Genomic DNA, 45,950 nt, shown 5'->3' with positions numbered 1-45,950 from the left:
TAGCTTCGTTAAAATAGGAATATTCAATGAACGTAAGAAAAAGGTATCTAGGATATTAAAAGTGTAACCCATGTCTCTGGTTTAAACTGTTACCTATGTCCCAGGTTTTTCACCTACTCTGGGTGGGGGCCGGTGCGGCGGTACACAACAAATATTTCGATCTCGTCTGATCGCTTTGGTTTCATCTTCAGTCTCGTTTGACCTCGATTTTCGAGGTCACCGACTCGCTGCGCGGTCGTCTTCTCGCTCCTATAGTCGCTGCGAAGGGGGCCAGTGCGGCGGTACCACGAAGGTCCGCCATATCACATTTCACTCCCTTTTGCGAGAAAAATTTCTCGCTGCTTCTATGTAGGAGTTCCAACATCCGAATCAATATTCGGAAATTTGTTTACTTTAAAATGCAAAGATGAATGAATATTTGCCTCAGTCGGTTTCGTTGGGAGAGATTTCATGATAGAAAGTATCGTAGCACCTATTGTTGCTGGAGTAGCCGGATTTATCTGCGCCTTTATTTTTAGTGGCCCCCTTTATTTCGGTCTTTCAAAATTTCTGAATCTACCTACTCAAGAAGAGAAGAAGAATCTTGGGATCCGAATATTTTTGAACTTCTGTGTTTTTGTAGCTACTGCATTTTCCATCTCATTGATCCTACAATATATGAGCCTGCAAAATAAAGCTCATGGACAATCTATCGCTTTTATTCTATGGTTCGGATTTATATTTACATCCAGCTCTATCGATGTGATCTGGAAGGGCAAACATTTGAAATTATGGATCTTTGAATCTATATCTTCTCTAATTACGATCCAAGTTTTAATGTTCGTTCTATTACTATTTTATAAATGAAACAGGCTCGATTTCTTCTTACACTCGACTCTAGTGGTGCATTAATCGTAGGAGTATTCATCCTACTTTTTTCCTCCCTTGTTTCAAACTTGACCGGCTGGCAGGAAAGTTTCACTCTCATTGAAGGTTCTGCGAATTTGATATACGGTTCTTATTCCGGAATTCTTCTATTACTATTCAGAAAGGGAAATCTTCATCGTGTATTTGTTTTCATATTGATCATAGCAAATTCACTTTGGGGTTTGCAATGTTTTACACAAGCATGGAGATTACAAGAAAGTGCGACCTATATCGGGACCGCACTTCTATTGCTTGAAGGGATTTATCTAGTAGCGTTGGCTTACTTAGAAGCGAGATTCGTTTTACCGCAATGTGTTTCCCGCTCGCCTCGAGTATTATAAAAATCTATTTAGCAGAAGGGGAAATACTTTGGTGCCCTGGATGGATCTGAATTTTCGGGAACTTAGCCGCAACTGCCTGCAATAAATCCAGACTCACTTTATTCCTTTCCAAATCCTTAGTAAAACCTCCCGGAGTCACGTTATTCAGCCAACCCCAGCTAGTATGACAAGTATCCCCTGTAATCAGTTGGACCCCGTTCGTAGATTTTATCAAAAATGCGATACTTCCCTCCGTATGTCCCGGAACGGAGACTACATAAAGAGATTGGTCGCCGAAAAAATCTAAAAATTTAATTGGAGCACCTTCTTTTCCTAAAAAGTTTAATTCGGAAAGAAGAGTGTCAGATCCAAGTATCTTGTCCGTACTTCCTTGTACAAAAAGATGTAGAAAACGAGTATCTCCCGGTTCGTTCTGTCCAGTATATACCGAAGTCCCCGCAGGAAAATCTTGAGTTCCGAAAATATGATCTAAATGCAAATGAGTAAGAAAGATACCTTCCACTTTTTTCGGTTCTTTTTGCAGCCATTCTTTAATCGTAGTATGGATCTTCAACTCACCTAGATTCATTTGAGAAGCGACTATACCGGAAACAGGCCATTCTTTTTTATCCTTACGAAATACGTCGGCAAGCCCGGTATCCACCACATATCTACCGAACTTAGGATGATCCATAACGTAAAAATAAATTTGGATTGGTTCCTTGCCGGATTGTAAACCAGCAGCAACCGCCTTCGGATCCTTTAAATTGATCAGACCCGCGCGCTCCGTCGCCCAATCCGCAGCGACGATCTTCTTAAGGACGATTGGGCCTTTATCGGAAGAATTAATATCTTGGATACCTACAAGAGTTCCTTTATTCACCAGAACGGAGCGATTGGAAGTAACTGCGCAAGAGGTTAAGATACCAATTGCGATAAATGAAAAAATGATTCGTTGGATTTTCACGAAAAAAAAATAACCCCTATACATAAGATAGTTCGAAAAGAATTCTAAGTTCCGAATAATCTTTCAATTAAATTACTTTATCTTTTTTTAATTCTTCTATCTCAGCCTCAGAATAACCCAATGCTTTTAGGATTTCCTGGTTATGCTCTCCGTGATCTGGGGGATCCGTCCTATAGGTCACCTTACTTTCCGAGAAAGGAAAAGGAGAACCGAATTGTATATAATCCCCATATTGTTTGTGAGTTCGATCCAGGATCATCCCCTTTTCTCTCATGACCGGGTCTTTGGAAACTTCGTCCAGAGTTTTAACGGGCGTAAGACATGAATCAGGATTTTGGAATATAGGCTCCAAGTCTGCAAGAGTTTTAGAGGAGAAGTATTCCGTGAGGATCTTTTTCCATTCCGCAAAATTTGTCTCTGCGATCGGAACAGTTTCTAGATATGTATCAAGCCCGGATTGTCTTAAGAATGTTTTGAAAAACATTTCTTCAAGAGCACCTAATGCAACCCAACGTCCTTCCTTGGTTTTGTAAGTGGAATAATTAGGAAGTTTCCCTGATAATAATTCGTTCCCGCCTTCCGGATTTTTTCCCGTAGCAGAATAAATCCCACCATACAAGGAGATGAATTGTAGAGAAGCCTCCATCATGGAGATCGCGATCTTTTGTCCTCGGCCCGTTTTTTCCCTATAGTATAATGCAGCCAAAATAGAAGAAAGTGCGGTTAATGTTCCTCCTCCTATATCCGCCAATTGGAATCCGGGAGCCTGCGGATTTTTTCCCGTTTGGTCCAATACTCCGGAAAGAGAAAGATAATTTAGATCATGTCCTGCAAAATCTCTGTACGCGCCTGAATCTCCGTAGCCGTAGATCCCGCAATAGATCAGTTTTGGGAATTTTTCTTTTAGATCATCGTAGCCGAGTCCCATCTTGGAAAGTCCATCAGGACGGAATCCTTCCAATAATATATCAGCATCTTCTAATAGTTTGAATAAGATCTCTTTGGATTTTTCTCTTTTAAGATTGAGTGTGATCGCTTTTTTATTTCTGTTCAACATCAGATATAAAGAAGGAGCGCCATTCTCTTTTTTGAACATCACTCTGGTTGCATCCATTGCTCTTGGATTTTCTACTTTGATGATCTCGGCTCCCATATCTCCCAAATACATGGAGCATAAAGGACCTGGCAGCAATAAGCTTAAATCTACTACCTTAACTCCTGAAAGTGGACCTTTGTTCATTTTTATGATTTCCTGAATAATAAACTTCGGACCTGTTTAGATCCAGAATGTGGGAAGAAAAGTGTTTTTTGTTTTTTAAAAAACGGCGTTCAATCCGAGACTTCCTCGCTTAACTCTTCGCTGGTTTTTCCCCAACGCCATTTGGTATAATCTTCTGCAGTAGCGAAAGTATATCCTTCCGCTTTCAATTTTTCTATGATGTACGGTAGAACTTCTTTTGTAGTAGGATGTGTATCGTGAAATAAGATCACTACTCCTTGTCCTTCCGTTTTATACGCTAATGAATTATAGATCCGATCCATTTTCTTTCTGAATTTTTCGTTATCCGGATCGATCCTCGGTCCTTTTTCATACCATTCCCCTTTCACCCATTCTTTAGAATCCGTAGAATCGAATTCTTTGGTCCACATGAATACGAGTCCTTTTCCTTGTAATGCTGAACTTACTCTTTTTCGAACTGTTTCGTTCTTAGTCCTAATATAAGGGGAACCGAAAGGAGGCCGGATCCATATTAATTTTCCGGAATATTCTCCTAGTTCATTTTGGTATAATTTTTGGTTTTCATCCAATTGTCTTTCTATTCTTTTCGGGGACATATAAGCGAAGTTTTGGTGGCCAAGAGTATGATTTCCGATCGTATGACCTTCTTCTTTCATTCTGATCAAAACCGTTTTGTATTTTCGGAAACTGTTCCCTCTTGTGCTGGCCTTTGGCAGCCAAGCCCCGCATACGAAGAATGTAGCTTTTACATTCTCTTTTTTGAGCACATCCAATACGTCCGAGGTCCAGTCGGAAGGACCGTCATCAAACGTTAAGAATGCGGTTTTTGGCGGAAGCGGATCTCCTTCATAATATCCGATAGGATTGTCGCGATCTGTTTGGATATTTGTGGAAGTTGCGAAACTGGAACAGTAGATTAAAGATAGTAAAGAAAGGAATAAGGCTGCGGTCTGCATAAAACTCATACCATCCTATAAAGTTGAAAAACTTTAAGCTTGGACCGGTTTGAATTTTTAGCTTATAGTCCGGCTACCCGGGCTTCAGGAGCGAAGCGACTATCCTCCTACGATTAGACTCCAGGAGTAACGATCTCGGCCACAATTTGGATTCGAGATCACTACTCTATTCGGTTTATTATTTATGAACTTAATGACTTAGGCGAACATTTCCGCAGAGGTCAGCCATACTCCTGCGAGTATCAAACCTATTCCAGTCCATTGGGTCCAGTTCAGCTCTTCTTTAAAAAATATCGCGGAAGCAACGAGCACTATGATAAATCCTGCAGATGTAAAAAGTGGATAAGCCAAGGACAATTTTAATCCGTTACCTAATACCCATCTATAACCTAATAACGCGATCCCGAAAGAAGCAAGTCCTGCAAAGAACACTGGATGTAAAAATGCTTTGATCAATCCTTCGATTCCGGAAGCCGTATTTGTTTTATCTCCTAAAGAACTTGCCTTGATCAAAATGTTTGCTAAGGCATTGAAAAATAATGCGACTACGAAAATGATTATAACCGTTAATTTCATCTATCTCTCTCAAGAATTCGATTATTGTTTTCTTGTAATCTCCCCTTAGGAAGAGTGTATTATCCCTTATTTGGGAATCGGTCGAAACTCCGAATTCCTGTCCATCGAAAGCAAAGGGAAAGAAATAGCAAGGGCAAATCTTGAATGGATAGAAAAACATTTAATTTCCGAGGGATCAAACTTTCTTATATAGATGCAGGTAACAAATCCTCGGATCCGATCTTGATCGCTCATGCTAATGGATTTTCCGCAGGTTGTTATTCTTACTTCATCAAAAAACTTTCTGAAACTCATAGAGTGATCGCATTGGATTTTTGCGGTCATGGTAAATCGGAACCGAATATGGAATGGAAGGATTGGTTTTTCTTTAGAGATCAAGTTTTAGCTCTCATCGAAAAGGAAGGTTTAAAGAATGTTGTGGGAGTCGGACATTCTTTAGGAGGAGCAAGCCTTCTTCTTTCCACTTATCAAAGACCGGATCACTTCCGAAAAATTTTTGCAATGGACCCTGTGATCTTAAATTTTGCGTATCTTCTTCTTGCCTTAGCTTTCGATACTCCTTTAGCGAAAGGTGCTGTCAAAAGAAGAAGAGAATTTAAAGACCTAACTCTTGTCAAAAAAGCATTCAGAAAGACTCCTACTTTTGTGAATTGGTCCGATGAGGTTTTTGAAGATTATCTTAATTCTTGTTTTAAAAAAGAAGGAGATAAATGGGCCTTATGCTGTCCTCCTGAATTAGAGGCCAAAATTTTTAACTCGGTCAGTTTTTTAAGCCTATTACAATATCGAAGGATCAAAACGGAAACTCATATCACGATCCCAAGGAAATATGAAGTATGTTCTCCTTCTGCGGCTAAAAGGATTATCAAAGGAAATTCCAACTCAAGCTTAGAGTTATGGGATGATATTTCCCATTTTTTTCCGTTCGAACGTCCTGAAAAAACCCTGGAAAGAATCATTCAAAAATTATAATCCGGTATTCGGTAAATGGAAGAGTCTCAAGTAGGAACATTATTCTATTTCGGAGCCAGAGTATTCTTGGCCCAAAAAGGACTGACTACAGATCCTCACTCTCACTATGCGGTTTCCATTTTGATCTCTTTAACTTCCAAGTTCAAAGTGATCGAAGAATCGGGCAACGTATTGGAGTTCCAAGCGGTGGTCTTGGCCCCGAATACTTACCATACTCTTTCCGCAGAAAATTCGGATATGATCGTTTTACAAATCGATCCTTATGGTATCGACTATGCCTCCGTTGCTGCCAGATTCGGAAGAAAAGGGATCTCGGAGATCCCATTTGAGAACTTAGAACCCGTTCTTTCCAGATGTAAAAATCTATTTCATGAAAATATAAACTGCCAAACTGCTAAGGAACTTTTCGAAGATATTCTTGCTTGTGTAGGGACCGAAAAACCTTCCAGGGTTTCTTTGGATCCTAGAGTTTTGTCTGCAACTCTTAGAATGAAATCCGCTCTTCCAGGTTCCATCTCCGTACCTGAACTTGCAAAGGAAGCAGGATTTTCAGAAACAAGGTTCATGCATGTTTTTAAATTACAGATGGGTTTGCCGGTAAGACAATATCAGCTTTGGTTGAGACTTCATGAGGCGGCGAAACTTTTGAAAGAAGGCGGAAATCTGACTGAGGCTTCTCACGCGGCAGGTTTTGCTGACCAGGCACATCTGAGCAGGACTTTTAAACGAATGTTCGGTGTGCAGCCTTCTAAATTTTTAGGCGCAAACACAAACGTTGCAGTCCATTTCTGCGTTTAATAGGAATTTAATATTGTAAAGAAAATCGCCCGCTTGATAGCGGGCGTTTGCCTAAAAGCAAGAGAGAATGTTAATGAGCAGTGCTGAAGTTTTTGAGTTTGCCCTGTGCAGCTAATTCTTTACGAACCGCTTCTTGCACATCTTTTCTGTATCCCAATTCGAAGAACACATCTGCAATTACGAAAATAGGAGCAGATACTACCGCTTGGAATAAATTGTCGAATAATGCAGGGCGACTTTTTTCAAAGATAAAATGTCCGTAGAATTGAGCTCCCCAACCTACTAACTGAGCAACAGCAAAGATACTCCATGCAGTTGTTGCGGTCAAAGACAGAGTGATGTATTGAGCCAAAAACATTAAAGAACCGAACACCACAGTGGTCGCAGCGGCAAAAATAAAATCCAGAGTGAAGTAGTATGCAAGTACTACGATCCCGAATACGGTAGCAGCAGTTACCGTATAGCCGAAAACATTAACTAACTCTAATCTATTAAGCACCAAAAATAGGGTGAAGGTGATGGTAGGAACTCCTAATACGTGGATCCACACGTTTCTTTTTTCTTGGTGGTACGCTGAATAGAAGGCCATTTCCTTAGCGAATTTCATGGATTAAACTCCTCACAATTTCAAGTTCAGTATAACCCCGAACCCCAGGTTTCGGCTTGAACGAACCTGCCATTTTTAGAAAAAAATCCGTTGCGTAATACCCGTTCGAAATAAACCATTGAGCCACCTTAAGATCAATTCGAATCAGGAATTTATGCCTTACATCAATTTAAAAGTCGCAGGACCTCTTACAAAAGAGCAAAAACAACAGATATCTAAAGAATTCTCCGAAACTCTTGCAAAAGTCGCCGCAAGACCTCCCGAATCCACCTATATCGTGATCGACGAAGTTTCTAGAGAGAATTGGGCCGTAGGTGGAAAACTCCTAGAGTAAAAATGGATACGATCTTTTTCGCGGCCTCCAAACTCGCGGGGGCCTTCTTATTCCCCTTACCTGCATCCCTGCTCTTGTTGGTATTTTTTGCCTTCAGACTTCCTAAATCCAAACATAAGGTTTGGGTTTTAGTTCCTACACTCATTATCTGGGTAGCTTCCACTGATAGTTTTTCTCAATGGTTGGTCCGAGGTTTGGAAGAAAAACATCCTCCTGTTCGTTTGGAAACTCTGGAAAACTCGGATGCAATTTTAGTTTTAGGCGGAGCAGTAGACAATCTTGCATTATACGAACAACAAGTGCAATTGACTTCCGCTGCGGAAAGAATGACTGACGCTGTGCGATTATTCCAGAAAAGAAAAGCGCCTCGTATTGTTTTCACAGGAGGTTCCGGGAATTTATTCTTCCAAACTAGAAAAGAATCCGACTTTGCTCTTCAATTTTTTGAATCTTTAGGAATTCCTAACAAAGTCGTTTTTCTGGAGAATGAAAGCAGGAACACTAAGGAGAATGCGGAAAAAACGGCAGAACTTTTTCGCAAAAATAAATGGAAGTCCGCAATACTGATCACTTCCGCATTTCATATGGAAAGATCTCTGCTGGTATTTGCAAATACTGGGATCAAGATCCATCCTTGGCCGACAGACTATAGGTCCAGGGTCAAAATTCTGACTATAGACGATTTTATACCTTCTTCCCAAAGTCTGGAAAATACAAGCATCGCCTGGAAAGAAAGAATAGGCCTATTCGTTTACGGGTTTAGAGAGAGTATTTCCACTTTTCTTCCCCTCCGTATCCGATATCCTTGGTCTAAGGACTGGAATTAAAACACAGATGAACGTGAAATTTACCGTGCTTGCGAGTATCATCGCACTTTCCTTAGGAACGATCGCATTCTTTTCTTCTAAAGAAACTTCTTATACTTTATTGGATGCTTCTGATTTAGCTGCGAATACCACTAAATATGAGGCAGATGATCTATTAAGAGTAAGAGGATTCGTAAAATTGGGATCTCTTGTCCGGGAAGGAAAAACTGCAAAGTTTGTACTCCAACTGAACGAAAAAGAAGTGCCTGTTTTTTTTACAGGAGCTACATTATTACCCGACGCATTTAAAGAAGGTGCCAGAGCCAGAGTGGACGGAGTTTGGAAAAACGGAGTCCTAGTCGCCGATAAGGTAGAAGCAAAATGTGCATCCAAATACGAAGCAGGTTATAAAGAAGAAGAACAATGAACGATTTAGGCGCAGTTTGTCTCATCTCCTCCTTCTCCATTCTATTATTTTCCATTATCCAAACCAGTTACGGAATTTTTAAGAACGACTCCAGAGCATTAGAATTAGGCCGTTATACTTTGATGGCCAATTTCGCGGTTATTCTACTGGCATTCATAGTGTTGGTTGTCCAACTAATGAGAACCGATCTATCCAACTATTATGTTGCGATGCATTCCAGTGAACATCTTCCTTTATTCTATAAGATGACATCGGTTTGGTCCGGATCTTCCGGTTCACTTCTATTCTGGAATTTATTACTCTCCGGATTCACATTCATAGTTCTTTGGCAAACAAAAGATCTTTTGAATGAAAGAATTCCGGTAATGCATCTTTCATTAGCAGTGATCGCATGTTTTTTCTCATTCTTAGCCATCTTCTTTCCGGATGCACAGCCATTCCGTGAATTCCAACCGGCAGCAGTCGCAGGCAGAGGATTAAATCCACTCTTACAACACTGGGCGATGATCATTCACCCACCGATCCTGTATGTGGGTTATGTAAGTTTTGCAATTCCGTTCACCATCGCTGCTTCCGCATTGGTCACCGGGCAATTATCCGAGAATTGGTTCAGATTTGTAAGAAGATGGAGTATCTTCTCTTGGTTCTTCCTCGGGACAGGAATACTATTAGGCTCCAAATGGGCTTACGAAGAATTAGGCTGGGGCGGTTATTGGGCATGGGACCCGGTTGAAAACGCAAGTTTGATGCCTTGGTTATTGTCCACAGCATTCTTACATTCAATGATCATCCAAGAAAGAAGAGGAATGTTAAAGTTTTGGAATATGCTTCTGATCATTCTTGCATTCCATTTCTGTTTGCTCGGGACTTGGATCACTCGAAGCGGAGTTTTAGAAGGACCGCATTCTTTTTCCAAATCCAGCATCGGAACTCCGTTTATAGTTTTTATAGGAGTTAGTTTCTTCTTCTATCTTGGAATTTTAATATATAGAAAAGACAAACTGAAACCGGAAAGAAACTTAGAAGCGATCACTTCCAAAGAAGGAAGTTTTTTACTGAATAATTTCCTTTTGGTAATTGCGACTCTTTCCATTCTATTAGGAGTATTCTCTCCTTTATTGTCCGGAGTAGAATATAAGGCTCCTTGGTTCAATTCTTGGGGGGTTCCTGCGGGGATTCTACTCATTCTACTTATGGGAGCGGCACCATTACTCGCCTGGAGAAAAGGCGCAGACCAAATCTTTTTTACCACTTTATTAAAACCTTTGATCGCAGGAGTTATCGGAGCTGGGATCTATATCCTATATTACACTCGCAACTTCTCCATCAGTGATTATAGTTTAGGCGATGTATTGGGAGAAGTCTACAGCGTTCTTACAGTAGGACTTGGGATCTTCACCATAGCAGGGATCGTGCAAGAATATCATAATGGTATAAAAGCGAGAAGAGCTGCTATCCAAGGAGAGAATTATTTCCAAGCCGGATTCAGAATGCTTCTGAAAAACAAAAGAAGATACGGCGGATACTTAGTCCACCTTTCCATGGTGATATTGTTTATCGGTCTTGCAGGAAACGCATTCAAACAGAACACTTCTGTTAAGTTTTTCTATTTTTTAAGATTTTCTCCTACAAATGAGCTTATCTATACGAGTGATGATACTGCGATCTTGGGAGATTATACGATTGGTGCTACCACTCTTAAGATCAAACCTATCGTAAACGGAGATCCGGAGGCTGGACTCAATCATAGAAACGTAATCGTTTCTCATGAGGCAACCTTCGAAGTCAAAAAGCAGCTCAAAAGTTTTGATACGATGGTGACCGAGAGAAGATACTATCCTCAAATCTCACATTTGAGCGGTGACTTCGAGACACATATTCCTACCAGTGAACCTTCTATCTCTTCTACCCCTAAAGAAGATCTTTATATACAGTTGGGAGCGATAGAACACGCGGATCTTTCGGATGAGAATCCGGATCTGCCTGGAATGTTCCTGGACTTCTTCTTTACAAGAGATCCTGCGATCAAGGCCGCAAAATATCTGAAATTCCCGAATCAGATCGTAGCGAATTTAGAAGTCTGGATCAACCCGATGGTAAAATTCATTTGGGCGGGATCTTTGATGTTCTTTCTATCCGGGTTATTGATCCTATTACCGATAGGAGAGGATAAAAAATGAAAGTTTTGGTCTCTTCTAAAGTATATAATAGAATTCTAATTTCTCTTTTTGGGTTCTTTATTTGGACGAGTGCGGCTTACGCGGATTCTACTTTTACGAATCTGACCGATCCTGAGCAGATCCGCACATTCCATAATGTGACTGAAAGGATCCGATGTATCTGCATCCCTTCTATCACGATCAAAAGTTGTTCCTTTAATAACTGTACTGTTTCCGCAAAACTCAAACTTTTTATAGAGAATAGGATCAGAGCGGGAGAATCCGCAGATGTGATCGTAGACAAAATGATCCACGGATTCGGCCAAGATGTGGTTTCAGATCCTGTCATCGCAAAATTTATAGAAAACGGAAACCAGGGAATGGCACAAGGAGTCATTATGGGTTTTGGTCCGGACATTCTGGCAAAACCTGATTCTTTTTGGATCGATTTTAGTATCGCAGCCGCGGCAACTCTCGGAATACTTCTTATTTATCTTTATTTAAAAAGAAGGACCGCTCCTAAAGCGGCGATCGTTACAGGATCTGAAAATCATTCCTCATTCGATAAATATATCTCCGAAATAAAGGAGAAACAGAAATAATGGATTATCTATTAATTTTCTTTTATATAGTTCTGGTCGCTATTATCGCGACTCCATTCGTTTACGTGAGTATGTTTGCAAAACATATCCCGTATGAAACGGATCCTAAAAGTTCCGAGTTATTTGATAGAAGGGACGTTCTTCTGGATAACCTGAAAGATCTGAAAATTGAATTCGATACGGGGAAATTGACCGAGATAGAATTCAAATCCATCTCTTCCGGTTTAGTAAAAGAATTAGAAGAGCAGGACAAAAGGATCAGCCAGGGTGCGGTTGCAACTTTGTCCAAAACGGAAACTTCAGCCAAACCTCAGCTTGGTGGAAAATTCTGTCATAACTGTGGATTTAAAATAGAAATTTTCGGAGCGAAGTTCTGTCCTGAATGTGGGACAAAACTCCAAGTCTGAACCGATTTTTAAGAATGTCTTTTTTTAAGTTCTTCTACTATGTCGGAAAGAGAAAGACCTCTTTCCACAAGAAGAACTTGTAAATGAAAGAGTAAGTCCGCGGATTCATGAGTGAGTTCTTTTTTGTCCGCGTTTTTTGCCGCGATAATCACTTCTCCAGCTTCTTCCCCTACTTTTTTAAGGATACGATCCACGCCGCCTCTAAAGAGGTCCGCAGTATAGGATTTTTCGGGAAGTTCTTCTTTTCTTTTTTTAAGGATTTGCTCTAATTGAAGCAGGAAGTCCATCGTTACCACCGGAGATACTTCGAATATCCGGACCTATTCTTGACGGTAAACAAAAAATTCCGTATTTCTGCGTTTCCTTAAAAACGAAATGGAGAAAAAAAGGTCGAAGAGATGAGACCAATGCTCCCTTTTTCAAAAATCCGATCCATCCTCCTATTGATCTTCCTCGTGCTCGCATCCGAAATCCACTCTGAGGTTTGGGAGACTTCCGTTGAGACAGCTTTTAATAAGGCGAAGAAGGAAGGAAGGCCCATCTTTATAGATGTATACGCAGATTGGTGCGGATACTGCAAAACCCTTAAAAAGGAAATTTATCCTAAAAAAGAGGTAAAACAAGAATTATCCAAATTCGTACTTCTTTCACTAGATGGGGATAGATTTCCGAACTTAAAGAAAAGGTACGATGTAACAGGTTATCCTACTCTTCTATTTTTAGATAAGAACGGAAGCCTCACGGAAAAGATCGCCGGAATGCCGGATCATAAAATGGTGATCAAAACCTTAAGATCCGCGTATTCAAAAAGAGATAAAGAAGTCAGCCTGCTTGCGGATCTGGAAAAAGATCCTGAGAATAATCTTCTTCTATTAAAAGTAGGAGAATATTACTTCGAAGCAAAAGAATATAAAAAAGCAGCGGACTACTTTTATAGATCATTCGCATCCGAAGATCCCAGGATGCCTGAGAACAAACATAAGGCTCTATTCAATTTGGGACTTAGCTTTTCAGAATTAAAAAATTGGGAGAAAACGATCAAAACGTTTTCTTTATATTTGGACAAGTTCCCAACGGGACATTCCAAAGCGGCTTTGTATTATAGAGGCGGGGCTTATTCTTCTCTAGGACAAAAAGCAGAAGCGAGAGAAGATCTAAAAAAAGCCCTGGAGCTCAGTTCCGATCCGGAGGAAAAGAAAGAGATCCAGGACTTATTGAATCGACTTTGATTTAAAGATTTAAACCGATTGTTTACCGATAGAGAAGTATTTGAATCCTTCTTTTTTCATATGATCCGGACGATATTGGTTTCTACCGTCAAAGATCACATGACCCTTCATCAATTTTTTAATTCTGGAAAAATCAGGTTCTCTGAATTCTCTCCATTCGGTAAGAAGAAGTAGTGCATCCGCACCTTCTAACGCGTCATACGCGTCTTTAGCATATTCTATCTTGTCTTTAAAATAGTATTCCGAAGTTTCTTTAGAAACAGGATCGAATGCCTTGATCTTAGCACCTTCTTCATGCAATTTTAATAATAGAGGAATAGAAGGTGCCTCTCTCATATCGTCCGTACCCGGCTTGAATGCGAGTCCCCAAACCGCCAAAGTTTTTCCTTTGATCTGACCCTTTCCGAAGAAGTTCTCAATCTTAGTGTACAAACGGACCTTTTGGTCTTCGTTCACTCTTTCCACTTCTCTAATGATACGAAGAGAAGAAGAAAAATCCTCGGAAGTGCGGATCAATGCACGAACGTCTTTAGGAAAACAAGATCCGCCGTAACCGATACCTGCATATAAAAATTGGCGGCCGATCCTGGAATCGGTTCCCATACCTTTTCTTACATCTTCGTAATCCGCACCAACGGTTTCGCATAAGTTAGCGATCTCATTTGCAAAAGAGATCTTAGTGGCTAAAAATGCGTTACATGCGTATTTAGTTAGCTCCGCAGAAACGGTTCCCATTTTAATGATTGGGTTTCCGTTCAATACGAATGGAGCGTAAAGTTGAGCAACAAGATTTCCTGCTCTTTCGCTGTCTGCGCCGATCACAACTCTTTCAGGTTTCATGAAGTCGTCGATCGCAGCACCTTCTTTCAAGAATTCGGGATTGGATACAACGTCGAATTCATGTTTGGTGTTTTTAGAAATAATTTCTTTTACTTTGGCAGCGGTCCCTACTGGAACAGTGGATTTGTCCACGATCACTTTGTAACCGTTGATTGATTTTCCGATCTGTTCTGCCACTGCATACACGGCGCTTAGATCCGCAGATCCGTCCTCGGATGTTGGAGTTCCAACAGCGATAAAAATGATTTCAGAGCCTTCTACACCTTCTTGGATGGAAGTGCTGAAACCCAGTCGATTCTCCTTATGGTTATTCAAAACCAATTCGGAAAGACCAGGTTCATAAATAGGTATGATTCCTTTTTTCAAGTCCTCTATTTTTTTAGAGTCCTTATCCACGCAGATCACATGATTTCCATATTCAGCGAAGCAAGCTCCGGCCACAAGGCCCACATAGCCGCTTCCAATTACGCAAACTTTCATACGAAAACCAGAATCCTTTCAAAGAGGAGGCTGGGAAGGAATTTATCCGGAAAAATCCCCTTTTTTCGCCTCTACTTTGACCGGGATCCAAGCGGCGCCTTCAAATTTGGGGACATCCAATCTTTCCAGTTCGAATTGAAGAACCCCATCCTTCCAAAGATAGGAACCTTCCGCATGACTTTCACCAGAATGTAATGCGATCCCAAGTGAGTATTTACCCGGAGAAAGATTCATCGGAAAACGAAAATCAATCCGAATCGGTTCCTTCGGTTTTAGATCTTTTTGGCGGCCGCCTATATGGAATGTATTCGTTCCGAAAACTCTGATCCCTCTATGATCATCAATATGAAAACCGACAGTTAGATCTTCTAAAGAAGAACGAAATGAAGCACCTACTCTTAATAAAACTTCTGCACCCACAGGCAGGATAGAAGGATTAGATTTACCCGCGTATTGGATCTCTACATCCAAAGATTCCACCAAAGAATCCTTATCTTGGATCTTAGTATTTCCTTCCAAAGAAGAAGATGCAATGATCTGCATATATTCTCTAAAGCCGTCTATCGGATCTCCATCGAATACCAATTTCCCTTTTTCCAGAACAAGAAGTCGAGTGCAGACGGATTTTAAAAGTTCCAGGTCATGACTTACGATCAGAGTCAAAGTTCCTTCTTCCGAAAACTTGCGGAACCTGTTTAAACTTTTCTGCTGGAAGCTTGCATCACCCACAGCCAATGCCTCGTCCACGATCAAAATATCGGGACGTTTTGCAGTCGCGAGTGCAAAGCCCAATCTCATCGTCATACCGGAAGAATAATTTTTTAAAGGGCTTTTACGAAATTCGGACAAACCGGAAAACTTAAAAATTTCCTCAGAAGATCGGATCAGTTCTTCAGGATCCAATCCCCAGACTAAACCGTTATAGTATAAGTTCTCTTCTCCGGAAAGTTCAGGATTAAAACCGACTCCCAATTCTAAGATAGAACGAACAGTTCCCTTCTTCTCTAACTTACCTGAATCCACTTTGGAAACTCCGGTAAGCAATTTAAGTAAGGTGGATTTTCCTGCGCCGTTTCGGCCGATGATACCGATGACTTCTCCCTTCTCCGCAGAAAAAGAAATCCCATCTAAGGCTTTGTATTTTACATCCAAACCGAAATATCCGAACGTAATCGCGCTTAAAAGTCTATTCCAAGGTTTACTATAACCTTGGTAGGTCTTGGAAATATTCTCTATCTTAATCAAAGGTGATCCAACACTATCTGATTTAATTTAGTACGACTTAAAAGAAATACGCCTAAGAAAATCCCTAAAAAAGGAAGAAAGTCCAAAACCCCAGCCTGAGGAGTATATCCAACAAGCAATGCGGATCTAAAAACTTCCAAAGGAAAGAAGAACGGGTTAAATACATTCAATTTTCCTAAAATACCTTTGGATCCATAAAGAATAGGAAGACCCCAGAACAAAAACTGGGTCAATAATCTCACCAAGGGAGAAATATCTCTCAGAATAATATTCACACGAGCAAGATAACTTTGAAGGCAGGCCAGAAACAATCCGGTGCAGAACATGGAAAAAAAAGAAAGAGGTAAACTCCAGACCCCAAGCTTGCCGGCCCAGGCCAAAAAGATAAAGATAGGAATAGAAGTTACGAGCCAATGCAACAAAAACTGAACAAATGGGATCCAGAGAAAAATTTCAGGACCAAGAGGAGATCTTTTGATCAACTGTCTATTGTCCGTAAGAATTCCGGTGCCTCTGATCAGATATTCCTGCAAAGGTATCCAAAACAAAAGTCCGCTGAGTACATTAGAAAAATATTCTATGGAATTTTCACCTTGGGATCTGATACCTATGAAATAAAATACGATCGTATAGATCAGGATCAAACTTACGTTTTGTAGGAACATCCAAGTCAGGCCCAATGCGGAACCCGCGTACTGCAGTGCATAATCCCTTCTGACAAGAACCGATAAAATTCTGAGATTACGCAAAAAAACGGAAGAGGTCATCTACAACCTATGATTGGGATTTAAGAGGAGAAATAGATCAGTTCTCTTCTAGTCGAGTAGATTGTTTGCAGGAAAAGATCCCGTCAATTCCAAAAATCCAATGGTCCAAAAGCTCCACATCCAAATTGCCGAGTATATCCTTTAAGTTTGTATAGACTTCCCAATCTTCTTGGCTTGGATAACAGATCATACCCGGATGATTATGGGCCAGTATCGCTTGGGAAGCCTCGTCGTTCAGTACGATCCGGACCAGGTCTCTGGGAAGAACTCCCACTTCTTCCAAACTACCTTTGGAAACCGTCTCCACTCTTAAAAGATCTCCTGCAGGAGAGATGGTAGCTAAAACAAAACATTCTCTTTTTAAAGGGGTAAATAAACCCTGCAGATAAGAAGAAAGTGTAGTCGGGTTATAACCCGCCATTCGGATCGATTTGTATTTGAGTCTTTTAGAGAGTTCTAAAGCGGCCAGTACGGTGGCGATTTTTGCCTTACCCAAACCGTTGATATGAAAATTTCTAGGAATATTGGATGAGAGAAGTCCTCCCAATCCTCGGGACTTTTTTAGAATATCTCGGCTGAGGTCTTCGATAGGAAGGCCCCTGCTCCCTTTGCCCAAAAGAACGGCAATCAGCTCCCAGTCTTCCAGATTATCCGCATCATGAAAGATACGAGATCTAGGATCCGGGCCTGAGCCCCAGCGCTCAGCCAAGTTTAAATTTTTCTCAGGTTCTTCTTGCTCAGCTCGGAAAGTGTTTCAGAGAACCAATTTCCGTCCTGGACCAAGTCCCCTTGGAAAGATTCTTCCAAATAATCCGCGAAGGTTTTAGAGTTCGGCTCAGAAGAACGAACTTTTTCCCTCCAATCGAATCCCGCTCCAGCGAGACCTTTACGGCTTCTCTCGTAAGCACCTGAATCTTGTAGAGATCGAATCATCATAACTTTCTCTCCCTCGTCTATTTAGACGACATAAATTGAATTTATTACACTAATAATCTACTAAACGGTTATTTATATACTATACGAATTTATAGTCACCGTCAAGCGTTTACTGTGATTTTTTAGAGAAATTTCCGAATATCTACCCAGTAGTTTCTCACTCACAAGATCCATTCTATCCCTGGCCCGGACAAATCCTGAATTCAACCTGGTTTCAATTCGGAAAAAATATGCCATATTCCGGAAAAATCGCACTCGCCTCTTACTGAGTTTGACCCGTCTCGGGAATGAGGTTCCTATATTTAGCCATCCTTCTTCTTCCAACCGCTCTTTTATTCGGGTTCGATAGAAACATTCCGGTAGAGGTCTGGTTCCGTCCTTGGTGGAAAGGAGGAGAATTATCCTTTTTTGGAATATATGAAAAAGAAGAAGTTCCGCTGCCAGGAATTTCTCTCCAAGTCCCGTTCTCATTCGGCCCAAAAGAAGAATATAGACTCTCTTATGTTCGAAGCGGTCGGAACAAAGAAGGGAATTTTTTCGAAACAGTTTCCTTAGGTTATCAACTAGAGCTAAGCCATAATTTAGGCGTACGATTCAGATTCGGAGCAGGAGGTTCGGAACCTTCTTCTTATTTTACTTCGCTTGGGTTTTATCATTCCAAACTAAGTTGGGATCTTTTTGGAAGAAAGAACCAGGAAGAAAATTCTTTAGGAGTATTACTCAACTCTTCTCAGGACTCGGAATTTAGGATCGGTTTAGGTTTCGAAAGGATCCGAACGAACTCTGCTGATTTTGAAGATAGAATTTCTATAGGAGTTTATTGGAACTGGGAAGGATTTTTAGGACAGTTAGAAGGTTTCGAGTCGGAGAAAGATCCAATCGGATTTGTGGGACTTGGATATTCTCCATTTTATAAAAAAGAAGAAGGCCCCAAATCTATAGCTACCTCGCAGGCTCCCACCGAAAGAACAAATATTTATCCTTCTCTGGAAGCAGAAGAACTTTTGAGATTAGGATTTTCCTTACAAGAATCCATTTCGATCTCTTCCTATTCCAAAGGTCCCGCCGAAAAATTCGAAACGTATCTGGATTCAATTCCGGAAACCAAAAGAAGAAAAATCAAAAGACTGATCCGGACAAAAAGGGGTTTCTAAATGAAAAGATCCCTTTTTGTACTATTCTTTTTTTCGAATATTCTTTCTGCAGAAAGTCTGCCCTCTTCTTTTTCCACAGGAGTTTCTTTTTCAGGATATGATTCCAGGTATTATACGAAAAGACAAGAGACCGTATGGCTCAGGGGAGAAGTTTGTTTTAAAAATTTTGTTTTAGTTCTTCCTGATACGGAATGTTCCAAACACAAAATGTTTTTAGAAAAAAGAGGAGAAACTTATTTAGGCTCTTATCTATTCGAGAATAAGAATGTTTATCTTTCATATGGGAATCGATTCAGGCCTTTAAACCATTTTTTCTTTTTAAGAGAGAAGTTTGACTTTTCTTCCTTCTGGTTTTTAGAACAACCGACCGTAAGAACAGGATTTTTAGGTCTAAAATTCGGTGAAAGTATATTAGGAACTTATTATGCGGAGAATTCTGCGGATAAACAACCAGGCTTCTTCTTCAAACCGTACAAAAATTATCTGGAATTAGCATATTCTCCCCAAACGAAGGAGGGATTTATACTTTTAGAATTCCCTTCTTCCGAGGAAAGAAAATCGGAAAAAAAGCCGTATTGGTTCAGGACCGAAATTTTCGGAACCAAAGATAATCCTCAAGGAATTGTATCCGCTTCTTGGGCGGACAGAGAGAAGGACAAAAGAATATTCGCCTCAGGCTTTAGAGGAAGATCGGGGCAATTATTCCAACTCTCGGAAAGAACAGATCCTGAAGAAAAAGCCGAATTATTCAGATTCGTTTGGGAACCGGGACCTTATAGAAGATTACAATTCGCAGAATCGAGTCGATATTCTTCAGATGAAAAAGAGATCTACTCTGCCCAATCCGTTTTAGGAAGAGTGGAAATTTTAGAATTCCCTTGGTTCGCAATCTTGGTTCAGGCTCGAGCTTATTCATTTTCGGATCATTCTTCTTGGATTTTTGGAAAAGGTTTATACCTAGCCTACCAAAGAAAGTTTTGGAGATGGGAAATCGGGCAAGAGTGGAGAAAGAACGGAGATAGACTTACGGAAGCGGGATTACAGATTTCTATAGGTAAAAACTGGAAGATCTACTCCAGCCTAATCTATGCGGAAGAAAAAAATCTATCACCGGCATTCGCGGAAGAATCAATCACACCGGAAGAGACAGGTTTGGTTGTGACTGATAAATCCTTTTATTCTTTTTTGCGGATCTCACATCCTTATATTTCAATCCATATTCGCCATACAAGAGAGAAAGAAGGCAGAGGAGATGGTTTAAGTATGAGATTCCAGGTGTATATTCCACTGTTTGATTAAAAAATAAAGATATTCGATTAGGTGTACAACATAAGCGCTACCTAAAATGAGTATCACAACTTACAATTAGTCAACGCTTCTTTAAGCGGCCAAAGAGAGAGTCTTAAGCTCTTTTCTGGCAATATTTATATTTTCTATCTTTGGATTAGACTTAACTTCTTGTTCAAATATCTTTTCTCTAATTTGTTTGAATACTGGAGAAAGGAACTCTAATGGAGTGATTTGTTTCAAGGTATTGCTTATTTGGAATAAAACCCTAAGGATTGCAGAATATTCAATTATGATTTTATATAAACCTTCTGCAGTTTTAAACAGAAGTGATCTCAACTCTTTTGGAATTTCTGCCTTATTCGATTTTTGTTTTTCTTCAACTTTAGTATTTATAAAAGAAACAACTAGATAATCACTTAATTCCGCATATTGGTCAGGGCGACGCATTATCATTGTAGATACGGAATAAATAACTTGGAAAAGATTATTGTCAGGATGAACTGTCTCATTTTTCATTAGATGAAGTAAGGATTCGCGAATATTCGAAAAATACTCTCTAGTTTTTTCTACCCTAATTAAATGTCTGTCTTGGCGTATTTTCCGTATATTCCTATAGATTAATATAATCTCTTTAATCATGAAGACTAGTAAAATTGCAAAAAAAGTAATAATAGCTATCGTGGAATCAGTATTCATCTTACTTTGTTCCTTCTAATTTCTGACGTGCTTCGACGCCGTCTTTAAAATCGCCTTTATGTATGAACCTTTCAACTTGCTCATCGGTCCATTTATACTTTTCTTTTAGAATAACAATTCGCCATTCTCTCGCTTCCTGAGCAAGTCGCTGGACAGTTCGCTCCTTTTCTTCAATTATTTTGTCTCTTTCTCGATCTTTCCTGTAATCAGTATATAGACGGAATAGAAATAGGACAACAGCTAATACAATCCCAATTAGAACAGTGTTCAATGGCCCATATTTATCGATAATGCTTTCAAATAGCTTTGTAAAAGCATTTATTGTATCAGACATTTTTTTTCCAATTTTTCATTTTCGGCATAGCAACCTCACCCCAAACGCAGGTGTCTAATAAGACTTTCACGCAACTTGGCTTGAGTCGGTAGGAATATTTTCTATTCTCTCATGGGAGATTACTCGATGTGCATAAACAAGACAGGCCTGTATATCATCCAATTTAACCAAGGGTGACCTTGTAAGATCTGCTCAGGCGTATCTTCCGCTGCAAGCATCCCAAGGATATGTTCAACGGCCAATCTACGACCTCGAATGATTGGTTTTCCGCCCAAGATTTTAGGATCAAAGGTGATCCTTTTAATTAGATTTTCTTGATCCATACCGCACTTACTTTCTTGGATTTTTTAAGTGCCGTCCAATCTTTTTTAAAAGAGAAACCGGCACAATCAATGAAAAGTTATTCCATCTAGGCTAAACCAGAAAATAGAAATTCACTTTTAGTCTAGTTTTACTCTCAATTCTTGTAAAATATGGATCAGGAAAGTCAAAATCCCTGAGAAGATATAAAGACAGATCAATCCATATACAAGCCAAGGCCAACGAGCAAACCCTACGAAGAAGAGTGCAATCAAAGCAGCGCCGAGCATCAAACCTGCACGTAAAGGACTTAGCTTGGAGCGAATCGCTGCTTGAGGTTTTCCATAACGAATATTAGAAACCATTAAAAAAGCGATCAGTATAAATAAAGGAATTCCCAACCAATGAGGAAGAGTATGATCTTTTCCTAAAAAGATCGGCAAAAATCCGATGGTAATTCCTGCAATCGGAGATGGCAACCCGGTAAAAGAAGAAGGATCATGAGCCACATTAAATCTTGCTAATCTATATGCGGCACAAGCAGGAAAGATAGCGGCGATCAACATTCCGATCGGAAAAAGATCTTCTTTTCCGAAAACGTCAATTTTGTATTCTCCCAGAACCATATTATAAAAAAGGAATCCAGGTGCGATACCGAATGCGGTCAGATCGGCAAGACTGTCCAAGTCAGCGCCTAACTCGCTGGTTGCATCCAAGGCTCTTGCAGTCATTCCATCTAATCCGTCGCAGATTGCCGCGAGTAGGATGAAAAATCCGGAGAGTATATAGGATTGAGGTCCGTTACCTGTTGCCTCGGAAGCGATCAGTATGGAAACAAATCCCATACTCAAGTTCCCGAGAGTGATCATATTTGGAATCCAATGTAGCCTGCGATTCATATATAGGTCTCCTGCCTTACTGGACTTACAGTAAAGTCCAAACTCTTAGAATATCCCTGTTTAAATAGATAATAACCGAGGGCAGCAACCATCGCGCCGTTATCCGTGCAGTAGATCTTTTTTTGGGGAGAAAAAAATTCCAGGGAATTTTTTTCCGCGAATTTAGATAATCTGTTACGAAGTGTAGAATTCGCCAAGACCCCTCCTCCCGCCACGATCCTTTTGATCCCTGTAATGGAAACCGCACGTTTCAAATTTCTTTCCACAAGTTCAAATGCAGTCTTTTGGAAATGATAACATACCGCCTCTGTGGATAGATCCGGTTGTTTTGCGATCAAATGAGAAACCGCAGTTTTTAAACCTGAAAAAGAAAATGCAACACGATCCTGCTCCAGATTTCTAAGCAAAGGAGGCAATAGATCTTTCTCCTTTGGGCCTGGAACATATTTAGATGCTTCCTTTTCGATTGGAGGTCCGCCTGGATAAGGCAAGGACAATAGACCGGCCACCTTATCGAATGCTTCTCCCAAGGCGTCATCCATCGTATCTCCCACCACTTCCATTGTGCCGAAATGAGGGATCTTATAGATGGCAGAGTTCCCACCGGAAAGAAGTAAACCTAATACTGGAAATACAGGCTCCACTTCTTCTAAATGTAATACTGCAAAATGAGCCTGTAAATGACAAAGTGGAACGATCGGTGTTCCATACACTGCATGAATGGATCTTGCGAGTTGTGCCCCTATCATAAGTGAACCGGTTAAGCCGGGAGATCTAGTCACGGCCACATAGTCCAGATCAGCAAGTCCGAGTTTAGATTCTTCTAAAACTTCCGAGAGTAGAGGATTGATCTTTTCTAGATGAGCTCTATATGCGATCTCCGGAACAATTCCTCTAAAAGGTTTATGCAGATCTATCTGGCTAAAAATTTTGAGGGAAAGTAATTCTTTCCCATCTTTCACAATTGCTAGACTGGTTTCGTCGCAGCTAGTCTCTATTCCAAGACCGATCATGGTTAAGATTTGGAAGAAAGTAGATCCACTGCTTTTTTCAACTGAGGATCCAATTCCAAATCGGTCATAGTTCTGTCTTTTTCCGGTTGGGTCTTATTTTTATAAACTGCTCTGGCAACATCCGAACTAAGTTTGATCCCTTGTTCTTTAAGAGCTTTTTCGAAATTCAAAAAATTCTGCTCATTGTACTCGGGATATTTTGCAGCAAGTTGATCTAGTAGCTTTTTCTCGCTCATCTTCCTGAGATAAAAACGATCGTCTTCGTTAGGTTCTATTCCTTTTACGATCACATCAGGTTGTATTCCTTTTCCATGAAGTGATTTACCGGAAGGAGTATAATATTTTTGAACTGTAAGTTTTACGGCCATTCCGAAAGAAAGTGGATAAACGATTTGTACGGAACCTTTTCCGAAAGAAGTAACTCCTATAATTTTTCCTCGTTTATGGTCTTGGATGGCTCCTGCAAAAATTTCAGAAGCGGAAGCAGAACCTTCATTAATAAGAACAACTAATGGTATAGAAGTATATTTGTCTCCCTTACTTGTCGACTTGGAAACATCGGCAAGTTCTCCTCCTCTTCCTCTCACGGAAACTATATCCAATCCTTCCGGAAGAAAAATATCGGATAATGCAACAGACAAAGGAAGTAAACCGCCCGGATTCATTCTTAGGTCCACGATCAGACCTTCCGATTTTTTATCCGCGAGCGTCTTCAGATGTTTTTTAAATTCTTCTAATGTGTTTTCTCCCATGAACTGGTTCAAACGGAGATATCCGACTTTCTCTTTTTCGAAGAAGTAGGAACGAACATATCTTATCTTGATATTTTCACGGACCAAGGTAAACTGCAGAGGTTCTTTGATATTTTTTCTTTCTACTTTGATACTTACGGAACTTCCGGGTTTTCCACGCATCAGTTTGATACCTTCTGCGTAGCCCAAGTTTGCCGTACTTTTACCGTCTATCTCTATGATCCTATCTTGAGGTAAGATTCCCGCTTTCATCGCAGGAGTATCTTCGATAGGAGAAACGACTACTATGGCTCCGTCCGTATAAGCCACTTCCATACCGACTCCGCCGAAAGATCCTCGAGTCTCTTCCCGCATCTGCCTGTATTCTTCTTCTTCCAAAAAAGAAGAATGTGGATCTCCTAGAGATCCGAGCATTCCTTTGATCGCGCCCAAGAATACTTTTTCTTCGTCTACGGTTTCTACATAACCGTTTTGCATGAGCCCGAAAACTTCATGGAATAATTGCAGATATTTTTCGGCAGTTTCAGAAACCGCTTTTGCATGGACCGGACGAAATACAACTGTAGTAAATAGGATCAGAACCAAACTGGCCCAGGCAAATCTTTCCTTATTCTTCATTTTTGCCGACCAATGCGAAGTAAGTCTTCGGATATTTGATTCGAATTTGTTCCATTACGGAATCCTTATCTAGTTGATATCTTTCGCAGGCCGCTTCCAAAATTTCGGGATCTTTGCGAATGGTTTGTTCGGAAGCGTAATTCAATCTTTCCGCAAGGCGGGCCTCGGTCAGATATTCAAGGACTAGTTTTAAGTCCCTGTCCCCGATCTCTTTCTTTCGGGAGGCGCAATCGAATAATAGAAGTAATAGGAAGAAGGCCGCGAATACGCGGAAAAAGGAAAGATTATTCACTCTTTCAAAATCTTTCCTCTCTCAGGGGCTAGTGTCAACTCCGAAATCCGGAGCGACTATCAATAGGAACGGTAAAGACCGATCAACTTTCCTACGATGGTTACTTTTTTACTACGGATCGGTTTGTATTTTGGATTTCTAGCTTCCAAACGAATATGATCCGCTTCTTTAAAATATACTTTTAAAGTGGCCTCGTCTTCGATAAGTGCGACTACAATCTCTCCATTTCGGGCTATATCCTTTTTTTGGATAATCGCCACGTCTCCATCATTGATACCGGCTTCTATCATGGAATCCCCTTGCACTTTTAGAGCAAAGGTAATCCCTTTAGAGGCCATCTCTTCCGGAACCGGGATATAAGATTCTATATTTTCCTCTGCCAGGATGGGGAGTCCCGCAGCTACTCTACCTAAGAGCGGGATACTTGGGGTGGGAACTGGTAAACTTTCAAATGGACTTTGGCGGGTAAGCTCTATTGCTCTGGACTGGTTTTTGGAGGTCTTTAGGTATCCCTTTTTTTCTATGGCTTTCAGGTGATCGTAAGCACCCTTTGCCGTGATACCGAACTCATCTCCGATCTCTCTGATCGTTGGCGGAAAGCCCCTTTCTTTGATCACATTGGTAATAAACTGTAAAACAGCGAGTTGCTTTTCCGTTAGATCTTTCATGCTTAACAAGTTATTAGTGAATAAATGTTGCGCAAGTACTTTTTTGGTGATATAATTTTAAATAAAATATACCTAGTTGGAGGGTAAAATGATAGAAAAACAATTGATCCAAGTGGAGACTAATAGTAGTCTAAAACTAGACTACTTTATGAAAAAGGTAAATTTAAGCGAAGCAAAGGCCCATTTGGGACGTTATTTAAAGGCAGCCAGCTCCGGCGAGAGAGTAGTCATCTCTGAACGAAACCGCCCTATGGTAGAGCTCGTTCCCATCTCCATACCCAAGACAAAAAAGCTAAAACCTGGGATCTTGGCAGGTAAGTTTACTGTGCCGGATGATTTCAATTCCCCACTTGTAGAATTCGAATCGGATTTTTACGGGGAATAAAATTTGAGAACAATCCTATTAGATACACAGATCATTCTCTGGTTTTTATTAGAAGATCCCAAACTTCCCCCAATCATTAAAGAACTCTGCAAGGAAGATCAGGTCAGGCTTCTATTCCACCAAGTATCTCTCTGGGAAATACAGATCAAATACGATCTGGGAAAACTGCCTCTGCCAGAAATGCCCGGATATTTTTTAGTGAATGCATGTATACAGTCCGGTCTGGAAAAATCCGTGATGCAGGACGAGGCGATCTTCTTCTTAACTAGACTGCCTAATATACACAGAGATCCTTTTGATAGATTACTTCTTTCCCATGCAATGATCAACGGATGGGAGTTTGCGACTACGGATGAGATCTTGAAAAAATATCCGGTTAGAATATTAGAAAATATTAAAACTTAAGGAATTCACTTTTAAGAACGAAGGAACCCTTAGAGACAACTTCCGCACCGTCAGGTAATCCACCCAAGATAATGATATCGTCCTCGATGGTGTCCCCTACAATCACGTTTACCGCTTCGAAACTACCTTCTCCATGAGGAATGAATACGAAAAATTTTCCTTCTATCTCATGGACTGCTTCTAGAGGGATCATCTTACGTTTTCCTCCTCCAGTGCTTACTACAAGACCGGCTACTTTTGCAGTAACGGTTTGGCCCGGTTTTAGTTTGTTTCCTTTATTGGAGACCATGATCCTGAGTTTTGCGGTACGTTTTACGTTATCTAAAACTGTTCCCACATAACCCACTTTTCCTTGGATCTGAACGCTACTATGCTCGTCCCCTAAAGGAAAGATAGTCGCCTGAGCACCTTCTCTCACTCCACCCAGATCTTTTTCGTACACGTCGAGTAAAACCCAGAGATGACTTAAGTTAGCGATCGTGAATAATTCTTCGTTACGAGTTACTTGTTGTCCTAGGATCGCCTTTCTTTCGGTGACTTCTCCGTTGATAGGACTTCTGAGGATCAGGTTAGAAGAAACATAGATCCCTCTTTCGATCCCTTCTATTTCGGAAGGAGTCAGACCGTAATTATCCAGCTTGATACGAGTGGTTTCCACTTCCGTTCTTGCAGTTTTGTATTGCATGGTCGCGAACTCGTATTCTTTCGCGGAAGTAACTTTCATTTCGAAAAGTTCCTTAGCACGATCCGCCTGCATCTTCAATGCGTCCAAAGATGCTCTTGCTTTTACGTAAGCCGCCTCTACTTCTCCCAATTGGATGGAAGAAAGAATTGCTAACGGAGATCCTTGGCTGACCTTATCTCCTTCTTTTACCAAAACTTTTTTGATCCTGGCCTCGACCTGAGAGCCGACCTTTGCCATACTTTCAGGATCATAGGTGATCCTGCCTGGCAGTGCAAGCTCTTCGAACTGGGAGACTTCTTTTAAGCCGACGTAAGTGAGAGGATGTCTTCTGATGACGTCTTCCGGGACAGTGAATACGTTTTTGTTCTCTTCGGTGATCTTTTTTTCAGGTTTCTTTTTGGAGAAGTATTTGAACCCGAAAAATGCGATCGTGATCCCCAAGGCTAAAACGATCAGAACTTTATATTTTTGGAATAATAGTTTCATTGTCATTCTCCCTTCGCCTTGTTTGCCGAAGAAATTTCCGCGATTCTTCCGGTTGCGGCCTTATAATTTTCTACCGCGTTAAAATATAAATACAGTAAATCGTAATATTCTCTGAGGATAGTGAGGTAGTTTTTTTCTGCTTGGAGGAAGGTTACTTGATCGGAGGCGCCGCGGACATACGCAATTCTGGATTTCTCTTCCAGTTGTTTGTTCTTCTGGAGAAGGTTGATCCTTTCGTATTTGGTTAAGAGTTCTTCTCTCGCCAAGAGTTCTTTTTTTGCGGCTTCTATCTCTGCGATTACTTCTCTTTTTTTCGCATCCAAGGCTAATTCGAATTTTCTATATTCTTCTTTTGCAGAATATACTTTTCCTTGGCCTCTATCGTTCAAAGGGATCGGGATGGAAGCGAATACTCCTCCGTAATTTTCCCCACCTTTGACCCTCCATTCTCCACCTAACTGCAACCAGCCGAAGGACTCCCTTCTTTGCAGTTCTATGTTCATCTTTTTCTCTTGTAACCTTTGCTCTAATGCGGTAAGGTCAGGACGTTCTATAGAAGGAAAATTCTCTTTTAGGTGAAGTCCCATTTCTTCCAAAGGTCTGAACTTCATGGAGTCCACTTTGAATGCGAATACTCCCTCTTCTTCAGACAGACCGGAAAGAATGCGCAGATCTTTTTCGATAACTTGTCTGCGAACGATCGCGTCACGGTAGAATTTTTCTACCTGTATCCTTTCCAACTCCAGACGTTCGAATTCTAAAGGAGAGATGTCCCCCTTCTGCACTCTAAACTTTGTGAGTTCTAAAAGGTCGCTGTAGTTTTCGTAGAATTCTTTGTTTGTATCTACTAGAAGTGTAAGAAATACGAATGCCCAATAATTTTGGCGAAGCCTCATCCTAAAGATTCGATCGAAATTATAAAAATCTTGGATAGATGCTTCGAATCCTTTTTTGGCTACTCTTGTTCTAAGAGGAACAACTCCGTATACGTCCAACTCTTGGTACATTCCGGGTGCGGTTTCCGGACTTCCGCCTTGTGAATTTGGAGTTCCACCAATGAACTGTTGTTGGAATTGAAGGACCGGGTTTCTGTATAAGGAAGCGGTGATTACCCGTCCTCTCTCTATCCCCATATTTTGTTTTTCGGCTAAATACAGCGGGTTGTTTGAGATCGCATATTCAGTTAAACGATCCACATCCCAGTCTATGACCTTGCCTGTAGTTGGAGTAGTACTTGTAGAACTGCTAGTCGCCGGAGTGATGTTTTGGTTCGGTTTATTAACCGTGCTTCCCTTTTTATCTTCGTTAGTAGTTTCGAAAGGAATTGTTTCGGGAAATACAAGTGTCCCGAAAGGAAATAAGAAGGAAGAAGCGGCAAAAATAGAAAGAAGGATCCAACTTCTGCACTTATTATAGGAAGTTTTATCGAGTGAATCTTGTTCCTGTTCCGATTGGAAGTCTCGCATCCTATTTCCTTATGGCTATTTCAATACCAAGCCCTGGTACCGCAAGTCCGTTTGCCTTTTTAGAAGATTTCATTTTAGAAAAGCCGGAATAAGTACCATTTCCCGTCCTGCTTTATGAAATACGGATTGATCAGTTCCCTTTCTAGTTTCTGGTTCTCTTTAAATTTGAGCTTTAACTCGCAAGCGTTCTTGCTCTCGTAATAAAAATCGACCTCTATCCCTCCGGAAGAGAGTAACAAATCCCGGACCGTTCTAACTTCTTTCGAGTTTTTCTGTTTTTCCAATAGTTCTCGATCGAAGAAGTATATGCGAAAATAATTATCCGGAGTAGAAAGCTCTTGTATAAGTTGTTCTCTGGTCCAATTCCCTTTTATGTCCAGATAGATCCCGTCTTTTTTGGAAACGATCTCCGGTAAAAAATTCAGATCCCTTTCGATCGTTCCTGAAACGAGACGTTGTAATAATTTCAGGATCTCTTCCGTGTCCTTGGAATGTTCTCCGGTATGTCCCGCTAAAAAAACTTTTCCTTGAGTAATAGTTGGAGGGATTTCAGGACTTCGCTTAGCAGAGAAAGTAGATTCTTTTCCCGTAACACAAGAAACTTGTAATAATATTAGAAATAATAGTCCTCTGAACAAAGCAGATCCGTAAAAAGATAGATAGAACATGTTTAGGACCCCAAATAAAACCGAAGGTTCCCTTTAGCCTTGGGATTTCAGTGCCTTTTTTAAAAGTTCTTCTAAGTCTCTTCCATAGAGTACGGAGAGTCTGGACGGATTATCCGCCAAAAATCTGCGGGCGCCTTCCGTGAATTCCGCGTCTCCTATGATAAATGCCTTGTCCAATGCCATATCTTTCACCTGGCCCAAGGTATCTCTTAAGAATATGTCGGAAATTTTGGCGTCCTTCCATTTTCTGAATTTGAAAAGCGCTCTGGTCTCTTTATCCGTTTTGTTCAGACCTTGGAAATTGACCCCGTCCCCTTCTTTATTAGGGATCTCCCTACTCACCGTATAATTCAGAGCTATAACTACCTTCACGCATAAGTTTTTGAAATCCACGCCCTTTAAGGATCTATAATGATCCATGGCGCTGATCCCGATCTTATTCACGTCAATTACTATCTTGTTACCTTCTTCGTCTATGATCCCTTTGATATGGAAAGATTTGGAAGATTTTAAACCTGAGATCTCATAATAACGTTCTACAGGAAATAGTTCGGTGAATAATTTTCCTAACTCCTGCTCCGGAAGAAATCCGCTCTTGGAAACTTTTCCAAGTTCCAATCTTTTTGTTTCTACTTGGTATTTATAATTTGCAAGTTCTATGATCCGATCGTCGTCCACTCTTTCCGATTCCGCTTCGATCAGATATTCGCTGGCATCTTCTAATCTTCCCATATTGACAGCTATAAGAGCGAAATGGAAATCTGAGTCTATCATCTCCTGTTTCCATCCGTTATTCCTTGCGATCTCCATACAAAGCCTTGCATGTTTTAAGGCTTCGTTCCAATTCGCTTTTAGTATAAATTCCAACATGATAAATTGGAATAATGTGTAACGAACGTATTCATCTGTGACAACATCTACCACAGAGTTTGCTACACGGATCGCCTCGTCATGTTCTCCGGCCCTAGATAAAGAAACTGCGTATAAAAATCCGCCTACGGAAGAAGTTGGATCTTCTTCGAATGCTTTTTGAAAATAAGTTCTGGGATCTCCTTTTCTTAGGATCCCTGCGACCACACCTTTTCCAATGAGTAAGGCAGGCATTTTGATCTTCTCATCCGGGATCCTGGAAAGGAATTTATCTGCGATCCCGAATTCTTTTTGGCCGATCGCCATAAAACCGATACGGATACAAGCTTCTAGATTATCCGGGTCTACGGAAAGTGTATCCGAATAATGAAATACAGCTTCTTCATATAGATCTTGCTGGTAATATATATCTGCGAGACGATTGGATACTGCTATTTCCGAAATTTCCTTATCGAAGCTTCCGATCTTTTTGATCTTATCTAAATGTTTTGCTTCGTTATTATAATCGCCCTCCATGGCGTAAATTTTCGCCATGATAAAATGAGCCCTGGTGTTAGATGGATTGGAATCTAGAATATCTCTGATAAGGATCCGAGAGTCGACGTAATTTCCCATAGCCGCCAAAGCAAGAGCCTTCTCAAACGAATCCTTTTTGGATTGAATGAGAAAGGAACCTGCTGCGACGATCAGGATGATTCCAGCTGCTACGAGAATTACAAAGATCATTTTTCGGAATTTCTGCTATTAACTAAATAAATGTTGGATAAAATCAAACGTTTTCAATATCCTGCTCCCGATGGGAAGAATCACTTACCTGAGGTTTGCATTTTCCCTTTTTCTCCGGGACTGGATCACCAGTGTATTGCACGTCGTATTCTCGACGTTTTTCGCCTACGGATTTTTATTCGGATTTTTCTCCCTTCGTACGGAAAAAAGACCCACGGACATTTCTAGTATCGATCTATTTCTGAATTCTCCGTACTTGCTTTTATCTCTTTGCGGCCTTGCTTTAATTTTTATGAGCATAGTCCGGGTAATGACTCGTTCCGGGGATAACGGAATTATGATGGCTGTCGGCGGGAATAGACAGGGAGTCGTGCTGCTGCAAACTGTGGAACTTTGGATCATCCACGGGATCGGGTTCTTATTCTCTTTAATTTTAAGCGTTTTTATCCCTATCGGAAAGTCGGAATTGGTCTCCCCTCTGGACTATTTAGCAAGTTTGGCCTCGGAGGCCATTTTGGTCGGTGGAGTCAGTGCACTCGTAGCCTATTTATACACCTTGGTTGATCCTTATAGATCGATCCGGAGGGGAAAATGATCCTTAGGATTAATAATCTCTCCAGACATTACGGTTCCACCAAGGCAGTTAATGGAATCTCGTTCGATATCAACCAATCCGACTATGTCGCGATTGTAGGACCTTCCGGTTCCGGGAAGACCACACTTCTTTCCATGATCACCGGTATGTTGTCCAGCAGCGCCGGGGAAATTTACTTTGACACTTTAAAAATTTCCTCCATGACCAAAGGGGAACTCGCCGGGTTCAGAGCCAAGAATATAGGACTGATCTTCCAATTTTCAGAATTAGTTTCTCATCTAACTGTAGAAGAGAATATTCTTCTGCCTGCATTATTAGTCGGGAAATTCGAAGAACAAGAATACAGAGAAAAATGTGAATATCTGATCTCCAGCCTGAATCTTCATACGATAAGAAACCAACTTCCAAGTAGTCTTTCCGGCGGGCAGATCCAAATGACTGCGATCGCAAGAGCTCTTATCAACGAACCGGAGATGCTTCTCGCAGACGAACCTTCCGGTGACTTGGATCCGGAAAACAGTGAATTAGTACGTAAACTTCTCTCCGATTTTAATTCCAGAGGGCTCACGATCCTACTCGTGACCCACGATATGAATCTTGCATTCGATGCTAAGACGATCTACGAAATGAGAGAAGGAAGTTTTACCAGAGTCGTTAAATGAGTTCTATTATAGGCGTGGATATCGGCGCCCAAAGTATAAAAGCCTGTCTTACTAATTCTTCCGGCCAGATAATCTCTCATTCAGATCGAAAGACAGGACCGGAAATGGACTCTAAACACTTTTTATCCTTATTGGAAGAACAGATCTCTGAGCTTACCTCGGAGTCCAAAGATTCTGTGAAAGGGATCGGCATCGGAAGTCCGGGACCAATAGATAAAGAAAATGGAATATTGATCTCTTCTGCAAATCTTCCCTTATTAAAAAATGTTCCTATAGTTGATTTTTTAAAGAAGAAGTTCGGCATTCCGGTATATTACGATAATGATGCAAACTGCGCGGCACTCGGAGAGTATTGGTTCGGAGAAGGTAAAGCTTCTTCCAATCTAATCGTTCTTACATTAGGGACCGGACTAGGCGGGGGATGGGTTTTCCAAGGAAAACTATTCGATGGTTATCTTGGAAATTCTATGGAAGTAGGACATACTACGATCCATCCGGGAGGAGCTCTTTGTGGATGCGGGCAAAGAGGATGTACAGAAGCTTATTTCAGTGCCAGCGGATTCTCTTCCAGATTTTTAGAAAAAACAGGCTCCAAACTTTCTGATATAGAAACTTTATTCGATCTGGCTTCTAAACATCATAAAGAAGCAAACGAGATCCTGGAAGAAGGGATCGAAAGTTTAGCACAACTCATTCGTAATCTGATCCATTTGCTCAATCCTGAACATATAGTATTATCCGGCGGGATAGCTAAGTCCTATTCCTTTTTCGGAAAACGACTTGAAAACAGGGTGAGAGAAATCATATTTCCCATATTCAAAGAATACGTAAAGATCCTTCCGGGAAAATCAGTCACTGGGGCCCTCGGAGCAGCAAGTTTATGTTTGGATAATAAAACATGACAGATTCCTGTATATTTTGTAAGATCATTAACAAAGAGATCCCTTCCAAGACCATCTTCGAGGATGAGAATCTATTCGCTTTTCATGATATTGCTCCCCAAGCACCTACTCATTTCCTAGTCATTCCTAAAAAACATATCGTAGACATAGACCACACCAGCGGAGAGGACAAGGCTCTTCTGGGAGAAATTTTATTTAGAGCCGCAGAGATCGCTAGATCCCTCGGACTCAATAAAGAAGGTTTCCGGATCGTAAACAATATGGGCGAACTAGGCGGCCAAACAGTATTCCATCTTCATTTTCATGTGCTTGGTGGAAGACAAATGAAATGGCCTCCAGGCTGATCTGTAACGGGGATCTATTTTGAAAAAATTATTACTCGGATTCGGGATCAGCGTTTTATCTCTGGGTTTTCTATTTTGGAATCTGGATCTTTCCGGTTTTACTTCTATATTAGAAAGATGGAGACCTATCTTCTTAATTCCATTCTTCGTAGCTATTCTTTGGGGATTATATTTATTCTCTTGGAGATGGTATTTATTACTCGGTAAAAAAGTTCCTTTTAGAACTGCACTTCTTTCCGCTTATATCGGAGTAGGAGCCAATCAATTCTTACCCGCAAGAGGAGGAGATATTTTCCGTCTCTATCTCTGCAAAAAGGGAGAAAACATAAGTTACGGAAGTTTGGTAAGCGGGATCTTTTTAGAGAAGGTTCTAGACTTCTCCTTTATATTTTGCGCGGGACTAGGCGCTCTTTTTATTTTAGGAGTCAACGGATCCGAAACCAAGATACTATTTCCTTTACTTGGGATCTTAGCGATCTTCTCCGCACTCTTAATTGTTCGATTATTTTATAAACGACTGATCTTATTAGGAGAATTCTTATTTTCCAAAATCGGAAAGAAGGAATTCTTTTCGGAAAAATTAGCTCCCCAAGTCTCGGAACTGGGAAACTTTTTAACTTTTCGTAATGTTTCCAGCTACGGAATTTTAACCGCCTGTACCTGGCTTTTTGGATATGCGATCCATTATACTCTTCTACAATACTTAGTAGGGATCCATTTAAGTCCTTTAGAAACCGTATTTATCATGTTCTGCGGAGCTGTGGGTGTGATGGTACCTTCTGCGCCGTCCGGAGCAGGAGTATATCATGCTTCCATCACATCAGGATTCGTTTTATTAGGCAGAGAAAGTTCGGAAGGTTTGGTATATGCAACCACAGTTCATTTAGGACAGATGGTCGCACTCGGGATCTTGACTACGATATTGTATGTGTATTGGTCTTTTACAGAAAAAGAAAAGACCAACTGATCCAACAATCAAAGGAAGAATAAAACCGGAAAATTTTAAGGAATATCCGGTTGAGCGATTTTAGGAAGACCTTCGCAGCCTGGAATTCCAGTATGTTTTGTTTCCTTTCTCTGGAACATATCGCAGGTGGATTTTTCTAAAGCAGAAACACATTTTTCGAATTCTTGGGCCATTTCAGGAGTGGCTTCTTCTTTTTTTAATTTTCTCTGTTCTCTTGCCTGATCGAAATTTTCCTTAAAATAAGTAACACATGCTTCATTGGATTGTAGAAATGCCGGAAGAGTATTTCTGTATTTAGGAGGGATCTTTTCGATTTCTTCTTTTCCACATTCTATGACTTTAGAACAAAATGCTAATTGGAACCTAGGCCCTAATTCCAGGATTTTCTGCTCTGGAGATTTGGAACAATTTTCTAAAGCAAGAACGACAACCGATAATAACATTATAATTTTTATATATTTCATACTACGACCTATGGAAATTTTTTAGCAATATTAGGACCCTAGGCGGAATAGAAAACCGTTTTTCAAAAAACTATAGTCGACGGCTTAACACTTGCTTGGGGAGAACAGGCGGATTTTCGCAAACCGGCGGAACTTCTTCCCATTTTACCCGTCTATTTCCGGTTTTATGGGAATTTTCTCCCTTTTTTGCGTCTTATTTGTTTCGGAATGATTTTTTTATTTCCAAATCTAATCCACATAGGTAATTTCTAAACCCGCTTTCTATGGATAAATCTAAAAACGGAAAAAACTCCCGGGTAGTCATCACCGGTATCGGAGTCATTCTTCCGAACACTTTTTCAGTACAAGACTTTTGGACAAATCTTTCAGAGGGAAGATCCCAGCTAGATTTTATTACTCGTTTTCCTACGGAAAACTTCCCGATCAAGGTCGCGGGAGAGATGAACACTTTCGACTACAAAAAACATCTGCCCGATCTGAGTGATAAATATTCTAAAAATTATAATACGGAAACTTTGGCATTAATGTCGGCCATGGAAGAGGCAAATAAAGATGCAGGTATCACCAAAGGTGACCTGCATCCTAGCAGAGTCGGTTTTATAGATTCTTCTTCCAGAGCTTCTATGGCTTGGTGGGATTTTGCTTGGAGAAAATATTTGGAAGAAAAGGACCATAACGTGTTCGATCGTTATTCCGTTCTCACTTCTATGGCTTCTAATCCTACGAATTTGACCGCGATTAACGCGAATATCCAAGGTTTTGTGACCACTGTATCCGCCGCTTGTGTGGGCGGCCATCATGCGATCAGTTTATGTTACCAGGCTATCCGTAAAGGCAGAGCCGAAGTTATGTATGCAGGCGGTCATGAATTTCCTCTTCTACAACCTTTGATGATGATGTATTCCGATCCTATGAGCCGGGTCATGTCTTTGGAAAAAGACAATCCTAAAAAAGGGATCCGTCCTTACGATAAGACTAGAGACGGGTTCTTATTGGGAGAAGGTGCAGTCGTTCTTGTAATGGAAAGATTGGACAGAGCAATACAAAGAGGCGCTAAGATCTATTCGGAAGTTCTAGGAACTTATAGTTATAATGAAGCGGACCATGCGATGAGAATGGACTTAACCGGTAAAAAAGCAACCACCGGCCTCAGACATTTGATGAAGATCAGCGGACTTCGTTTAGGCGATATAGATTATTTCTGCGGACATGGAACTGCAACACATAATAACGACTTGGCGGAGAGCCGCGCAATCGGTCATCTATATGAGGGCCGTCCCAAATTCCATTGGGCGCCTGTAGGTTCCATCAAACCAATATTCGGTCATACATTCGGAGCGGCAGGAATTATCAATGTTGCCGCAACTTCTCTTATGTTGAAAAACCAGACCCTATGTCCTACAATCAATCTGGAGAACCCGGATCCTGAATGCGACCACGACCATGTCGCAGAAGGAGCCAGAAAGGCGAAAATCAGATATGCAATTTCCATGGCGTTCGCGATCGGAAGCCAATCTTCATTCGTAAGTTTGGCGGCTCCGGAGTTTTGAGGGGTATATGCAGTTATCAAAACAATATAATGTTCTTAAAAGGACCGGAGTGGCCCTTCTTTATAAAGGGCCTTTTTCGGAGACCACCATTTCTTCTTTAAACGATCTCCTAAAAGAAAAGTTAGAAGAAGAAAAAAAGAAGAACCGGATCCTCACCGTATTCGTGGAAATGGCCCAGAACGTTGCACATTATTCCATCGAAAGAGATGAAAAGAGCGGGATTGGTATTCTAGTTTTAAGAAGAAAGGCCCATAACTGGGAACTCAATTGCGGAAACGCGATCACCCCGGAGCAGGCTGCATTCTTAAAAAGTAAAATAGAAGAGGTTAAAAAACTTTCTCCAGAAGAACTCAAACAAAGATACAATGAACAAATCCGTTCCGACAGACCTGAAAAAAGTAAGGGGGCCGGTTTAGGATTTTTTGAGATCGCAAGAAAATCGGATATGCCTTTGGTATACCAATTAGAGGAGGCGGACAACGGGGATCTATTCTTCCGATTGACCGCCCGATTTCTGTTAGAAGGCGCCTACTCTTCCGGACTTTAAAACAAAAGACTCAAACCGAATCTATTTTGATGATCACAATCGTGTGATTGTCTCTAGTCAGTCTTAGGTTCGCTTCTTCGGAAAGGATCCTGCAGGTTTCTCTTAGGTCCTCATGTTCTCTCATGATCTTTTCGATTTGATCAATGTTCAGAACTTCAGTAAGGCCGTCCGTACAGATGAGTATAAAATCTCCCGGGGATAATTTTCCGGAATAATCGAAAGTATCCACTTCTATACTTTTTGTTCCACCGCCGATACAACTGGTCAAAAGATTTCGTCCATAACTGGAACCCAGCTCTTCTCCAATATTATGATCTACTGTTACTTTGCTGAGTCCTTCTTTGGTAAGATGATAAAGACGGCTGTCTCCCACATTAAAGATCCAGGACTTTCTTTTTCCCAAAAGGCAGCCAACTAAAGTGGTTCCCATCTTAGGTTTTCCTATGGATTCACCGTAGGCATTTACTTCGTTATTAATTTTGCGGATCAGATTTTTCCAACCGGAAGAAGGCAGCTCTTCGATAGGACGGATCGCTTTTTCCATCCAAGCAAGTTTTTCTAAAGCGACCCTGCTTGCGATCTCTCCCGCTTCATGTCCACCGAGGCCGTCTGCGAGAGCAAATAGTCCTGAGGATTCTTCGGTATCTAATTCACGAACTGTTTCCGATTCTCCGTGAGTTTGGCCGCATACCAAACTATCTAATGCTAAAAAAGAATCCTCGTTATGAGAGCGAAAGTTTCCTTTGTCCGTGATTGCATAATACCGGAGTTTCATATTTTTTTTGACCGGAAAAACCGATTATAATTCTCGAAACTGAATTACGCATATTTGACTCATCCGAACTTTCCTACAAGAAAAAGATTACGTTTTTATTTAGCAGTATAGCCGCCGTCCACAGGCAGCGCCACGCCGGTAATAAAGGAAGCCTCTTCGGAACATAACCAAACCGCAGCCTTTGCCACTTCACTCGGTTCGGAAAGCCGATTGACCGGATGTAATCTGGTGATCTTTTTCTCCGCTTCTTTTGGATCAGACGAAGAATGGAACAATCCTTCTAACATTTCCGTTCGAATAAATCCGGGACAAACTGCGTTCACTCTGATCTTTTTTTCCGCATATTCTAATGCCGCGGATTTTGTGAGTCCGACTACTCCATGTTTTGCTGCGGAATACGGAGCCACTTTCCAATCTGCTCCGACGAGTCCCGCGATAGAAGATACATTTACGATAGAACCCCCTCCTCTTTTTAAAAGAAGTTCTATTTCATGTTTCATACAAAGCCAGGTGCCTTTTAGATCTACCGCGATCACTTTGTCCCAAACTTTTTCCGGGTATTGATGTAGATCAGTTGCGAGTCCGCCTACTGCAGCGTTATTCACCGCGTAATCCAATCCTCCGAATTCCGACTCTGCTTTTTGTACTAATTCTTTTACTTGGGAATCGTCAGACACATCGCATCTAAAGAACTTTATATTTCCGCCCAGTTTGGAAATTTCCTCTTCGGTTTTTTTTCCTTCTTCTTCCCTTCGTCCGCAGAATATTACCTTTGCACCTCTGGAAACGAATTCCAGTACGATTGCTTTTCCGATCCCTGCGTTCCCGCCCGTGACTAATGCGACCTTATCTTTCATCGGATCTTCCTAGTTTCTCCGGTCCTGACTTTGTTCAGATATTTTTTGAGATGAGAATTGATTGTCTGCAAATCATCCAACTCTTGAGAAGGGTCCACTTTTCCTAGATCGGCTACTAAGATCAGAAGATATCTTAACTCTTCTAAATGTACTTTTGCTCTTAGTATATTTTTTACTTTTTCCGCACGTATCCTGGTTCCCCAGGCTCCTGCGATCCGAACAGGCAATAAAGAAGAAATAGATCTGATATGTTCTAAAATGCTTGGTTCTACTTTGCCTTTCCAACTCTCACAAAGTTCGTATAAATGAAGAAGGAACACATGTGCCAGATTCCACACTTCTAGTTTACGAAATCCGAATACGAATCCGTCAGGTCCGACCGCACTCGAGACCTCTTTTCCGATCTCAGGGCTTTGCATCTTGATATACTTGCCCGTATCGAACTTATTTTTGAATTCAGTTGGGATCGGAACTACCTTTCTAAGTTTATAATCAAAGAATAAAACCCTGATCTTTACGACGGAGACCTTCTCCGCTCGATTCCTTTTAGAAAGCCTAAAGTATAGATCAAAAGACTTCTCCCCGAAATTATCCAGGGAAACGTCTATAATCACTTTATCTTTATATAATAGTTCTCCCTGGTATTGTATGGAAGCATTCGCAAATATGATGCTGTTTCCATGTATATCAGTTACTGAATACCCAAGATATTGGAAGAATTGAAGGTGAGCCTCCATCACAAGGTCTAGGACACTCGCGAAAGAAACATGTATGTCCAAACTCAGATCGATCTTACGGATCGGTATCTCCGTCGAAAAATAATATTCCGCAGGAAACTCGGCTTCCGCCTGAGAAGTTTGGGCCTTGGAATTCATATTTCGAATTTCGCCCTGAATTCGGACGGGATCTCCAAGGTTTTTTTAGAAACATAGTCGAAGAATACTAGAGAAATTTTTGCAAGTCCCACTTCTTCTTTAGAAACTTTTTGAGAAGCTAAGATATGTAATTCGCAGGACTTCTTCCCTAGATTAAAAACTCCGGCGGAAAATTCTAAAACATCCCCTGCTTTTGCCTCGGATCTATATTCCACATCCATTTTAGGAATAATGATATTAGCTCCCGCTATATTTGCCTTGGACCAAGAGTTGGATTCTAAGAATGCATCGAATACTTCGTTCACAAGAGGGATAAAAGTTTCGTATGTTAGGTGAGAAACATAAAGTCCGCCTACTACAGTGGCGCTTCTAGTATCCGATCTGCGGACCACTAGTTCTGTCTTGAAGGTAAAAGACTCTTTTGGGGCTTCTGACATTTCAGCTTCTCTTTCAAAGGAGGGTTCCATCTTAGTATCGGAGCCCGGAAATCCGATCTTAAAGCCTGGGTCTCCGTATCAGCGGGAATGAAGGTGAGATATGAAATTTTTTATACCTAAGTCTGGCAAAAAAGAGAGGCCTAATCCCTCTTACTTAGCAAACATTCGCACTAAACGATGTTAGTCTTTAAATGCGAAATGTCATCGGATTTAAACTCACGATTTGGCAGTATTTTCATATTGATTTCGTATGAATTCGGCCTTTTTTCCGTCAAAAATTTAACCTTTGGTGAAAACGCCTTTTGTCCGGGCTTTTTTGCAAAATAAACGAATGCCACAAGAATCGAATCATCAAACTACTAAGATTCTTTCCGATCCTGATTCCCTCGTACGGGAATTCGTGAAACCCGGCATGTACTTACACTTGGCCACTACAATGTCTAGGCCAAATGCACTTATCTATTCTCTCTCTAGAGTTTTTGAAGGAACAAATCCCGAGTTCACTATCAGCGTTGCGGGAATTCATTCCAGTGCTCATTGCCTCGCTCTTTCCGGCATCGTAAAAAAGATGATCACCGGTTTTGCGGGAGATAATTATCCTAAACCAAGTCCAAACAGTTTGTATAAGGACTTGATGAAAGGAAAACCTTTCGAGTTGGAACTTTGGTCCCTTCTCACATTGGTGCAAAGATTGATGGCGGGAGCCATGAAACTTCCGGGTTTCGTTTCTAATTCTTTGGTAGGGTCTGACCTGATTACGGACAAATTAGGTAAGACTGCATTCTTATATCATAAACCTACCGAAGGAAATCCTTATGGAGAAGCTGCAAGCCCTCATCTAGTTTCCGAAAGCAGAGGAACAAAAGAGAAGGACATGGTAGTTCTTCTTCCGCTTTGCCCCGAGATCACATTGGTTCACGGAGTAGTTGCGGACGAAGATGGGAATATTGTTCTTTCTCAGCCAGGCGGAGAAGGAGCCTGGGGAGCGCTTGCTGCGACAAAAGGTGTGATCGCAACCGTGGAGAAGATCGTACCGAGAGGAACAGTTCCTCCTGAGCTAGTTCATATTCCGAGTACAAAAGTTTTAGGGATCGCTCCGGCAAGATTCGGGGCTCATCCTCAATCCTTAAGAGTGCAAGGTTTTCCCGAGATCCCTGCATTCGAAGGTGTGGAATCTTATCTGGATGATTACGAATTCCAAATGGAAGCCAATAAGGCGGCAGGCATTCCGGCTAAGGCAGAGAAATGGTATAAAGAAAATGTAATATTATCCGGAGGCCATGAAGAATATCTGGATCTGATCGGAGAAGTCAGGCTCAGACGATTGAAGATGACTCCTCCGGAACATTCTCTATCTTCTCCGGAAAATCCTAAGACCGTAAACGATTCCGAGCAGATGATCATTCTTGCGGCAAGAGCGATCATAGAGAAGGTCAAGACAAAAGGATACAAAACGATTCTAGCAGGAATCGGGGCCGCACATATAGCCGCCTGGACTGCGGCCAAACTTTTAGAGAAAGAAGGGATCCATATCAAGATCGTTGCAGAGTTAGGCTTTTATGGAATGAAACCTTTCGTCGGCGACGTTTTTCTTTTCAGTCAATTGCATACCCATCAATGTTCCATGTTATCCGATATAGTAAGTATATTAGGAACAGTCGTACCTGATGAATGTTTGGGAGTGATCGGCGCTGCAGAAGTGGACTGGTTCGGAAATATCAACTCTGTCTTGGATGGAAAAGGGAATTTCTTAGTAGGATCAGGAGGAGCGAATGATATCGTCTCCACTGCGGACACAATCGTAGTAGCAAAGGCAAACCGTTTTAGATTCGTCAGAAAAGTAAAACATATCACTTCTCCGGGAGACAGAGTAATAGAAGCGGTATGTCAGTTCGGTAGATTCAAAAGGACCTCTTTTTCGGACCATCCTTTCGAGTTGAGCTCCTGGCTTGCACCCGCTTCCGACGACGAGATGGAATCCGAAGAGGCTGTTCTAAGATATACACTTTGGCTTCCTCCTGACGAAGATCTTCCGATCACGCAAGAGCCTGAGATCAATTCGGATGAATTGACCGCTCTTAGGGAATTAGATCCTGAAAGAATTTATACGGAACAATTTATGGTGTATACCCGTTTGCCTTAAGTATGATAAAGATGAAGCAAAAGATTGGAATTATGACTGGAAATTTATTATGGACCAAAGGAGTATTGATCCATGGCGAATTCTAAAAACCTAGTTTCGAACGGAGTTCGGATCACCGGGATTGGGCATTATCTTCCGGAAAGGATCGTCACTAACGATGAAATTCGCCCTAGATTAAAATATCCTGAAATGCACCCCGCCGAAAAAGCAGTCATCGGCAATATAGGTGTAACCGAAAGAAGAAGGGCGAACGAAAAAGAAACCGCCCAGTTCATGGCTGCGGAAACCTCTAAAATGATCCTGAAAGATGCGGGAAAAAAACCGGAGGATGTGGACTTATTCATTCTGGCTAACTGGACTGACAGGCTTTATCTTCCGGATTTGGCGCCTCAGGCTTCCAAACTTGCGGGAACTTCCAACTCATTAGCATTCGATATTTGTACCGCTTGCACCGGATTCGTTCATGGAGTGCAAATGGGAGCAGCGTTCTTGAGCAGCGGTAAATTTAAAACCGCACTCGTGATCGGCAGCGAAAGATTTTCCGTACGCACCCGAATGGGCGGTTACGGAGAATTCACTGCAGGAGATGCAGCAGCAGGAGTTCTATTAGAGTATACTGGAAACAAAGAATTCGGCATTATAGATTCTTTCTTAAAAGACGACGGAGATCTTGCTAGCATCATCGAGACGGGACCTGGACCGAATTTTTACGTAAAAAGTTATCCGGAATTAGTGACCAATGCCGCGGATCTCACACTTTCTTCCATGGATGATCTATTAAAAAAGAATAATGTCTCATTAGAAGACATAGACTGGGTCATTCCTCATCCTGGCACGGACGTAGTAGTGCAGGATGTTCTCAAAAGAACAAAATTCCCGAGAGAAAAAATACTTTTGAATTTCGAAAGAGTAGGAAATACTTCCGCTGCATCCATTCCGATCGCATTATCCGAATATTATTATAAAGGGATCGTCAAAAAAGGCGACTTAATCCTTTCTCCTGCGGTTGGGGCCGGATTTTATTGGGGCGGACTTTTGTATCGTCTCTGAAAATTCGATATTTAGAATATAAAAATAAAGGTGAAGTAGAAGGATGATCGTAACAGGGTTCGAACTAAAAGAAAGGCTGAATGCCGAATCTGCGTCCGAAGTTTATAAAGCTGTTCGTAAAGAAGACAATAGATCCGTCATCATCAAATTTCTTCCGGTTTTGGACGAATTACATCCTTCGGTGGTGAATCTTAGGAATGAATTCGAGATCTTAAATTTACTTTCTTCCGGTTATTTTGTTAAACCTATCAAGTTCGAGAAGTTGCAAGACGGGTTCGCACTTTTTATGGATTTCGTGCCCGGAGGTTCCCTAAAGGATTTTATCTCCAAAAAGCCGATGACTCTTTCGGACTTCTTCCCTATTTCCATCCAACTCGCGGAAAGACTGAGTGAGATCCATTCCAAAAAGATCATACACAAGGACTTAAAACCTGAAAATATAATATTCAATAAGGATGAAAAACAGATCCGGATCATAGACTTCGGGATTTCCACCAAATTGAATAAGGAAGAGACCTCTTGGTCTGCTCCTAATATTTTAGAAGGTTCCATCCACTATGTTTCTCCGGAGCAAACCGGAAGGATGAATCGTTCCGTAGATTACAGAAGTGATTTTTATTCTTTGGGGATCACTTACTATGAGATGTTACTCGGAAAACTTCCATTCGACGGGGACGACCTTTTACAATTAGTACATTCACATTTAGCGAAGATCCCGGCTTCTCCAAAAGAAGCAAGATCGGAGATCCCTACAGTACTTTCAGAAATCGTAATGAAACTTCTGGCAAAAAACGCGGAAGACAGATACCAAACCGCTCGAGGACTTCAGGGAGATTTGGAGAAGGCATACGCTCTCTGGAAAGAAAAGACGGACTTCCCTTCTTTCCCTCTGGCCCAAACCGATTTTTCTACAGAATTCAAGATCCCTCAGAAACTTTACGGAAGGGACGAGTATATCAAAACTCTTTTAGAGGAATTCAAATCCGTTGCCGCAAACGGAAGATCCAGAATGGTTTTGATCGGAGGATATTCCGGTGTGGGAAAATCCTCTTTAGTGAAGGAGATCAATAAGCCTCTCACGGAATCCAAAGGTTATTTTATTTCAGGAAAGTTCGATCAGTACAATCGAAACCTTCCATTCTCCGCCATCATCCAAGTATTTTCCAGTTTGGTAGAATTGATCTTAACCGAATCTCCGGAAAGGATCGAATCCTGGAAGAGTAAGATCAAAAAAGCGGTAGGTGCAAACGGAAAAGTGGTCACGGATGTGATCCCTGAGCTAGAGATCATTATCGGGAAACAGGACCCTGTTCCGGAACTTGGACCTCAAGAGAACGCGAACCGTTTTTATATAGTATTCCAAAACTTCATTAAGGTTTTCGCAAGCCCGGAACATCCACTTGCGATCTTCCTGGATGATATGCAATGGGCGGATACCGCTTCCTTAGAACTTCTCAAAAATCTGATGGAAGACGTAACCGTAAATTATCTTTTCATCATATTGGCTTATAGGGACAACGAGGTGGATTCTTCTCACCCTTTCCAAGTATTGCTGGATACTTTAGAAAAAGAAGGATTAGATCCGTACAAGATCGTTCTACAACCTTTAGCGTTAAAAGATGTAAGGCAATTACTCTCGGACAGTCTTTATATTTCGGAAGATAAAACCGCTGAATTAGCGGAGATCATCCATTCCAAAACGGGAGGAAACCCGTTCTTTATCGGGGAACTTCTGAAACAACTCGCCAAAGAAGACTCTGTCTATTTCGACCAGGGCTCCGGGAAACCGGGAGAAGGTGTCTGGAAATGGGATATCGCCAAGATCAAAAACACCAAAATTTCGGATAACGTAGTTGAACTTTTAGTAAATAGGATCCGTAAACTTTCTCCTAAGATCCAAGAAACCCTGGAAATGGCAGCCTGTATCGGAAGCAGTTTCGATCTGGCACTTATCACTCGTATTTTAGAAACAGATTATAAAACCGCATTAAGTTCTTTGCAGGAAACAATCGCGGAAGAATTGATCGTTCCGATCGGTGAAAATTATCGTCTTGCGGAATCTTTCGAAGAAACTGCGGCGAATAAGGACAAAAATTACCAGACTGCAAAAACGGTCACCTTCCGATTCCAACATGACAGGGTCCAGCAAGCCGCTTACGAAATCATAGAAGAAGAAAAGAAAAAGAAGATCCGTTTACAATTAGGAAGATTCCTGATAGAAGGAGCGGATCCAAAACAGATCGAAGACAATATTTTCGATATTGCAAATCACATGAATATCGGATCCGGGCTCATCACTGAGTCTGCTGAAAAACTGAAACTAGCTCAGTTAGATCTGATCGCAGGGAAGAAGGCCAAAAATTCCACGGCTTACAAACCTGCTCTTTCTTATATCGCGAAAGCAAGAGAATTACTTTTCCTTCTGCCTGAAGCTTCTCAAGGAGATGATTCTCTTTGGAATGCGAAATATGATCTTTGTTATTCTATCTTTAGAGAGTTAG

General features: G+C 41.1%; 53 protein-coding genes (1 of these 53 only partly in view). 25 read left to right on the top strand and 28 right to left on the bottom strand.

Annotation, left to right across the window (positions count from 1 at the left end; all coding sequences use genetic code 11):
* The first annotated feature begins 450 nt into the window (after nt 1-450).
* Together EHR06_RS18760 and EHR06_RS18755 are read left to right on the top strand one after the other, a co-directional pair.
* Nucleotides 451-846 carry a DUF1761 family protein gene (locus EHR06_RS18760; protein WP_135758420.1) on the top strand — a complete coding sequence of 132 codons (396 nt, stop codon included), beginning with the start codon at nt 451-453 and terminating at the stop codon, nt 844-846.
* The gene (locus tag EHR06_RS18755) at nt 843-1,247 is read left to right on the top strand and encodes a hypothetical protein (protein ID WP_135758419.1); all 405 of its coding nucleotides are present in this window, start codon (nt 843-845) and stop codon (nt 1,245-1,247) included. Before EHR06_RS18760 ends, EHR06_RS18755 begins: the two co-directional genes overlap by 4 nt.
* 4 nt (nt 1,248-1,251) lie before the next feature.
* Here the strand turns inward: EHR06_RS18755 and EHR06_RS18750 are convergent, their stop codons facing one another.
* From EHR06_RS18750 to EHR06_RS18735, 4 genes are all read right to left on the bottom strand, one after another.
* The gene (locus tag EHR06_RS18750) at nt 1,252-2,217 is read right to left on the bottom strand and encodes an MBL fold metallo-hydrolase (RefSeq protein ID WP_208757830.1); all 966 of its coding nucleotides are present in this window, start codon (nt 2,215-2,217) and stop codon (nt 1,252-1,254) included.
* A gap of 43 nt (nt 2,218-2,260) precedes the next feature.
* The gene (locus EHR06_RS18745) at nt 2,261-3,433 is read right to left on the bottom strand and encodes a CaiB/BaiF CoA transferase family protein (protein WP_135758417.1); all 1,173 of its coding nucleotides are present in this window, start codon (nt 3,431-3,433) and stop codon (nt 2,261-2,263) included.
* An 89-nt stretch (nt 3,434-3,522) separates the two neighbouring features.
* Nucleotides 3,523-4,389, bottom strand: coding sequence for a polysaccharide deacetylase family protein (locus EHR06_RS18740; RefSeq protein WP_135758416.1), 867 nt, complete (start codon nt 4,387-4,389; stop codon nt 3,523-3,525).
* Between the two features lie 198 nt (nt 4,390-4,587).
* On the bottom strand, nt 4,588-4,965 hold the full coding sequence (locus tag EHR06_RS18735; protein ID WP_100706707.1) for an SMR family transporter: 378 nt from the start codon (nt 4,963-4,965) through the stop codon (nt 4,588-4,590).
* A gap of 144 nt (nt 4,966-5,109) precedes the next feature.
* On the opposite strand from EHR06_RS18735, the gene EHR06_RS18730 reads away from it, so the two are divergent.
* Together EHR06_RS18730 and EHR06_RS18725 are read left to right on the top strand one after the other, a co-directional pair.
* Nucleotides 5,110-5,937: an alpha/beta fold hydrolase gene (locus EHR06_RS18730; protein WP_135758415.1), complete on the top strand. Its 828-nt coding sequence runs from the start codon at nt 5,110-5,112 to the stop codon at nt 5,935-5,937.
* Nucleotides 5,938-5,952: 15 nt separating this feature from the next.
* Complete coding sequence (locus EHR06_RS18725; protein ID WP_135758414.1) at nt 5,953-6,735, top strand: helix-turn-helix domain-containing protein; 783 nt, start codon at nt 5,953-5,955, stop codon at nt 6,733-6,735.
* A gap of 70 nt (nt 6,736-6,805) precedes the next feature.
* Here EHR06_RS18725 and EHR06_RS18720 read toward each other — a convergent pair whose 3' ends face one another.
* On the bottom strand, nt 6,806-7,342 hold the full coding sequence (locus EHR06_RS18720; protein ID WP_135758413.1) for an Mpo1 family 2-hydroxy fatty acid dioxygenase: 537 nt from the start codon (nt 7,340-7,342) through the stop codon (nt 6,806-6,808).
* A 154-nt stretch (nt 7,343-7,496) separates the two neighbouring features.
* On the opposite strand from EHR06_RS18720, the gene EHR06_RS18715 reads away from it, so the two are divergent.
* From EHR06_RS18715 to EHR06_RS18690, 6 genes are read left to right on the top strand one after another with little or no spacing between them, the layout of a single operon-like run.
* Nucleotides 7,497-7,676, top strand: a complete 180-nt coding sequence (locus EHR06_RS18715; RefSeq protein ID WP_100710374.1) for a tautomerase family protein — start codon at nt 7,497-7,499, stop codon at nt 7,674-7,676.
* 2 nt (nt 7,677-7,678) lie between these two features.
* The gene (locus tag EHR06_RS18710) at nt 7,679-8,503 is read left to right on the top strand and encodes a YdcF family protein (RefSeq protein ID WP_135758412.1); all 825 of its coding nucleotides are present in this window, start codon (nt 7,679-7,681) and stop codon (nt 8,501-8,503) included.
* 7 nt (nt 8,504-8,510) lie between these two features.
* Nucleotides 8,511-8,909 (top strand): cytochrome c maturation protein CcmE domain-containing protein, encoded by a 399-nt coding sequence (locus EHR06_RS18705; RefSeq protein ID WP_135758411.1) that lies wholly within the window; start codon nt 8,511-8,513, stop codon nt 8,907-8,909.
* Nucleotides 8,906-11,089 (top strand): heme lyase CcmF/NrfE family subunit, encoded by a 2,184-nt coding sequence (locus EHR06_RS18700; protein ID WP_135758410.1) that lies wholly within the window; start codon nt 8,906-8,908, stop codon nt 11,087-11,089. The genes EHR06_RS18705 and EHR06_RS18700 overlap by 4 nt, the downstream gene beginning before the upstream one ends.
* On the top strand, nt 11,086-11,670 hold the full coding sequence (locus tag EHR06_RS18695; RefSeq protein ID WP_135758409.1) for a cytochrome c-type biogenesis protein CcmH: 585 nt from the start codon (nt 11,086-11,088) through the stop codon (nt 11,668-11,670). The genes EHR06_RS18700 and EHR06_RS18695 overlap by 4 nt, the downstream gene beginning before the upstream one ends.
* The gene (locus EHR06_RS18690) at nt 11,670-12,077 is read left to right on the top strand and encodes a zinc ribbon domain-containing protein (RefSeq protein WP_135758408.1); all 408 of its coding nucleotides are present in this window, start codon (nt 11,670-11,672) and stop codon (nt 12,075-12,077) included. The genes EHR06_RS18695 and EHR06_RS18690 overlap by 1 nt, the downstream gene beginning before the upstream one ends.
* Before the next feature lie 8 nt (nt 12,078-12,085).
* On the opposite strand, the gene hisE is transcribed toward EHR06_RS18690, so the two are convergent.
* The gene (gene hisE, locus EHR06_RS18685; RefSeq protein ID WP_008593771.1) at nt 12,086-12,364 is read right to left on the bottom strand and encodes a phosphoribosyl-ATP diphosphatase; all 279 of its coding nucleotides are present in this window, start codon (nt 12,362-12,364) and stop codon (nt 12,086-12,088) included.
* A 120-nt stretch (nt 12,365-12,484) separates the two neighbouring features.
* Here hisE and EHR06_RS18680 point away from each other — a divergent pair, with 120 nt between their 5' ends.
* Entirely contained in the window at nt 12,485-13,306 is an 822-nt protein-coding gene (locus EHR06_RS18680) for a thioredoxin family protein (RefSeq protein WP_135758407.1), read from the top strand.
* Nucleotides 13,307-13,315: 9 nt separating this feature from the next.
* On the opposite strand, the gene EHR06_RS18675 is transcribed toward EHR06_RS18680, so the two are convergent.
* From EHR06_RS18675 to EHR06_RS18655, 5 genes are read right to left on the bottom strand one after another with little or no spacing between them, the layout of a single operon-like run.
* Nucleotides 13,316-14,626: a UDP-glucose dehydrogenase family protein gene (locus EHR06_RS18675; RefSeq protein WP_135758406.1), complete on the bottom strand. Its 1,311-nt coding sequence runs from the start codon at nt 14,624-14,626 to the stop codon at nt 13,316-13,318.
* Nucleotides 14,627-14,668: 42 nt separating this feature from the next.
* Complete coding sequence (locus EHR06_RS18670) at nt 14,669-15,871, bottom strand: ABC transporter ATP-binding protein (RefSeq protein ID WP_135758405.1); 1,203 nt, start codon at nt 15,869-15,871, stop codon at nt 14,669-14,671.
* Nucleotides 15,868-16,638 (bottom strand): ABC transporter permease, encoded by a 771-nt coding sequence (locus EHR06_RS18665; RefSeq protein WP_135758404.1) that lies wholly within the window; start codon nt 16,636-16,638, stop codon nt 15,868-15,870. The genes EHR06_RS18670 and EHR06_RS18665 overlap by 4 nt, the downstream gene beginning before the upstream one ends.
* A gap of 37 nt (nt 16,639-16,675) precedes the next feature.
* Nucleotides 16,676-17,347, bottom strand: coding sequence for a JAB domain-containing protein (locus tag EHR06_RS18660; protein ID WP_135758403.1), 672 nt, complete (start codon nt 17,345-17,347; stop codon nt 16,676-16,678).
* A 2-nt stretch (nt 17,348-17,349) separates the two neighbouring features.
* Nucleotides 17,350-17,574, bottom strand: coding sequence for an LIC12298 family protein (locus EHR06_RS18655; RefSeq protein WP_086446075.1), 225 nt, complete (start codon nt 17,572-17,574; stop codon nt 17,350-17,352).
* A 287-nt stretch (nt 17,575-17,861) separates the two neighbouring features.
* On the opposite strand from EHR06_RS18655, the gene EHR06_RS18650 reads away from it, so the two are divergent.
* Entirely contained in the window at nt 17,862-18,728 is an 867-nt protein-coding gene (locus EHR06_RS18650) for a hypothetical protein (protein ID WP_135758402.1), read from the top strand.
* Nucleotides 18,729-20,027, top strand: coding sequence for a hypothetical protein (locus tag EHR06_RS18645; RefSeq protein WP_135758401.1), 1,299 nt, complete (start codon nt 18,729-18,731; stop codon nt 20,025-20,027). It abuts the gene before it with no gap.
* 81 nt (nt 20,028-20,108) lie between these two features.
* Here EHR06_RS18645 and EHR06_RS18640 read toward each other — a convergent pair whose 3' ends face one another.
* From EHR06_RS18640 to lexA, 8 genes are all read right to left on the bottom strand, one after another.
* On the bottom strand, nt 20,109-20,714 hold the full coding sequence (locus EHR06_RS18640) for a hypothetical protein (protein ID WP_135758400.1): 606 nt from the start codon (nt 20,712-20,714) through the stop codon (nt 20,109-20,111).
* Between the two features lies 1 nt (nt 20,715).
* Nucleotides 20,716-21,048 (bottom strand): hypothetical protein, encoded by a 333-nt coding sequence (locus EHR06_RS18635; RefSeq protein ID WP_135758399.1) that lies wholly within the window; start codon nt 21,046-21,048, stop codon nt 20,716-20,718.
* A 119-nt stretch (nt 21,049-21,167) separates the two neighbouring features.
* Entirely contained in the window at nt 21,168-21,371 is a 204-nt protein-coding gene (locus EHR06_RS18630; protein ID WP_244288663.1) for a DUF433 domain-containing protein, read from the bottom strand.
* Between the two features lie 117 nt (nt 21,372-21,488).
* The gene (gene pssA, locus EHR06_RS18625; protein WP_135758398.1) at nt 21,489-22,247 is read right to left on the bottom strand and encodes a CDP-diacylglycerol--serine O-phosphatidyltransferase; all 759 of its coding nucleotides are present in this window, start codon (nt 22,245-22,247) and stop codon (nt 21,489-21,491) included.
* Nucleotides 22,244-23,260: a tRNA (adenosine(37)-N6)-threonylcarbamoyltransferase complex transferase subunit TsaD gene (gene tsaD, locus EHR06_RS18620; protein WP_135758397.1), complete on the bottom strand. Its 1,017-nt coding sequence runs from the start codon at nt 23,258-23,260 to the stop codon at nt 22,244-22,246. Before tsaD ends, pssA begins: the two co-directional genes overlap by 4 nt.
* Nucleotides 23,261-23,262: 2 nt before the next feature.
* A complete protein-coding gene (locus EHR06_RS18615) occupies nt 23,263-24,630 on the bottom strand; it encodes a S41 family peptidase (protein WP_135758396.1) in 1,368 nt (455 codons plus the stop codon).
* Nucleotides 24,620-24,922 carry an LA_1448 family UV-C exposure upregulated protein gene (locus EHR06_RS18610; protein ID WP_135758395.1) on the bottom strand — a complete coding sequence of 101 codons (303 nt, stop codon included), beginning with the start codon at nt 24,920-24,922 and terminating at the stop codon, nt 24,620-24,622. The genes EHR06_RS18615 and EHR06_RS18610 overlap by 11 nt, the downstream gene beginning before the upstream one ends.
* Before the next feature lie 59 nt (nt 24,923-24,981).
* Nucleotides 24,982-25,590: a transcriptional repressor LexA gene (lexA, locus tag EHR06_RS18605; protein WP_135758394.1), complete on the bottom strand. Its 609-nt coding sequence runs from the start codon at nt 25,588-25,590 to the stop codon at nt 24,982-24,984.
* A gap of 88 nt (nt 25,591-25,678) precedes the next feature.
* Here lexA and EHR06_RS18600 point away from each other — a divergent pair, with 88 nt between their 5' ends.
* Both EHR06_RS18600 and EHR06_RS18595 read left to right on the top strand, forming a co-directional pair.
* Complete coding sequence (locus tag EHR06_RS18600) at nt 25,679-25,975, top strand: type II toxin-antitoxin system Phd/YefM family antitoxin (RefSeq protein ID WP_135758393.1); 297 nt, start codon at nt 25,679-25,681, stop codon at nt 25,973-25,975.
* A 3-nt stretch (nt 25,976-25,978) separates the two neighbouring features.
* Nucleotides 25,979-26,380: a type II toxin-antitoxin system VapC family toxin gene (locus EHR06_RS18595; RefSeq protein ID WP_135758392.1), complete on the top strand. Its 402-nt coding sequence runs from the start codon at nt 25,979-25,981 to the stop codon at nt 26,378-26,380.
* Here the strand turns inward: EHR06_RS18595 and EHR06_RS18590 are convergent.
* The 4 genes from EHR06_RS18590 to EHR06_RS18575 form a co-directional block, all read right to left on the bottom strand.
* Complete coding sequence (locus EHR06_RS18590; RefSeq protein ID WP_135758391.1) at nt 26,370-27,551, bottom strand: efflux RND transporter periplasmic adaptor subunit; 1,182 nt, start codon at nt 27,549-27,551, stop codon at nt 26,370-26,372. The genes EHR06_RS18595 and EHR06_RS18590 overlap by 11 nt on opposite strands.
* Before the next feature lie 2 nt (nt 27,552-27,553).
* Nucleotides 27,554-29,017, bottom strand: coding sequence for a TolC family protein (locus EHR06_RS18585; protein ID WP_135758390.1), 1,464 nt, complete (start codon nt 29,015-29,017; stop codon nt 27,554-27,556).
* Between the two features lie 74 nt (nt 29,018-29,091).
* Nucleotides 29,092-29,685, bottom strand: a complete 594-nt coding sequence (locus tag EHR06_RS18580; protein WP_135758389.1) for a hypothetical protein — start codon at nt 29,683-29,685, stop codon at nt 29,092-29,094.
* A gap of 33 nt (nt 29,686-29,718) precedes the next feature.
* Nucleotides 29,719-31,281 (bottom strand): tetratricopeptide repeat protein, encoded by a 1,563-nt coding sequence (locus EHR06_RS18575; RefSeq protein WP_135758388.1) that lies wholly within the window; start codon nt 31,279-31,281, stop codon nt 29,719-29,721.
* A 292-nt stretch (nt 31,282-31,573) separates the two neighbouring features.
* On the opposite strand from EHR06_RS18575, the gene EHR06_RS19325 reads away from it, so the two are divergent.
* Genes EHR06_RS19325 through EHR06_RS18550 form a run of 5 tightly spaced genes read left to right on the top strand, consistent with a single transcriptional unit; the run spans nt 31,574 to nt 34,751 of the window.
* Nucleotides 31,574-31,876, top strand: coding sequence for a hypothetical protein (locus EHR06_RS19325; RefSeq protein ID WP_244288662.1), 303 nt, complete (start codon nt 31,574-31,576; stop codon nt 31,874-31,876).
* On the top strand, nt 31,873-32,538 hold the full coding sequence (locus EHR06_RS18565) for an ABC transporter ATP-binding protein (RefSeq protein ID WP_135758386.1): 666 nt from the start codon (nt 31,873-31,875) through the stop codon (nt 32,536-32,538). The genes EHR06_RS19325 and EHR06_RS18565 overlap by 4 nt, the downstream gene beginning before the upstream one ends.
* Entirely contained in the window at nt 32,535-33,440 is a 906-nt protein-coding gene (locus EHR06_RS18560) for an ROK family protein (protein ID WP_135758385.1), read from the top strand. Before EHR06_RS18565 ends, EHR06_RS18560 begins: the two co-directional genes overlap by 4 nt.
* Nucleotides 33,437-33,784 (top strand): histidine triad nucleotide-binding protein, encoded by a 348-nt coding sequence (locus EHR06_RS18555; RefSeq protein ID WP_135758384.1) that lies wholly within the window; start codon nt 33,437-33,439, stop codon nt 33,782-33,784. Before EHR06_RS18560 ends, EHR06_RS18555 begins: the two co-directional genes overlap by 4 nt.
* Before the next feature lie 19 nt (nt 33,785-33,803).
* Nucleotides 33,804-34,751 carry a lysylphosphatidylglycerol synthase transmembrane domain-containing protein gene (locus EHR06_RS18550; RefSeq protein ID WP_135758383.1) on the top strand — a complete coding sequence of 316 codons (948 nt, stop codon included), beginning with the start codon at nt 33,804-33,806 and terminating at the stop codon, nt 34,749-34,751.
* Between the two features lie 35 nt (nt 34,752-34,786).
* Here EHR06_RS18550 and EHR06_RS18545 read toward each other — a convergent pair whose 3' ends face one another.
* Nucleotides 34,787-35,215 (bottom strand): LA_2478/LA_2722/LA_4182 family protein, encoded by a 429-nt coding sequence (locus EHR06_RS18545; RefSeq protein ID WP_135758382.1) that lies wholly within the window; start codon nt 35,213-35,215, stop codon nt 34,787-34,789.
* A gap of 263 nt (nt 35,216-35,478) precedes the next feature.
* Here EHR06_RS18545 and EHR06_RS18540 point away from each other — a divergent pair, with 263 nt between their 5' ends.
* Together EHR06_RS18540 and EHR06_RS18535 are read left to right on the top strand one after the other, a co-directional pair.
* Entirely contained in the window at nt 35,479-36,765 is a 1,287-nt protein-coding gene (locus tag EHR06_RS18540) for a beta-ketoacyl-[acyl-carrier-protein] synthase family protein (RefSeq protein ID WP_135758381.1), read from the top strand.
* Between the two features lie 7 nt (nt 36,766-36,772).
* Nucleotides 36,773-37,312, top strand: coding sequence for a SiaB family protein kinase (locus EHR06_RS18535; protein WP_135758380.1), 540 nt, complete (start codon nt 36,773-36,775; stop codon nt 37,310-37,312).
* Nucleotides 37,313-37,322: 10 nt separating this feature from the next.
* On the opposite strand, the gene EHR06_RS18530 is transcribed toward EHR06_RS18535, so the two are convergent.
* The 4 genes from EHR06_RS18530 to EHR06_RS18515 all read right to left on the bottom strand — a co-directional run bounded on the left by EHR06_RS18530 (nt 37,323) and on the right by EHR06_RS18515 (nt 40,256).
* Nucleotides 37,323-38,087, bottom strand: a complete 765-nt coding sequence (locus tag EHR06_RS18530) for a PP2C family protein-serine/threonine phosphatase (protein WP_135758379.1) — start codon at nt 38,085-38,087, stop codon at nt 37,323-37,325.
* A 95-nt stretch (nt 38,088-38,182) separates the two neighbouring features.
* On the bottom strand, nt 38,183-38,944 hold the full coding sequence (locus tag EHR06_RS18525; RefSeq protein WP_135758378.1) for an SDR family NAD(P)-dependent oxidoreductase: 762 nt from the start codon (nt 38,942-38,944) through the stop codon (nt 38,183-38,185).
* On the bottom strand, nt 38,941-39,819 hold the full coding sequence (locus EHR06_RS18520) for a four helix bundle protein (RefSeq protein ID WP_135758377.1): 879 nt from the start codon (nt 39,817-39,819) through the stop codon (nt 38,941-38,943). Before EHR06_RS18520 ends, EHR06_RS18525 begins: the two co-directional genes overlap by 4 nt.
* A complete protein-coding gene (locus EHR06_RS18515) occupies nt 39,816-40,256 on the bottom strand; it encodes an acyl-CoA thioesterase (protein WP_135758376.1) in 441 nt (146 codons plus the stop codon). The genes EHR06_RS18520 and EHR06_RS18515 overlap by 4 nt, the downstream gene beginning before the upstream one ends.
* Nucleotides 40,257-40,587: 331 nt before the next feature.
* On the opposite strand from EHR06_RS18515, the gene EHR06_RS18510 reads away from it, so the two are divergent.
* The 3 genes from EHR06_RS18510 to EHR06_RS18500 form a co-directional block, all read left to right on the top strand.
* Nucleotides 40,588-42,399 (top strand): CoA-transferase, encoded by a 1,812-nt coding sequence (locus EHR06_RS18510; protein ID WP_135758375.1) that lies wholly within the window; start codon nt 40,588-40,590, stop codon nt 42,397-42,399.
* A gap of 72 nt (nt 42,400-42,471) precedes the next feature.
* On the top strand, nt 42,472-43,449 hold the full coding sequence (locus EHR06_RS18505) for a ketoacyl-ACP synthase III (RefSeq protein WP_135758374.1): 978 nt from the start codon (nt 42,472-42,474) through the stop codon (nt 43,447-43,449).
* Nucleotides 43,450-43,492: 43 nt separating this feature from the next.
* Nucleotides 43,493-45,950: the beginning of a protein kinase domain-containing protein gene (locus EHR06_RS18500; protein WP_135758373.1), read on the top strand. 2,921 nt of this gene lie beyond the right edge of the window; the window shows 2,458 of its 5,379 coding nt (coding positions 1-2,458); the start codon lies at nt 43,493-43,495; its stop codon lies off the right edge, out of view.

The sequence above is a fragment of the Leptospira dzoumogneensis genome, assembly GCF_004770895.1.
In the GTDB taxonomy this organism is placed as follows: Bacteria; Spirochaetota; Leptospiria; order Leptospirales; family Leptospiraceae; genus Leptospira_B; species Leptospira_B dzoumogneensis.
This window is presented reverse-complemented; position numbering and strand designations above follow the sequence as displayed.

What these genes read in the sequence shown, in the direction of transcription:
- EHR06_RS18760 (WP_135758420.1), top strand. Translation starts at nt 451, where the DNA reads ATGATAGAAAGTATCGTAGCACCTATTGTTGCTGGAGTAGCCGGATTT.
- EHR06_RS18755 (WP_135758419.1), top strand. Translation starts at nt 843, where the DNA reads ATGAAACAGGCTCGATTTCTTCTTACACTCGACTCTAGTGGTGCATTA.
- EHR06_RS18750 (WP_208757830.1), bottom strand. Translation starts at nt 2,217, where the DNA reads ATGTATAGGGGTTATTTTTTTTTCGTGAAAATCCAACGAATCATTTTT.
- EHR06_RS18745 (WP_135758417.1), bottom strand. Translation starts at nt 3,433, where the DNA reads ATGAACAAAGGTCCACTTTCAGGAGTTAAGGTAGTAGATTTAAGCTTA.
- EHR06_RS18740 (WP_135758416.1), bottom strand. Translation starts at nt 4,389, where the DNA reads ATGCAGACCGCAGCCTTATTCCTTTCTTTACTATCTTTAATCTACTGT.
- EHR06_RS18735 (WP_100706707.1), bottom strand. Translation starts at nt 4,965, where the DNA reads ATGAAATTAACGGTTATAATCATTTTCGTAGTCGCATTATTTTTCAAT.
- EHR06_RS18730 (WP_135758415.1), top strand. Translation starts at nt 5,110, where the DNA reads ATGGATAGAAAAACATTTAATTTCCGAGGGATCAAACTTTCTTATATA.
- EHR06_RS18725 (WP_135758414.1), top strand. Translation starts at nt 5,953, where the DNA reads ATGGAAGAGTCTCAAGTAGGAACATTATTCTATTTCGGAGCCAGAGTA.
- EHR06_RS18720 (WP_135758413.1), bottom strand. Translation starts at nt 7,342, where the DNA reads ATGAAATTCGCTAAGGAAATGGCCTTCTATTCAGCGTACCACCAAGAA.
- EHR06_RS18715 (WP_100710374.1), top strand. Translation starts at nt 7,497, where the DNA reads ATGCCTTACATCAATTTAAAAGTCGCAGGACCTCTTACAAAAGAGCAA.
- EHR06_RS18710 (WP_135758412.1), top strand. Translation starts at nt 7,679, where the DNA reads ATGGATACGATCTTTTTCGCGGCCTCCAAACTCGCGGGGGCCTTCTTA.
- EHR06_RS18705 (WP_135758411.1), top strand. Translation starts at nt 8,511, where the DNA reads ATGAACGTGAAATTTACCGTGCTTGCGAGTATCATCGCACTTTCCTTA.
- EHR06_RS18700 (WP_135758410.1), top strand. Translation starts at nt 8,906, where the DNA reads ATGAACGATTTAGGCGCAGTTTGTCTCATCTCCTCCTTCTCCATTCTA.
- EHR06_RS18695 (WP_135758409.1), top strand. Translation starts at nt 11,086, where the DNA reads ATGAAAGTTTTGGTCTCTTCTAAAGTATATAATAGAATTCTAATTTCT.
- EHR06_RS18690 (WP_135758408.1), top strand. Translation starts at nt 11,670, where the DNA reads ATGGATTATCTATTAATTTTCTTTTATATAGTTCTGGTCGCTATTATC.
- hisE (WP_008593771.1), bottom strand. Translation starts at nt 12,364, where the DNA reads ATGGACTTCCTGCTTCAATTAGAGCAAATCCTTAAAAAAAGAAAAGAA.
- EHR06_RS18680 (WP_135758407.1), top strand. Translation starts at nt 12,485, where the DNA reads ATGCTCCCTTTTTCAAAAATCCGATCCATCCTCCTATTGATCTTCCTC.
- EHR06_RS18675 (WP_135758406.1), bottom strand. Translation starts at nt 14,626, where the DNA reads ATGAAAGTTTGCGTAATTGGAAGCGGCTATGTGGGCCTTGTGGCCGGA.
- EHR06_RS18665 (WP_135758404.1), bottom strand. Translation starts at nt 16,638, where the DNA reads ATGACCTCTTCCGTTTTTTTGCGTAATCTCAGAATTTTATCGGTTCTT.
- EHR06_RS18655 (WP_086446075.1), bottom strand. Translation starts at nt 17,574, where the DNA reads ATGATGATTCGATCTCTACAAGATTCAGGTGCTTACGAGAGAAGCCGT.
- EHR06_RS18650 (WP_135758402.1), top strand. Translation starts at nt 17,862, where the DNA reads ATGAGGTTCCTATATTTAGCCATCCTTCTTCTTCCAACCGCTCTTTTA.
- EHR06_RS18645 (WP_135758401.1), top strand. Translation starts at nt 18,729, where the DNA reads ATGAAAAGATCCCTTTTTGTACTATTCTTTTTTTCGAATATTCTTTCT.
- EHR06_RS18640 (WP_135758400.1), bottom strand. Translation starts at nt 20,714, where the DNA reads ATGAATACTGATTCCACGATAGCTATTATTACTTTTTTTGCAATTTTA.
- EHR06_RS18635 (WP_135758399.1), bottom strand. Translation starts at nt 21,048, where the DNA reads ATGTCTGATACAATAAATGCTTTTACAAAGCTATTTGAAAGCATTATC.
- EHR06_RS18630 (WP_244288663.1), bottom strand. Translation starts at nt 21,371, where the DNA reads ATGGATCAAGAAAATCTAATTAAAAGGATCACCTTTGATCCTAAAATC.
- pssA (WP_135758398.1), bottom strand. Translation starts at nt 22,247, where the DNA reads ATGAATCGCAGGCTACATTGGATTCCAAATATGATCACTCTCGGGAAC.
- tsaD (WP_135758397.1), bottom strand. Translation starts at nt 23,260, where the DNA reads ATGATCGGTCTTGGAATAGAGACTAGCTGCGACGAAACCAGTCTAGCA.
- EHR06_RS18615 (WP_135758396.1), bottom strand. Translation starts at nt 24,630, where the DNA reads ATGAAGAATAAGGAAAGATTTGCCTGGGCCAGTTTGGTTCTGATCCTA.
- lexA (WP_135758394.1), bottom strand. Translation starts at nt 25,590, where the DNA reads ATGAAAGATCTAACGGAAAAGCAACTCGCTGTTTTACAGTTTATTACC.
- EHR06_RS18600 (WP_135758393.1), top strand. Translation starts at nt 25,679, where the DNA reads ATGATAGAAAAACAATTGATCCAAGTGGAGACTAATAGTAGTCTAAAA.
- EHR06_RS18590 (WP_135758391.1), bottom strand. Translation starts at nt 27,551, where the DNA reads ATGAAACTATTATTCCAAAAATATAAAGTTCTGATCGTTTTAGCCTTG.
- EHR06_RS18585 (WP_135758390.1), bottom strand. Translation starts at nt 29,017, where the DNA reads ATGCGAGACTTCCAATCGGAACAGGAACAAGATTCACTCGATAAAACT.
- EHR06_RS18580 (WP_135758389.1), bottom strand. Translation starts at nt 29,685, where the DNA reads ATGTTCTATCTATCTTTTTACGGATCTGCTTTGTTCAGAGGACTATTA.
- EHR06_RS18575 (WP_135758388.1), bottom strand. Translation starts at nt 31,281, where the DNA reads ATGATCTTTGTAATTCTCGTAGCAGCTGGAATCATCCTGATCGTCGCA.
- EHR06_RS19325 (WP_244288662.1), top strand. Translation starts at nt 31,574, where the DNA reads ATGAGCATAGTCCGGGTAATGACTCGTTCCGGGGATAACGGAATTATG.
- EHR06_RS18565 (WP_135758386.1), top strand. Translation starts at nt 31,873, where the DNA reads ATGATCCTTAGGATTAATAATCTCTCCAGACATTACGGTTCCACCAAG.
- EHR06_RS18560 (WP_135758385.1), top strand. Translation starts at nt 32,535, where the DNA reads ATGAGTTCTATTATAGGCGTGGATATCGGCGCCCAAAGTATAAAAGCC.
- EHR06_RS18555 (WP_135758384.1), top strand. Translation starts at nt 33,437, where the DNA reads ATGACAGATTCCTGTATATTTTGTAAGATCATTAACAAAGAGATCCCT.
- EHR06_RS18545 (WP_135758382.1), bottom strand. Translation starts at nt 35,215, where the DNA reads ATGAAATATATAAAAATTATAATGTTATTATCGGTTGTCGTTCTTGCT.
- EHR06_RS18540 (WP_135758381.1), top strand. Translation starts at nt 35,479, where the DNA reads ATGGATAAATCTAAAAACGGAAAAAACTCCCGGGTAGTCATCACCGGT.
- EHR06_RS18535 (WP_135758380.1), top strand. Translation starts at nt 36,773, where the DNA reads ATGCAGTTATCAAAACAATATAATGTTCTTAAAAGGACCGGAGTGGCC.
- EHR06_RS18530 (WP_135758379.1), bottom strand. Translation starts at nt 38,087, where the DNA reads ATGAAACTCCGGTATTATGCAATCACGGACAAAGGAAACTTTCGCTCT.
- EHR06_RS18525 (WP_135758378.1), bottom strand. Translation starts at nt 38,944, where the DNA reads ATGAAAGATAAGGTCGCATTAGTCACGGGCGGGAACGCAGGGATCGGA.
- EHR06_RS18520 (WP_135758377.1), bottom strand. Translation starts at nt 39,819, where the DNA reads ATGAATTCCAAGGCCCAAACTTCTCAGGCGGAAGCCGAGTTTCCTGCG.
- EHR06_RS18515 (WP_135758376.1), bottom strand. Translation starts at nt 40,256, where the DNA reads ATGTCAGAAGCCCCAAAAGAGTCTTTTACCTTCAAGACAGAACTAGTG.
- EHR06_RS18510 (WP_135758375.1), top strand. Translation starts at nt 40,588, where the DNA reads ATGCCACAAGAATCGAATCATCAAACTACTAAGATTCTTTCCGATCCT.
- EHR06_RS18505 (WP_135758374.1), top strand. Translation starts at nt 42,472, where the DNA reads ATGGCGAATTCTAAAAACCTAGTTTCGAACGGAGTTCGGATCACCGGG.